44 protein-coding genes and 1 tRNA gene (2 of these 45 only partly in view) are annotated in these 57,671 nt (G+C 40.9%); 28 read left to right on the top strand and 17 right to left on the bottom strand.

Annotated elements, in window-relative coordinates:
• The 15 genes from IZT61_RS08015 to atpD all read right to left on the bottom strand — a co-directional run.
• On the bottom strand, positions 1–1,452 hold the 5' portion of the coding sequence (locus tag IZT61_RS08015) for an ATP-binding cassette domain-containing protein (RefSeq protein ID WP_196100640.1). The gene continues 51 nt to the left of window position 1, outside the view; 1,452 of the gene's 1,503 nt are visible here — the first part of the coding sequence; its start codon is at positions 1,450–1,452; the stop codon falls past the left edge of the window.
• A 167-nt stretch (positions 1,453–1,619) separates the two neighbouring features.
• Positions 1,620–2,240, bottom strand: coding sequence for a 3-isopropylmalate dehydratase small subunit (gene leuD / locus IZT61_RS08010; protein ID WP_196100639.1), 621 nt, complete (start codon positions 2,238–2,240; stop codon positions 1,620–1,622).
• Positions 2,241–2,341: 101 nt separating this feature from the next.
• Positions 2,342–3,130, bottom strand: a complete 789-nt coding sequence (locus tag IZT61_RS08005; RefSeq protein WP_230383901.1) for a class I SAM-dependent methyltransferase — start codon at positions 3,128–3,130, stop codon at positions 2,342–2,344.
• 241 nt (positions 3,131–3,371) lie between these two features.
• Positions 3,372–3,662, bottom strand: a complete 291-nt coding sequence (locus IZT61_RS08000) for an antibiotic biosynthesis monooxygenase family protein (protein ID WP_196100638.1) — start codon at positions 3,660–3,662, stop codon at positions 3,372–3,374.
• Positions 3,663–4,241, bottom strand: coding sequence for an O-methyltransferase (locus IZT61_RS07995; protein ID WP_196100637.1), 579 nt, complete (start codon positions 4,239–4,241; stop codon positions 3,663–3,665).
• A 185-nt stretch (positions 4,242–4,426) separates the two neighbouring features.
• Positions 4,427–5,833, bottom strand: a complete 1,407-nt coding sequence (gene leuC, locus IZT61_RS07990) for a 3-isopropylmalate dehydratase large subunit (RefSeq protein WP_196101254.1) — start codon at positions 5,831–5,833, stop codon at positions 4,427–4,429.
• 161 nt (positions 5,834–5,994) lie between these two features.
• A complete protein-coding gene (gene ilvC / locus IZT61_RS07985) occupies positions 5,995–7,476 on the bottom strand; it encodes a ketol-acid reductoisomerase (RefSeq protein WP_196100636.1) in 1,482 nt (493 codons plus the stop codon).
• A gap of 165 nt (positions 7,477–7,641) precedes the next feature.
• Complete coding sequence (locus IZT61_RS07980) at positions 7,642–8,106, bottom strand: DinB family protein (RefSeq protein WP_196100635.1); 465 nt, start codon at positions 8,104–8,106, stop codon at positions 7,642–7,644.
• Positions 8,107–8,250: 144 nt separating this feature from the next.
• On the bottom strand, positions 8,251–8,889 hold the full coding sequence (gene ilvN, locus IZT61_RS07975) for an acetolactate synthase small subunit (protein ID WP_196100634.1): 639 nt from the start codon (positions 8,887–8,889) through the stop codon (positions 8,251–8,253).
• A gap of 122 nt (positions 8,890–9,011) precedes the next feature.
• A complete protein-coding gene (gene ilvB / locus IZT61_RS07970; protein WP_196100633.1) occupies positions 9,012–10,760 on the bottom strand; it encodes a biosynthetic-type acetolactate synthase large subunit in 1,749 nt (582 codons plus the stop codon).
• Between the two features lie 21 nt (positions 10,761–10,781).
• Positions 10,782–11,351, bottom strand: coding sequence for an ORF6N domain-containing protein (locus IZT61_RS07965; protein ID WP_196100632.1), 570 nt, complete (start codon positions 11,349–11,351; stop codon positions 10,782–10,784).
• 48 nt (positions 11,352–11,399) lie between these two features.
• Positions 11,400–13,082 (bottom strand): dihydroxy-acid dehydratase, encoded by a 1,683-nt coding sequence (ilvD, locus tag IZT61_RS07960; protein ID WP_196100631.1) that lies wholly within the window; start codon positions 13,080–13,082, stop codon positions 11,400–11,402.
• Between the two features lie 171 nt (positions 13,083–13,253).
• Positions 13,254–14,144, bottom strand: a complete 891-nt coding sequence (gene ilvE / locus IZT61_RS07955) for a branched-chain-amino-acid transaminase (protein ID WP_196100630.1) — start codon at positions 14,142–14,144, stop codon at positions 13,254–13,256.
• A 781-nt stretch (positions 14,145–14,925) separates the two neighbouring features.
• On the bottom strand, positions 14,926–15,171 hold the full coding sequence (gene atpC, locus IZT61_RS07950; RefSeq protein ID WP_196100629.1) for an ATP synthase F1 subunit epsilon: 246 nt from the start codon (positions 15,169–15,171) through the stop codon (positions 14,926–14,928).
• Positions 15,172–15,250: 79 nt separating this feature from the next.
• Positions 15,251–16,753: a F0F1 ATP synthase subunit beta gene (gene atpD / locus IZT61_RS07945; protein ID WP_196101253.1), complete on the bottom strand. Its 1,503-nt coding sequence runs from the start codon at positions 16,751–16,753 to the stop codon at positions 15,251–15,253.
• A 297-nt stretch (positions 16,754–17,050) separates the two neighbouring features.
• Between atpD and IZT61_RS07940 the strand changes: the two genes are divergently transcribed.
• The 6 genes from IZT61_RS07940 to obgE all read left to right on the top strand — a co-directional run bounded on the left by IZT61_RS07940 (position 17,051) and on the right by obgE (position 22,628).
• Positions 17,051–17,959, top strand: coding sequence for an SDR family oxidoreductase (locus IZT61_RS07940; protein WP_196100628.1), 909 nt, complete (start codon positions 17,051–17,053; stop codon positions 17,957–17,959).
• A 189-nt stretch (positions 17,960–18,148) separates the two neighbouring features.
• A complete protein-coding gene (locus IZT61_RS07935) occupies positions 18,149–18,613 on the top strand; it encodes a redoxin domain-containing protein (protein ID WP_196100627.1) in 465 nt (154 codons plus the stop codon).
• A gap of 99 nt (positions 18,614–18,712) precedes the next feature.
• Positions 18,713–18,786 (top strand) — tRNA-Arg (locus IZT61_RS07930).
• 199 nt (positions 18,787–18,985) lie between these two features.
• Positions 18,986–20,500: a sulfatase family protein gene (locus IZT61_RS07925; protein WP_196100626.1), complete on the top strand. Its 1,515-nt coding sequence runs from the start codon at positions 18,986–18,988 to the stop codon at positions 20,498–20,500.
• Positions 20,501–20,801: 301 nt separating this feature from the next.
• Positions 20,802–21,371: an adenylate kinase gene (locus IZT61_RS07920; protein ID WP_196100625.1), complete on the top strand. Its 570-nt coding sequence runs from the start codon at positions 20,802–20,804 to the stop codon at positions 21,369–21,371.
• Positions 21,372–21,629: 258 nt separating this feature from the next.
• Entirely contained in the window at positions 21,630–22,628 is a 999-nt protein-coding gene (obgE, locus tag IZT61_RS07915; protein ID WP_196100624.1) for a GTPase ObgE, read from the top strand.
• A gap of 212 nt (positions 22,629–22,840) precedes the next feature.
• On the opposite strand, the gene IZT61_RS07910 is transcribed toward obgE, so the two are convergent.
• A complete protein-coding gene (locus tag IZT61_RS07910) occupies positions 22,841–23,206 on the bottom strand; it encodes a YtxH domain-containing protein (protein WP_196100623.1) in 366 nt (121 codons plus the stop codon).
• A gap of 504 nt (positions 23,207–23,710) precedes the next feature.
• Between IZT61_RS07910 and IZT61_RS07905 the strand changes: the two genes are divergently transcribed.
• From IZT61_RS07905 to IZT61_RS07890, 4 genes are all read left to right on the top strand, one after another.
• Positions 23,711–24,091, top strand: a complete 381-nt coding sequence (locus IZT61_RS07905; protein WP_196100622.1) for an OsmC family protein — start codon at positions 23,711–23,713, stop codon at positions 24,089–24,091.
• An 84-nt stretch (positions 24,092–24,175) separates the two neighbouring features.
• Positions 24,176–25,426 (top strand): DUF2130 domain-containing protein, encoded by a 1,251-nt coding sequence (locus IZT61_RS07900; RefSeq protein WP_196100621.1) that lies wholly within the window; start codon positions 24,176–24,178, stop codon positions 25,424–25,426.
• A gap of 204 nt (positions 25,427–25,630) precedes the next feature.
• Positions 25,631–27,775, top strand: a complete 2,145-nt coding sequence (locus tag IZT61_RS07895) for a glycoside hydrolase family 97 protein (RefSeq protein ID WP_196100620.1) — start codon at positions 25,631–25,633, stop codon at positions 27,773–27,775.
• Between the two features lie 543 nt (positions 27,776–28,318).
• Positions 28,319–28,795, top strand: a complete 477-nt coding sequence (locus IZT61_RS07890; protein ID WP_196100619.1) for an acyl-CoA thioesterase — start codon at positions 28,319–28,321, stop codon at positions 28,793–28,795.
• 380 nt (positions 28,796–29,175) lie between these two features.
• Here IZT61_RS07890 and IZT61_RS07885 read toward each other — a convergent pair whose 3' ends face one another.
• On the bottom strand, positions 29,176–29,697 hold the full coding sequence (locus tag IZT61_RS07885; protein ID WP_196100618.1) for an NADPH-dependent FMN reductase: 522 nt from the start codon (positions 29,695–29,697) through the stop codon (positions 29,176–29,178).
• Positions 29,698–29,876: 179 nt separating this feature from the next.
• On the opposite strand from IZT61_RS07885, the gene IZT61_RS07880 reads away from it, so the two are divergent.
• From IZT61_RS07880 to IZT61_RS07795, 18 genes are all read left to right on the top strand, one after another.
• Complete coding sequence (locus tag IZT61_RS07880; protein ID WP_196100617.1) at positions 29,877–30,677, top strand: ParA family protein; 801 nt, start codon at positions 29,877–29,879, stop codon at positions 30,675–30,677.
• A gap of 7 nt (positions 30,678–30,684) precedes the next feature.
• A complete protein-coding gene (locus IZT61_RS07875; protein WP_196100616.1) occupies positions 30,685–31,593 on the top strand; it encodes a ParB/RepB/Spo0J family partition protein in 909 nt (302 codons plus the stop codon).
• 8 nt (positions 31,594–31,601) lie between these two features.
• The gene (locus IZT61_RS07870) at positions 31,602–32,321 is read left to right on the top strand and encodes a DUF5683 domain-containing protein (RefSeq protein ID WP_196100615.1); all 720 of its coding nucleotides are present in this window, start codon (positions 31,602–31,604) and stop codon (positions 32,319–32,321) included.
• A 5-nt stretch (positions 32,322–32,326) separates the two neighbouring features.
• Positions 32,327–33,061 (top strand): 4-hydroxy-tetrahydrodipicolinate reductase, encoded by a 735-nt coding sequence (dapB, locus tag IZT61_RS07865; protein ID WP_196101252.1) that lies wholly within the window; start codon positions 32,327–32,329, stop codon positions 33,059–33,061.
• Positions 33,062–33,342: 281 nt separating this feature from the next.
• The gene (gene lepB, locus IZT61_RS07860; RefSeq protein WP_196100614.1) at positions 33,343–34,539 is read left to right on the top strand and encodes a signal peptidase I; all 1,197 of its coding nucleotides are present in this window, start codon (positions 33,343–33,345) and stop codon (positions 34,537–34,539) included.
• Between the two features lie 253 nt (positions 34,540–34,792).
• Positions 34,793–37,999: a SusC/RagA family TonB-linked outer membrane protein gene (locus IZT61_RS07855; RefSeq protein ID WP_196100613.1), complete on the top strand. Its 3,207-nt coding sequence runs from the start codon at positions 34,793–34,795 to the stop codon at positions 37,997–37,999.
• Positions 38,000–38,010: 11 nt separating this feature from the next.
• On the top strand, positions 38,011–39,501 hold the full coding sequence (locus tag IZT61_RS07850) for a RagB/SusD family nutrient uptake outer membrane protein (RefSeq protein WP_196100612.1): 1,491 nt from the start codon (positions 38,011–38,013) through the stop codon (positions 39,499–39,501).
• A 23-nt stretch (positions 39,502–39,524) separates the two neighbouring features.
• A complete protein-coding gene (locus IZT61_RS07845) occupies positions 39,525–40,193 on the top strand; it encodes a hypothetical protein (protein WP_196100611.1) in 669 nt (222 codons plus the stop codon).
• 11 nt (positions 40,194–40,204) lie between these two features.
• The gene (locus IZT61_RS07840) at positions 40,205–41,119 is read left to right on the top strand and encodes a DUF5007 domain-containing protein (RefSeq protein ID WP_196100610.1); all 915 of its coding nucleotides are present in this window, start codon (positions 40,205–40,207) and stop codon (positions 41,117–41,119) included.
• A gap of 151 nt (positions 41,120–41,270) precedes the next feature.
• A complete protein-coding gene (locus IZT61_RS07835) occupies positions 41,271–42,461 on the top strand; it encodes an ROK family protein (protein WP_196100609.1) in 1,191 nt (396 codons plus the stop codon).
• Between the two features lie 527 nt (positions 42,462–42,988).
• Entirely contained in the window at positions 42,989–43,546 is a 558-nt protein-coding gene (locus IZT61_RS07830) for a hypothetical protein (RefSeq protein WP_196100608.1), read from the top strand.
• A gap of 220 nt (positions 43,547–43,766) precedes the next feature.
• Positions 43,767–47,123: a SusC/RagA family TonB-linked outer membrane protein gene (locus tag IZT61_RS07825; RefSeq protein WP_196100607.1), complete on the top strand. Its 3,357-nt coding sequence runs from the start codon at positions 43,767–43,769 to the stop codon at positions 47,121–47,123.
• 19 nt (positions 47,124–47,142) lie between these two features.
• Positions 47,143–48,741, top strand: coding sequence for a SusD/RagB family nutrient-binding outer membrane lipoprotein (locus IZT61_RS07820; protein WP_196100606.1), 1,599 nt, complete (start codon positions 47,143–47,145; stop codon positions 48,739–48,741).
• A gap of 164 nt (positions 48,742–48,905) precedes the next feature.
• Positions 48,906–49,493, top strand: a complete 588-nt coding sequence (locus IZT61_RS07815; RefSeq protein WP_196100605.1) for a redoxin domain-containing protein — start codon at positions 48,906–48,908, stop codon at positions 49,491–49,493.
• On the top strand, positions 49,493–50,824 hold the full coding sequence (locus IZT61_RS07810) for a c-type cytochrome (RefSeq protein ID WP_196100604.1): 1,332 nt from the start codon (positions 49,493–49,495) through the stop codon (positions 50,822–50,824). The genes IZT61_RS07815 and IZT61_RS07810 overlap by 1 nt, the downstream gene beginning before the upstream one ends.
• Before the next feature lie 45 nt (positions 50,825–50,869).
• Complete coding sequence (locus IZT61_RS07805; RefSeq protein WP_196100603.1) at positions 50,870–54,220, top strand: VCBS repeat-containing protein; 3,351 nt, start codon at positions 50,870–50,872, stop codon at positions 54,218–54,220.
• Positions 54,221–54,229: 9 nt separating this feature from the next.
• A complete protein-coding gene (locus tag IZT61_RS07800; protein WP_196100602.1) occupies positions 54,230–55,540 on the top strand; it encodes a vanadium-dependent haloperoxidase in 1,311 nt (436 codons plus the stop codon).
• 569 nt (positions 55,541–56,109) lie between these two features.
• A protein-coding gene (locus IZT61_RS07795; protein WP_196100601.1) for a SusC/RagA family TonB-linked outer membrane protein crosses the window boundary here: on the top strand, positions 56,110–57,671 show its 5' portion. The gene runs 1,687 nt beyond the window's last position; the window shows 1,562 of its 3,249 coding nt (coding positions 1–1,562); it begins with the start codon at positions 56,110–56,112; its stop codon lies off the right edge, out of view.

Here is a 57,671-nt window from a genome sequence, read left to right as displayed (position 1 = left end):
GGTATTTAAACTTTCGACGACTTTTACCTCGCCTTTTTCTAATAATATTCTCTTTTCTAAGCAGGTTGGCAACTGCGATTCAAAATGGCCAACATAAATTAAGGTCATTCCATTGCTGCACAGTTCATCAACCAGGTGATTAAAATGTTGTGTTTGCTGTTGGTCTAATCCCTGGCAGGGTTCATCGAGAATTAATAATTCAGGATTTTTGATGATGGTTCTTGCCAATAAAACCAGTCGTTGTTTTCCGAGTGGGAGCGAGCTCAACAACTCATTTTTATTTTCGGTAAGTCCGAAATATTCGACCAAATCGTCAACTTGCGCACTTTTTGAATACGGCAATTGTTGAAATAGGCCGACGGTATCATAAAAGCCCGAGGCAATGCTCTGCCATACGGTGGATGTGGCATCGAAATACCAGTGAAACTCGGGAGAGATTAAGCCGATATGCTGTTTAATATCCCAAATGCTTTCGCCACTTCCGCGTCTGTTGCCAAACAAATACAGTTCGTTGGCGTAAGATTGTGGGTGATCGCCGTTTACGAGACTCAAAAGCGTGGATTTGCCTGAGCCGTTATGACCTTGCAATAGCCATTTTTCGCCTGCTTTTACTTCCCAGTTAATACCTTTAAGTACCTGTTTTTCGCCATAACTAATATTTACATCAACCATTTTGATGATAGCTGACGAAGAATAAACTGGCGATGCCTTTAAGAAATCGGGGATTTCTCTGGCGTGTTGCTGAACATGTGATGCCAAATTAAACTCATCAACTTCGATTAGCTTACCGTCTTTTATTTCTGCAAAATGATTGATAGAGTCTGGTAGTTCTGCATCATTCGAAATTAAGATCAATTGTAAACCTTCGGCAGCAACTTCATCGAATAAAGTATTTAAATTCTTTCGCGATGCGGCATCCAGGCCGGTGTAGGGCTGATCGATGATGAGCAACTGAGGTTTTAACCAAAGCGCTTTAATGAGCTGCAGCTTTTTATGTTCTCCGCTGGATAATTCAATCAACTGCGAACTGGCAAAAGCAGAAAAATTCAGCGCCTCTAATATGGGTTCAACCTTGTCAAAGTGCAAATGTTTTTCTTTGCCGTAGGCAACCAGTTCGGCATGTACTGTTAACGTGTCTTTAGCTTGCTGGCTGGTGTAACGTTGTTGGTAATAGAAATTTGCAACGCCCTCAAGGTTCTTAAACTGGTACCAGCTTTCTACAAATAAAACTTCTGCGGGGAGCTGTGTATTTGTTGCGAAATTGATTTTTACGTTGCCAACGCCACTTTGCAGGCCAGCTATTATTTTCGCTAACGAAGTTTTTCCGCTTCCGCTGGCTCCGCCCAACACCCAGTTGTCGCCAATATTGGTGGTCCAGTTCAAATCCGTTAACACCGACTTTTGTTGGTGTTTCAAATTCAAATCCTGAATGGTGACGAAACTTTCTTGCATATTTCCTTTCGGTTTGATTACACAGCTTTAAGTGATTACACTGATTTTTGTTACTACCGTCATTGCCCCAAAGGGCTACTTTGTAGCGAGTTGGGCATCTGTTTAATGAGATTGCTTCGGCTCGCTCGCATCCAGCCTCGCAATGACGAGTGTTTTAGCTTTGGTCTTTAAGCTTTAACCTTTCTGCTTTCTTCAAATTCCTCGATTAAGCTCTTTTGCGCCAGGATAAAATCGATATCATCGTAGCCATTAATTAAGCACGATTTTTTATACGGGTTAATCTCGAAAGATTCAGCCCCTCCTAAATCCTCCCCGGTAGGGAGGACTTGCCCCTCGAGTGTTACGGTTTGAACTTCTAAGTCGATGGTTAAAGTTGTTTTGGGATTTGCTTCTACAGCGGTAAAAATTTCCTTTAAAAATTCCTCACTCACTTGTATTGGCAATAGGCCATTGTTTAATGCATTACCCTTAAAAATGTCGGCGAAGAAACTGCTGATCACCGCATCGAAACCGGCATCTTGAATGGCCCAGGCTGCATGTTCGCGACTGCTGCCGCAACCAAAGTTTTTTCCGGCCACTAAAATCCGCCCGCTGTAAGTTGGGTTGTTCATTACAAATTCTGGCTTAGGCGTATTGTCGCCATTGTAACGCCAATCGCGGAACAAGTTTTCACCGAACCCTTCACGGGTTGTTGCTTTTAAGAACCGGGCAGGTATGATCTGGTCGGTATCTATATTTTCTATATTTAATGGCACTACTGCCGATGTTAATGTTGTGAATTTTTTCATTGTTAAATATGATTTCACTGATTTAGATGATTACACCGATTCTGCGTGCCATCTTTTTAATATTTTAATTTCCAGTAACTATTCGCTTTCTGCTTTAATCTTTAAGCTTTCGGCTTGTTCGCTTTAATTCTTAATCTTTTGTAGTCTGCAACCCATTCACCATTGATGTAGTAATTAGGCTTTAGAATTTCTACGGCTAAATTTTTGATGGATTCAGCTTGCTCGTTATTCAGGTTTTTAAAGGCGTGTTGTGCAAATTGATTTATCCAAACGTACATACCTTCCTCGCCAAGTAATTTGGTTGGCCTGTCGAACAGCCAGGCTTGCTCTACTTCAAAACCTTTCGTTTCTAACAAAGTGGTGTAAGCACTAATGGATGGAAAGAACCAAAAGTTGGTAATTACCTGATTTGACAAGCCCAATTGTTCGGCGGCAGCGGTAATTGCATCGGTAATGCTTTTAACGTTTCCTTTTCCGCCAAACTCGGCAACCAATCTTCCACCAGGTTTTAAGCTTTTAAATAAACCTTCGGCCAGCGCATTTTGGTCTTCAATCCAATGGAATGTGGCATTGCTAAAAATCGCATCGAAGTTTTCTTGGTAGGGCAGTTTAGTTCCGTCAACCACTTCAAAGCTTAAAGTCGGATAAGTGGCTTTTGCATTGGCCACCATATCTGCAGATGCATCGGTTCCTAAAACAATAGCGCCACTTTCGGCAATTTGCGCCGCCAGCTGACCCGTGCCACAACCCACATCTAAAATATGCTCATTGGCCTTTGGCGCCAGCCATTGCAAAACATCTGCTCCGTAATCAGATACGAAGTGGTGTTGCTTGTCGTACAAGGTTGCGTCCCACGCTATTTCTGGCATGTCATCTCCTAACTCCCTCAAAGGGAAATAAAAATGTAAAATTTAAATCTATTCTTTTCATTTTAACTGTCATTCTGAGGATTGCGAATAATCTCCAACCGATGGAAAACTGAACTTTAATAACCTACTGCCAAAAGAGGCAAGTGGGTTGGCAAAAACAGTAATTAGTAGGTTAGGGATGCTTCGTGCCTCAGCATGACAGCTAGCTTTAAGCTTTGGCCGTTAAGCTTTGAGCTTTAAGCTTAGTCTTTCTGCTTTCAGCTCACTCTACTTCCACATAATGTTCAACCGTTGGAAAAGGCTCATAAAAATGATGCAGCAAGCTTTTCCACTCCTCATATTCTACTGAGCCCCTGAAGCCTTCGGTATGCGCCTCCAGTGTTTCCCAGTTTACCAGCAGAATGTATCTATCGCTTTTTTCGAGACACTTTTTTAGTTGATGCGAGATGTAACCTTCCATCGCAGAAATGATTTTTTGCGCCTCGCTAAAGGCTTTTTCAAAATCAGCTGATAAACCAGCTTTTACATCTAATATCGCAACTTCTAAAATCACCTATTTAATTTTTGTAATAATTACCAAACCAGTTGACCAATTCATTTTGGTTAGATTAATAAAATCTAATGTCTCTAAATGAGCGATCAATTTTTCTACATTTTGTTCATGCGCCATCGGCCAGTTTGGTTGAGGAAGCATATCATCGATAATGTAAAAGCCACCGGTTTTCATCAAATTCAACGTTTCCTGTAAACTTTCATATTTACCGGGCCAGGCATCGGCAAAAATTAAATCAAAATATTGATCTTGATTTTCTTTTATCCATTGATTTGCATCTTCACAAATCAGTTTTACACGATCATCTTTTCCAAAGTGTCTTGCAGCAACCGATTGGAAATCAGCTGAATTATCAATTGAAATCAGCTTCGACGACTTGTCCATTCCATCGACCAACCAAGAAAGAGAAAGCCCGGTTCCTGTACCAAGTTCCAAGAAAAATCCATTAGGTTTTGATGAAACCAACGTTCTCAATAAACTTCCGGTCTGTACATCAGAAAGCATATCAAACCCTAGCGAAGTTGATTCTACCTTGATTTCTTGATAGCGTTCGGGTAGCCTGATGTTTAATTCGTTCATAGGTTTATTTATTATTGTGTTTTCATCGCAAAATGGATTGCTTTCCCGAAAAAAGTGAGGATAAACCGTGCGTCGCATCTGATAGCTATCGGATGATAAGCGGTCAGCATTAGCTATCGGCTTTAAGCTTTGGTCTTTCGGCTTTCAGCTTTGGTCTTTAAGCTTTAGTCTTTCTGCTTTAAGCTTTAAGCTTTCTCCAGCATTTCCCTCACATCGGTAATCTTACCTGTTACAGCAGCTGCGGCAGCCGTTAGCGGGCTGGCCAATAGTGTACGGGCATTTTGCCCTTGTCTACCTTCAAAGTTTCTGTTCGATGTAGAAACACAATATTTCCCTGCTGGGATCTTATCCTCGTTCATTCCCAAACAAGCACTGCAACCCGGTTCGCGTAGCTGGAAGCCGGCCTGTTCAAAAACTTTGTCTAAACCTTCGGCCTTTGCCTGGGCTTCTACCTGCTTTGAACCCGGAACAATCCAAACCGTTACGTTGTCTGCCTTGCGTTTATCCTTTACAAAATCGGCTACTTCACGCAAATCCTCGATACGAGAGTTCGTGCAGCTTCCGATAAAAACATAATCAACCGGTTTCCCAATTAACGAGGCGTCGTCGTCGAAGCCCATATAATCGAGTGCTTTTTGATAAGAAAGCTTTTCCTTTTCGGGTTGGGCATTGGTTGCAGGAATATGCTCTTTAATGCCCATACCCATTCCGGGGTTGGTTCCGTAGGTAATCATCGGTGCAATATCTGCCGCATCGAAAGTTAAAACGCTATCGAATGTTGCATCTGCATCGGTATACAATGTTTTCCAATAGGCTAAAGATTGATCCCATTCTTCGCCGGCAGGTGCAAATTGTCTGCCTTTAATGTAATCGAAGGTTATTTGATCTGGCGCTATTAAGCCACCTCTTGCACCCATCTCGATACTCATGTTGCAAATGGTCATACGGGCTTCCATACTCAACGACTCGATTGCGGAACCTGCGTACTCGATAAAATATCCGGTACCGCCGGCTGCGGAAATCTGAGATATAATGTAAAGAATAATGTCTTTCGCACCAACGCCTTTTCCGAGCTGGCCGTTTACTTCAATCTTCATTGTTTTCGGTTTCGACTGTAATAAACATTGGGTAGCGAAAACCTGCTCTACCTGCGATGTGCCGATACCAAAGGCAATGGCTCCAAAAGCACCATGCGTTGAAGTGTGACTATCGCCGCAAACCATCGTTTTACCGGGTAGGGTAATGCCCAATTCGGGGCCGATTACGTGAACAATTCCCTGAAATGGATGACCTAAGCCATAAAGCTCAATTCCAAATTCTGCGCAATTCTTGGTAAGCATATCTACCTGGTAGCGCGAAAGCTCTTCTTTAATTGGCAATAATTGGTTTAAAGTGGGTACGTTATGATCGGCAGTGGCCACCGTTTGCTTTGGCCGAAAAACGGGTAATCCTCTCTTACGCAAGCCATCAAAAGCCTGCGGCGAGGTTACCTCGTGTATTAAGTGTGTATCAATGTATAAAATGTCGGGGAAACCCTCTTCACTTTTTACAACGTGAGCGTCCCAAATTTTTTCTACTAATGTTTTCCCCATCCCAACCTTCCCCAAAGGGAAAGGGGTAGCATGGCTTTTAGGTGTTTGTGTTAGCATTTTATTCTCTCTCAATAGCCCCACCGAACCCTCCCCTTAAGGAGAGGGCTTAGTGAGTGTGTTATTTTTTGTATTTTAAAAGCCCCCTTTGGGGGTTTGGGGGATTATGCAGTTTTAATGGCTTTCATTGCAGTCATCGCTTTACGCAAAGTAGCACCAATCTGTTCTACTTCGTGCGAGCGGATTGCCTCGTTAACGTCGATTAATTTTCTGTTGTCAACGGCGCCATCTTTACCTTCGTTAAAATTTTTACCAACCAGGTCCGTATCAACTCTTGTCATAAAATCAGCTAACAGAGGTTTGCATGCCTGATCGAATAAATAGCAACCATATTCGGCAGTGTCAGAAATTACGCGGTTCATTTCGAATAATTTTTTACGGGCAATGGTGTTGGCAATAAGCGGTGTTTCGTGTAACGATTCGTAGTAAGCAGATTCTGGTTTGATACCTGCCTGAACCATAGTTTCGAAAGCCAGTTCAACACCAGCACGTACAAAAGCAACCATCAATAAATAGTTGTCGAAATATTCTTGCTCACCAATTTTAACGTCGCCAGCAGGGGTTTTCTCGAAAGCAGTTTCGCCTGTTTCAGCTCTCCATTTCAAGAGGTTTTTATCGCCATTGGCCCAGTCTTCCATCATTGTACGGCTAAACTCACCGCTCATAATGTCGTCTTGGTGTTTTTGAAACAACGGACGCATGATGTCTTTCAATTCTTCGGAAATCTCGAACGCCTTAATTTTGGCAACATTACTTAAGCGATCCATCATTGCGGTAATTCCGCCTTGTTTTAGGGCTTCGGTAATTACCTCAACACCGTATTGAACCAGTTTAGAAGCATAACCCGCGTCTATTCCTTTTTCTACCATTTTATCGAAAGATAGGATAGAACCTGTTTGCAACAAGCCACATAAAATGGTTTGCTCGCCCATCAAATCAGATTTCACCTCGGCAACGAACGATGATTTTAATACACCGGCTCTGTGGCCACCTGTACCTACGCAATAGGCTTTGGCTTGGGCCAATCCCTTACCTTGAGGGTCGTTTTCCGGGTGTACGGCAATTAAAGTTGGCACCCCAAAACCACGTACATATTCTGCCCTAACCTCGCTACCAGGGCATTTAGGAGCAACCATAATAACGGTTAAATCTTTACGGATCTGCATGCCTTCCTCAACAATGTTGAAGCCGTGAGAGTACAATAAAGTAGCGCCTTCTTTCATTAAAGGCATAATTGCATTTACCACAGCGGTGTGTTGCTTATCGGGCGTAAGGTTAATTACCACATCAGCTGTCGGAATCAATTCTTCGTAGGTGCCTACATTGAAATTGTTTTCGGTTGCATTTTTCCATGAGTCTCTTTTGCCTTCAATGGCTTCTTTACGCAAGGTATAGCTAACATCTAAACCACTATCTCTTAAATTTAACCCCTGGTTTAAGCCTTGGGCACCGCAACCTACAATTACTAGTTTTTTGCCTTTCAAAGCGCTAACGCCATCCAAAAATTCGTTGCTGTCCATGAAATCGCAAACACCAAGTTGGTTCAATTTTTCTCTAAGAGGTAATGTGTTAAAATAATTTGACATCGTTTTTTGTTATTTAATTATTTAGTATCAAGTGTTTAGTGTCAAGTATCAAGACTGTTGTCATGATGCTTAAAAATTGTTTAGTCTTCCGGTCTATTCACCGATTATTTATTGAGCGTTTTGCTTTATCTTTATCCTTTTCAGCTCCTTATCGTTTCTAACCCTCTACGTTAATGCCTTTTTCTGCGCCAACGCGTAGCCAAAGTGTAGGTTATCATGGCCAACAGTGGTAGTTAGTACTTCTTCAATGGTTTTTATTTCAACTCCAAAGGTTGAGGTTGAAAAAGGGGTAATGACAGGGAAGAAGCCGCTGTTATAATCCAGCTTAATCTTTTCGATGCTTTCCAACGCCATTGCCTTTAATTCTGCCACTTCTTCTTCTGTTACTGTGTAAGTTGGGCGAGTATCTCTCTTATAAAATTCGTTAAACTTCACAGCGTTCGCATCTTGCAAAATCCCGGTGCGCACATAGCAAAGGGTTTGACTGGTGACTACAATATGGCCGAAATTCCAGATAATGTTGTTGTTAAAGCCCGCTGGAATTTGGTTCAACTGCTCAACAGTTAATTCGTCTATCAACCTGATAAAAGCCTTGCGTGAGTCTATTATAAATTTAAATATTTCGTTCATTGTTATTTGTTCGTTATTGCGAGGCTAAGTTTATATGAATGAGATTGCTTCGTACCTCGCAATGACGACTCGTTTAGGTTTTCGTTTTGCTCTTTGATCCTTCAGCTTTAATCTTTCAGCTTGCTCTTTCAGCTTTAAGCTCCACTACATTGTGAAAATCTTTTCGCCCTTATCTAAAAACTCGTTCTCTATCAATTCTTCACCTGGTTCAAAAGCCTCAAACTCTTTCAGCTTCTCGTGGAAACCGGCACTGTCCTTGATAATGGCAATCCTTGCCGAGCGAACAAATTCGATCAATTCAAACGGTTCGAGGGCTTTTACCAATGCATCTGTTTCTTCTCTGTGACCAGTTACTGCAAAAACAGTATAGTCTTTACGAATCACCACCGCACTGGCGCCATATTGCCTCAGCAATCGCTCTACAGTCACTTTCTCCGCAATTTCATCTGTCGACACCTTATATAAGGCGAGCTCCTGCCAAATAATTTCCTCGTTGGTGTTGAAGTATACTTTCAGTACTTCAACCTGTTTCTCAATCTGGCGGGCAAGTTTACGCACCACATCGTAACTTTCGGTAATTACGATATTGAAACGGTGAATGCCATCAATTTCTGATGGAGAGGTGTTCAGGCTCTCGATATTGATTTTCCTTTTTGAGAAAATGATCGCAATCCTGTTTAATAATCCGATGCGATTTTCAGCATAAACCGTAATGGTATATTCTTGCTTTCCGTCTATATCGGCTTTGTCTTTTTTATGTTCTAATGTATTTTCAGTATTCATGATAATTTCTTTTTTTACCGTATCGTCATTTCGACCTCGCGGAGAAATCTTTTTTCAAAGTTCGCTCCATTTTCGCTGCGCTTCAGTCGAGATGACGATTGCACCAGCTTTGATTTTTCAGCTTATTTTAACCTAATTTCGCTTACACTCATTCCTTGGGGAACCATCGGGAAAACGTTGTTTTCTCGACCAACCATTACTTCTAAAAGGTACGATCCTTCGTGATTAATCATTGTTTCCAAAGCGTTCCTCAAGTTTGCACGTTCATCAACCTTGCTAGCCTCTATGTAATAAGACTTTGCCAGGGCGACGAAATCAGGACTTGTGATGTTTACAAACGAGTACCTTTTATCGTGAAATAGCTGTTGCCATTGACGCACCATGCCTAAGAAGCGGTTGTTCAGGATCAAAATTTTAACAGCGGCGCCAAATTGCATAATTGTACCGAGCTCTTGCGGAGTCATTTGGAAACCACCATCGCCAATAATTGCAATTACCGTTTTGTTTGGCACACCATATTTAGCGCCTATTGCAGCTGGCAAGCCGAAGCCCATTGTTCCCAAACCGCCAGAGGTGATGTTACTACGTGTGTTGTTAAACTTGGCGTAACGACAGGCTACCATTTGGTGCTGACCAACGTCGGTTACGATTACGGCATCGCCGCCACAAATTTCGTTGATGTTGCGCAATACCTCGCCCATGGTCATTTCATCACCTTCGGGATAAAGCTCGGGCGTAATCACCTGATCGATCTCCTGTTGGTTGTAGTCTTTAAATTTAGCTAACCAATCATCGTGTTTTTTTTCGTTTACCAAATCGGTTAAAAGCGGCAAAGTTTCTTTGCAGTCGCCCCAAACGCCAACGTCGGCTTTAACATTTTTGTCAATCTCGGCCGGATCGATGTCTAAATGAACAATCTTTGCCTGCTTTGCATATTTATCTAATCTACCCGTTACCCGGTCATCGAAACGCATTCCGATTGCAATGATTACATCAGCTTCGTTTGTTAAAACATTCGGCCCATAATTACCGTGCATCCCCAACATCCCCACATTTAATGGGTGATCTGTTGGAATTGCGCCATCGCCCATAATAGTCCATGCTGCCGGAATGCCACTTTTTTCAATAAACGCCTTAAATTCTGCTTCAGCCTGACCTAAAATAACGCCTTGCCCAAAGAGTATGAAGGGTTTTTGTGCGGCATTAATTAGTTGTGCAGCTTGCTCAATAAATTCTACCCTAACTTTTGGTTTTGGGCGATAGGAGCGGATATGGTTGCACTTTACATACTCTGGAAATTCTTCAACCTGTAATTGTGCGTTCTTTGTAATGTCGATTAAAACCGGGCCTGGCCTGCCACTTTTAGCAATGTAGAAAGCCTTAGCTAAAACCTCGGGGATTTCTTTGGCATCGGTAACCTGATAATTCCATTTGGTAACAGGCGTAGTAATGTTAATTACATCTGTCTCCTGAAATGCATCAGTTCCCAATAAGTGAGCGAAAACTTGCCCTGTGATACAAACTAAGGGTGTGCTATCGATTTGAGCATCGGCTAAACCAGTTACCAAATTGGTTGCACCCGGTCCGCTGGTTGCGAAACAAACCCCAACTTTGCCACTTGCTCTGGCAAAACCCTGGGCCGCATGGATGCCGCCCTGCTCATGGCGGACTAAAATGTGCTCCAGCTTGTCGGCATAGTCGTAAAGTGCATCATAAATCGGCATGATTGCTCCACCCGGATAACCGAAGATGGTGGTTACGCCCTCTTCAATTAGTCCGTTTAAAAGAACCTGCGAGCCTGTTCCCTTAAAGGTTTTAGAGGTTTCTGCCTTCGCCTCCGTTTGTTGTAATGTATCTTGTGCAGTTTCCATAATTATGTTTTTGCGGTTCTATTATTCTTTTATTTTAAAGCCGATTCGTTTTCTATCGTTCCACTTCTTTTGGGCGATTCTCTCGTCTAGTAGATTATCCATAGCATCATATAATTGATTCAGTTGGATATCATGCTCTTCAATTCGCTCTTTTATTTCTTTTAATCTTTCATTGTCATCATTCGGTTGAAGAAAAATCTTCCTAATTGCTACAAAAGCCCTCATTATGGCAATGTTCATTTTAATTGCCTTATCACTCCTCAAAACGCCACTTAACATGGCTACCCCCTGCTCGGTAAATGCGTAGGGTAAATATTTGCCGGTTCTGTTTTGCGGAATATTCATCATCACAATTTGTGATGATGGACTAATTTCCTCATAGGCGGTCACAAATTGTGACTGCATGCTTTCCCATTCAGTTGAAGTTAGCTGAAACATGAAATCATCAGGAAAACGTTTTTCATTTCGTTTTACCGCTTGATTTAATACTCTTGTTTCCACTTCGTAAAGTGCCGCCAGATCGAAATCTAACATTACCCTTTCACCCCGAACTGTATAAATTCTACTTTCAATGCTTTTTATAATTTGCATATTGTATTCATTTAAATATCAATTTTCTGTCGGGATGACTTCCAAAATTTAATACTCGTCAGTTACGCAACCACTGGCCGCGTCTGAAACTGTTTTAGCATATTTATAAAGCACACCTTTTGTTACTTTTAAGGCTGGCTGAACATAATTTTTCCTTCGCTCTGCAATAACTTCTTCGCTAACTTTCAAGTTAATAGTATTGTTCACAGCATCGATTTCAATCAGGTCATTATCTTCTACCAAGCCAATTAGTCCACCTTTATAGGCCTCGGGAGTGATATGGCCAACCACAAAACCATGTGTTCCGCCAGAGAAACGGCCATCAGTAATTAATGCGATTGATTTACCTAAACCGGCACCAATAATTAAAGAAGTTGGTTTTAGCATTTCGGGCATACCCGGAGCGCCAACCGGGCCCTCATTTTTAATAACGACAACATCGCCCGGTTTAATTCTGCCGCTAGATATTCCTGCAACTAAATCTTTTTCACCGTCGAATACACGTGCCGGACCTTCAAATTTTTCACCTTCTTTACCGCTGATTTTTGCTACAGAACCTTTCTCAGCCAGGTTTCCATAAAGAATTTGTAAATGGCCAGTTGCTTTGATGGGATTATCCAGTTTCTGAACAATCTTTTGATCGTAATCCATTATCGATTTTACATCAGCAAGGTTTTCGGCAACTGTTTTACCGGTTACAGTTAAGCAATCGCCATGAATTAATCCCTCGTTTAAGAGGTATTTCATCACAGCAGGTGTACCGCCATATTGATGCAGATCTTGCATCAGATATTTTCCACTTGGTTTAAAATCTGCAAGAACGGGTGTTTCGTCGCTCATGCGTTGAAAGTCGTCTTGAGTAATTTCTACACCAACGGCCTTACCAATTGCGATGAAGTGTAATACCGCATTAGTACTTCCACCTAATATAATGATTGAGCGAATTGCATTTTCGAATGCCTTCCTTGTCATGATATCAGACGGTTTAATGTCTTTTTCTAAAAGGATTCTGATATACTTTCCGGCATCTAAACACTCTTGTTTTTTCTCCTCGCTCGTTGCCGGGTTCGATGACGAATAGGGTAAGCTCATGCCCAAAGCTTCTATTGCCGAAGCCATTGTATTTGCGGTGTACATGCCACCACAGGCGCCCGCACCGGGACAAGTATGTTTAATAATGCCTTGATAATCGTCTTCTGATAAATTGCCGCAGATTTTTTGACCTAAAGCCTCGAAAGCTGAAACGATATTGAGTTCCTCTCCTTTATAATGTCCCGGCGCAATTGTACCGCCATACACCATAATTGATGGGCGATCTAAGCGTGCCATAGCCATAATAGCGCCCGGCATATTTTTATCGCAACCGGGTATGGAGATGATGCCGTCGTAATATTGCCCGCCGCAAATGGTTTCGATACTATCTGCAATTACATCGCGGCTTACCAACGAGTAACGCATGCCATCGGTACCGTTGCTCATGCCATCACTTACGCCAATGGTATTGAATACCAAGCCCACTAAATCATTTTTCCAGACTCCAACTTTAACTTCTTTTGCAAGGTCGTTTAAGTGCATGTTGCAGGTGTTGCCGTCGTAGCCCATACTTGCAATACCGACCTGTGCTTTCGCCATATCTGCATCGGTTAAACCGATTCCGTAAAGCATAGCCTGCGCTGCCGGTTGTGTTGGATCTTGTGTAAATGTTTTACTGTACTTGTTTAATTCGCTCATTGTTTAAGGTATATATTCTGTTTAAAGTGATTTCACGGATTTTTATGTGATTTCACCGATTTTATCTTGCGCTTTTTCCTTCAGTTTGATTACACTGATATCAATGTGATTCCACCGATTTTTGATTTTTTTGCCTCCAAACTTCGGACTTTCTGACTCCCGACTTTCTGACTATATTATCACTTCATAATTTACTTTTTCGAGCACCAGATTTTTGTAGGCCCGCTGTATGGTGTAACCGAGTGATTCTCTCCAAAGGGTACGAAAAACGATATCGTCTATAGAGGCAATGCCTGCAATTTCTGTGGCTGTTCCGCACAAAAACGCACTGTCTGCTTTTCTCAAATCCTCAACGGTAAGTTTCTTCTCAATACATTCGATGTCGAGAACGTTGCAAAGCTCTTTAACGGTAGCCCTGGTAATTCCTGGCAAAATGTTTCCTAAAGATGGTGTAAAAAGCTTTCCGTCTTTTTCGATGAAGATGTTGGCGCCTGATGCTTCGGCAACAAATCCATGCATATCTAAAAGTAAAGCCTCATCGTAGCCTTTAATATTGGCGGCAGTCGTAGCCAGAATGGAGTTAACGTAGTTTCCGCTCAACTTAGCCTCCATAGGAGTCGATTTTGGGTTTGGCCTTTCGAACTCTGAAATGGTCAGTTTCAACAGCTTGTTACCCGAATACGCATCCCAATCCCACGCACAAATCAAAATGGAAACGCCGCTTGGCTCGTTTAGCTTCATGTTTGGGTGGCAAAAAACCAGCGGACGGATATAGGCGTCTTTTAGTTTGTTTAGCGTAAGGAGTTTGTAGGTTTGCCTGATCAGTTCTTGTTTGTCCCACGGAAACGGAATATTGGCCAGCTGGCACGAACGCTCTAAACGGTCGAAGTGAGCGGCCGCCTTAAAGATGCGGTTTCCGTTATGGGTTTTGTACGCTCTGATGCCCTCAAATGCAGCATAACCGTAATGTAACGATTGCCCGTAAAGATCAGTGCTACTGTCTACTGCCTTTTCAAAGCGCCCATCGAGGTAAATAATCGTATTAGAATTATAGTACTTCATAATACCGTGTTTTGTTATTTAAAAAAAGCGTCCTGTTTGTGTCAGGACGCTTTAAGTATATTTAATCTTTTTTTAAATCTATTTAAAAGTCGCCCGCTTACTGCCCAATAAAATGTTTAGCAGCAGTAAGTTTAAAATAATGACAGGCAACAGCACAACATTTCCAGTCGCAGTTGCGATGAAATTGTTTGAAAGTATGTTGTTGTGATTAATCATTATTTCTTGACTCTTTATAAATACCAATTTAGTTTTTGGTTCATTAATATGCAAGAGAAATCAGAAAAAAATGAAATTAGAATATAATTCTTATATTTCTCATAGATTCCGAATAAAATTCTGAATAACGACGGAAATAGTGATTTAATCTCGATCGGTCTAGACCAAATATCAAAACGGTATACGGTCTGTTTGTTATGCTTGCATTGTAAATTTTATAGTTTTCTTCTTAAAATTGGTTTTTAGTCGAGAAAAGTTGAAAATTTATAGCCGTAAGGTGTACGCGGACAGGGTGCTTGAAACAGACCTAAAATGCCATTGAGTTGGTTATGATGAAGTAACTAATCGCTTTATATTTTCGAATTCTTTTTACTTTGCATGTAATTCGTTTTCGATATCATAATGAGACAGTACCGCTCATTTTCAAAAAGAACAAGATATAAATAAGACATTGATTAGACTAATTTCTACAGAAAGCCGGTATTGTTAGCGCAAAGTGATGTATTATAAAAAAAGCCTTTCCGAAACTAATCGAAAAGGCTCTTTTTTTTTGTGTTAAGCTATTTTAAGCAATACCTTCTGCCAAAACAACAATTTTATTATGGATGGCTTCAACTGTGCCTCCTTTAATAAAAAAGCGTTGTTCGTCGTCTTTGTTTGCTTTTATAATTACTTCTCCATCTTCTAAAGTTGAGATGATAGGGGCGTGGTCTTTTAAAATCTGGAAAGAGCCTAAAGTACCAGGTACCGTAACTGCTGTTACTTCACCTTCGAAAACTTTTTTATCTGGAGTTAATATTTCTAAATTCATTCCTTTTAGATTGGAGATGTGAGATATGAGATTTGAGACTAGGTCTCTTCTCACATCTCATATCTAGTGTCTCAGTCTCTTAGTTCGCTTCTGCTAATAATTTTTTACCTTTTTCGATGGCATCTTCAATGCTACCAACTAAGTTAAATGCAGCTTCAGGATACTCATCAACCTCGCCATCCATAATCATGTTGAACCCTTTGATGGTATCTTTAATATCAACCAATACACCTTTTAAGCCTGTAAACTGCTCAGCTACGTGGAAAGGTTGTGATAAGAAACGTTGAACACGACGGGCTCTTGATACAACTAGTTTATCTTCTTCAGATAATTCGTCCATACCTAAGATTGCGATGATATCTTGTAATTCTTTATAACGTTGTAATGTTTCTTTAACGCGTTGTGCAGTGTTGTAATGCTCATCGCCCAAAACGGCAGGAGAAAGGATACGTGAAGTAGAATCCAATGGATCTACCGCAGGATAAATACCTAGCTCGGCAATTTTACGCGAAAGTACTGTGGTTGCATCTAAGTGGGCAAAAGTGGTTGCCGGAGCAGGGTCAGTTAAATCATCCGCAGGTACGTAAACCGCTTGTACAGATGTAATTGAACCGCGTTTTGTTGAAGTAATACGCTCTTGCATTAAACCCATTTCAGTTGCCAATGTTGGTTGGTAACCTACTGCTGATGGCATACGACCTAATAAAGCCGATACTTCAGAACCTGCCTGAGTAAAACGGAAGATGTTATCAACGAAGAAAAGGATATCTTTTCCAGCGCCTTCACCATCACCATCACGGAAATATTCAGCAACAGTCAAACCTGATAAGGCTACACGAGCACGGGCACCAGGAGGCTCGTTCATTTGGCCGAATACCAATGTTGCTTTACTTTCTTTTAATTTTTCTGTATCAACTGATTTCAAATCCCATCCACCTTTTTCCATTGAGTGTAAGAATTCGTCGCCATAGTTGATTACGCCTGACTCGATAAACTCACGAAGTAAATCGTTACCCTCACGTGTACGCTCACCAACACCCGCAAACACTGATAAACCAGCATAAGCTTTAGCGATGTTGTTTACCAACTCCATGATTAATACCGTTTTACCTACACCTGCACCACCAAACAAACCGATTTTACCACCTTTTGCATAAGGCTCCAGCAAATCGATTACCTTGATACCTGTAAAAAGTACTTCGGTTTCTGTTGATAAATCTTCGAACTTAGGAGGAGTAGCGTGAATTGGGCGACCACCAGTTTTGTCAACTGCGTTGATCCCATCAATTGCTTCACCAACCACATTAAATAAACGACCTTTAATTTGGTCGCCAACTGGCATTTTAATTGCAGCGCCAGTATCAACTACTTTCATACCACGAACTAAACCGTCTGTAGAGTCCATTGAAATGGCACGAACGCGATCCTCGCCTAAGTGTTGTTGAACTTCTAAAACAATTTTTTGTCCATTTTCTTTCGTTATCTCTAACGCATCAAAAAGTTTAGGTAGATGGGCATCATCAGCAAAGCTAACGTCAACCACTGGGCCGATAATTTGTGCTATTTTTCCTAAGTTAGGCATATCTGTTGTGAGTAAATTTATTACAGTCAATGAATTAAAGCGGTTTGTAAGGGCTCCAATTCGGTGGGCAAAGTTAAGTTTTTCTTGCGAAATTGTAAATATATCTTGCAATTTTTTTCCACAAGATTATTACAATGTATTTTTAACGAAAAGCATCCTGGAAATTAACGATTTAAAAGACGAAGGATAATAAAAATGCAATTAATATTGGTCGCATCTGTATATTTGATTAGTTTGTGTTCTGTGTGTACCGAAGCCATAGCAGTTTATGTTACCACAACCTATGGGACTAAATTTATGAAAACTATTTTAACAACCGGCAGCAACGGTCTTTTAGGACAAAAGATCACCGAAAAGGTGTTGGCCGAGGGAAGGGTAAAGCTAGTAGCAACATCGAAAGGCGAAAACAGATACCCGGCAGCAGCGGGCTACGAATATGCCGAAATGGATATCCTCGATTCGAAACAGGTAAGGGATGTTATTGAAAGATACAAGCCAGATGCCATTATCCACACGGCTGCTATGACGAACGTTGATACAGCCGAAGCTAACAAAGAGCTTTGCTACGCACTTAACGTAAATGCCGTTCAGACCTTGATTTCGCTTTGCGAGGAAAAAAACATTCAGCTGGTTCATTTAAGTACCGACTTTATCTTCGACGGTGCGAATGGGCCATATAAAGAGGATGACGCCGCCAATCCGCTCAGTTATTACGGCGAATCGAAGGTTTTGGCGGAAGAATTGTTTAAGGACTCAAAAGCAAACTGGGCAATACTGAGAACAATTTTAGTTTATGGCATTACCAGCGACATGAGCAGAAGCAATATTGTACTTTGGGCAAAAGGTGCCTTAGAAAAAGGGCTACCAATCAACGTTGTTAACGACCAATGGCGCATGCCAACCCTGGCCGAAGATCTTGCAGAAGCTTGCTTGCTTGCAGTAGAAAAACAAGCAAATGGAATTTATCATATTTCGGGCAAAGATTACATGAGTATTGCAGATTTAGTGCGAAAAGTTGCCGATTATTGGGCGCTTGATCAATCGATAGTAACCGAAGTAACTTCCGTTGGCTTAAATCAAACAGCAAGGCGCCCAATGAAAACCGGTTTTATATTGGATAAGGCGATTAACGATTTAGGCTACAGGCCGCATAGCTTCGAAGAAGGGCTTAAGGTTGTTGATGGGCAGATTAGTCTTGAGTCTTGAGTCTTGAGTCCGAAGTCCGAAGTCCGAAGTCCGTTCAAAGAAGCGGAGCAAGTTAGGGTTTTTAGATAAGTAATAAGCAATAATCAATAGCTAACAAGCAATAACCAGTGAGCAATAAGCAATAACCGGTTCAACGGTACAATTAAGCAATTTAACAATTAAGCAATTCAACAATTAAACAATAGCAATATGTCATTAAAAGTAGGCGACCAAGCCCCGGATTTTAAATTATACAGTTCCGATTTAGCGGAGATTTCTTTGTCAGGTTTTAAAGGGAAAAAAGTGATTATTCATTTCTTTCCAATGGCATTTACAGGAACATGCACCGAACAATTGTGCACCATGAGAGATAATTTTAGCTTCTACGAAGGAATCGACGCTCAGGTTTTAGGTGTCTCGGTTGATTCGCCATTCTCTTTGGCCAAATTCAAAGAAGTACAAAGTTATCAGTTCCCTTTATTGTCTGATTTCAATAAGGAGGTTTCGAAAGCCTATGGCGCATTTTACGATGAATTTGCCTTTGGATTAAAAGGTGTTTCCAAAAGAGCAGCGTTCGTTATAAACGAAGACGGAAAAATAAGCTATGCAGAAGTTCTAGAAGACGCACACGATTTGCCTGATTTTAAAGCAATTGATGATGCCCTGAAAGCATGATTGTAAGTTTGCAAAAATAAAATTGAGATTTTTTTTAAATTTTAATTGGAATTTAAAAAGTCAAATTATACCTTTGCAGTCCGTTAACGATACGGAAACGCATTTGTAGCTCAACTGGATAGAGCACCTCACTACGGATGAGGAGGTTTGGGGTTCGAATCCCTACAAGTGCACAGAACAAAAGGATCTCATTAATTTGAGGTCCTTTTTTTGTTTATTATCATCCTCAAAACTTTCGCTCTCTATTTCCATAGGTTGCTTCCGTTAAATGTCGGGCTAAAAAGGCATAAATTCAACTTTAATAATTTATCTTAGTTAAAATTTGGTGCCTGTGTTTCTGCCGATGCTTCAATTCACCTGATCAAAATTACTATGAAAAAACTAGTGGCCTTTTTGTTTTATTGCTTCTACTGCGTTAACGGTCTTTTCGCCCAGGAGAAACCAAACATTGTAGTGATTATTTCCGACGATCAGGCCTTCCAGGCCATTGGAGCTTATGGTAACAAGCTAATCAAGACCCCTGGAATAGATCGCATTGCGAAGGAAGGTGCAATTTTTCAAAAAGCATATGTTACCAACTCGCTTTGTGGGCCTAGCCGGGCCTCGCTCTTAACCGGCCAGTACAGTCATATGAACGGATTTAAGGATAATACACATTCGGTTTTCAACCATGATCGGGATTCTTTTGCCAAGCGCCTTCAGGCCGCCGGCTATCAAACTGCATGGGTTGGGAAGCAACATTTGGGCAACAAGCCACAGAGTTTCGATTATTATTCAATCTTGCCCGGCCAAGGTCAGTATTATAACCCCGATTTTATAGGTATGGATGGGAAAATGGAAAGGGTAGAGGGCTACGTAACAAACATCATCACCCAAAAATCCGAAAAATGGCTCGATCAAAGAGACCGCAACAAGCCATTTTGTATCGTAATAGGCCACAAGGCAACACATCGCTCGTGGGCACCAGACACCGCCGACTTCGGCAAGTACGACCACATCAAGTTTCCGATCCCGGCGAATTTTTATGATACTTACAAAACGCGTATCGCAGCCTCTCAGCAAACCATGAGTGTAAGTAAGGATATGACGCTGGGCTACGATTTAAAAATGAATACTCCTGAACAAGAACTTAAAGATGGGTTGCTCAAGAGGATGAATGCTGCACAAAAAACAGCCTGGAAAAAATATTATGATCCTATCAGAGCCAAATTTATCAAGGAGAATTTAACAGGAAAGGCACTGGCTGAATGGAAATACCAGCGTTACATGAGCGATTACATGAACACCGCGGCCTCTTTAGATCGGAATATCAATGAAGTACTTAATTACTTGGATAAGAATAATCTCACCAAAAATACAATCGTAATTTATCTGTCCGATCAAGGCTTTTATCTCGGCGAGCATGGTTGGTTTGATAAGCGTTTTATGTATGAGGAATCGTTTAGAACACCCTTCGTAATGCGTTATCCCGGTGTAATTAAACCCGGTACGGTAAACAACGACTTTGTAATGAACATTGATATTGCACCCACCTTGCTTAAGGCCGCCGGCGTTGCGGTGCCATCTACTGTGCAGGGCGAATCTATTTTACCTTTGTTTAATGCCAAAACAGCAAAGCCCCGGGAAGCAATTTATTACCATTATTACGAGGACAGGGGAGAGCACAATGTATCGCCACAGTTTGGCATAAAAACCGCTCGTTATAAATTAATCCGCTATTACGATCAGGTTAGTGGGTGGGAGTTGTTTGATTTGAAAAAAGACCCAAAGGAGATGGAAAATATTTATGAGAAACAAGAAAACAGGGGTTTAATCAGCACACTTAAGAAGCAACTTGCAACATTGATTGATAAGTACAAAGATGACGAAGCCAAAGCGTTGTTATAGTCTGAGCTGGATGTTACGGTGATGGTTTTTTGGGTTATAGGGTGTGAACGCTGAAATGAGGTATTTCTACTATGATGTTCGAGATACTGCCGCAAATATAAAAATGGCATTATAACTGCGATAGAAAGCAATAAATGTCATTAAAATGGTGCTTTTTTAAATAACTTTACAATTGTAAACCTCATCTAAATTAATAATTATATATTTGCAGCCTTGAAAGGCAGTACGCCATGTAATTTCCATTTTTCACAAAGCCGTAGGAATAAGGCTTTTTTATTTTAAAGACAACCTAAACCACGTAATGCTTAATTTAGTTCTCTTTGGCCCCCCGGGGGCGGGTAAAGGCACCCAATCGGAAAAACTGATTGCAAAATATCAGTTGGTACATGTTTCAACAGGCGATCTTTTCAGAGCACATGTTAAAGGCGAAACAGCGCTAGGAAAGAAAGTAAGTCAGCTATTGGCTGATGGAGAATTGGTTCCTGATGCAATTACAATCGCTATGCTTGAGGAAGAAGTTGATAAAAACCCTGATGCAAAGGGATTTGTTTTCGACGGTTTTCCCCGTACAGTTCCGCAAGCAAAAGAACTTGATTTATTTTTAGAGCGTAAGGGCAGCAAAATTGCCGGTGTTATCGCCCTCGATGTCGATCAGGAAGAGTTAACAAAGCGCATTGCTGAGCGCCATAAAGTTAGCGGCCGCCCGGATGACGATGCTGAAAAGTTAAAAAAGCGAATTTCAGAATACTTTGAGAAAACCATCCACGTGTTACCGTACTACGAAGAACAGGGAAAGCTTAGGAAAGTAAACGGAATTGGTGAAATAGAAAAGATTTACGCTGATCTTTGTGCAGTAATTGATCAGTTTTAGATATTCCGTATCAAGTAGTCAATAGCAAATATCACATTTGTAAAACGACTTCAAATCTTGATTATTTATAAAAGAGTTATGACGTTTACCGTTGTAACTCTTTAACTTTACGGCGTTTTTCAAACTGGCTTTGGTGTAAAGTATTTGAGAATTAAATCACACATTCACTAATTAACAACTCGCTGAGTCAATAAACACTCATTTTGTCAATCACCATTCTATCATTCACTCATTCATTCAATAACTCACTCACTTAATATGTCACAAGGTTCGAATTTCGTAGATTATGTAAAAATTTGTTGCCGTTCAGGTAAAGGCGGTGCAGGTTCTTCTCATTTGCATCGTGATATTTTAACATCAATGGGCGGTCCTGATGGGGGCGACGGCGGTCGTGGTGGACACATTATTGTGAGAGGAAGCGTTCACATTTGGACATTACTGCACTTGAAATACCGTAAACACATCATAGCCGAAGATGGCGGTGCAGGCGGCAGTTCGCACAAGTTTGGAAAACAAGGTAAGGATGAAGTTTTGGAGGTTCCCCTCGGAACTATCGCAAAAGATGCGGAAACCGGAGAGGTGCTTTTTGAGATCACTCAGGATGGCGAAACAAAAATTTTAACAGCCGGAGGCCGGGGCGGCTTAGGTAATGCGCACTTTAAAAATGCCGTACAGCAAACGCCACGTTTTTCCCAGCCCGGAGAGCCTGGCAAAGAAGTTTGGAATATTCTTGAGCTTAAGGTTTTGGCGGATGTTGGTTTGGTGGGTTTCCCAAATGCCGGTAAATCTACGTTGCTTTCAGTAGTATCTGCAGCCAAGCCAGAAATTGCCGATTACCCTTTCACTACTATTGTTCCGAACCTGGGCATAGTGAGCTACCGGGGTGGAAAGTCGTTTGTAATGGCCGATATTCCGGGAATTATCGAAGGCGCATCAAAGGGTAAAGGTTTGGGCTATCGTTTCCTTCGCCATATAGAAAGAAATTCCGTTTTGCTCTTTATGGTGCCTGCCGATACCAGTCGTTCCATAAAAGAAGAGTATGAAATCCTGAAAAAAGAACTTCAATCGTACAATCCTGAGTTAATGCAAAAGCCACATGTTTTAGCCATTACTAAATCAGATATGCTTGACGATGAACTTATGGACGAAATGAAGCGGGAATTACCAACCAATCTTCCGTCGATATTCATATCATCTGTAGCACAAAAAAATCTTCTCGAGCTGAAAGATCTGCTTTGGAAAGCTATTGAAGGGTAGTTTTAAATCCGAAGTCCGAAGTCCGAAGTCCGAAGTCCGAAGTCCGAAGTCCGAAGTCCGAAGTCCGAAAAAATTGGCGTACAAGGTAGGCGTTTTTCTTCGGACCTCGCAATTCTGAAGATGGCAGTAAAAGTTGAGCAATACCTTTGAGGCGTTTCAATAACAATTAATTAGTTAGAACAATTAACCAGTTAATTAACCCGTTAATGCGGCTAACCCTGTCCTTCTTGCACCTGACCATTGTCATGCGCATGCTCTAAAATCTCTTTGATATCAGATTTAGGTTTTTTAGGTGCCTTGTGTTTAAAATGCGGAACTTCGTGCTCTACAATATCCTCTTCAATTGCCTCAACGCCAAAAACCTTCTCTTTTAACAGGTTATATTTATCGCGAAAGCCATAACGTAGATTATTTGCTCCGCTGGCAATTCTTCCCCTTGTTCCTGCACCACTATCAGGCGCAAACAATACGCTTATTACTGCGCCAGCCGCAAGTCCTGCAACTAAGGCAATTGCTACCTGAGCATTATTATTTGATTTATGCGCCAGGCATTTTCCGATTAATTTTCTAAATTTCATGTGTTTATTATTTAAGTGTTTTATCGTGCGTGTTACCAATATACTATATTTTATTAACTTACGCTTATAGTTGGCTCCCACTTGCAGGTCTATAATTGAACAAACCGATTGGCATAATGTTTAATTTTTTTTGATTTGACAGCCCTGCAAGTCGCTTTTTACCAAATGTTTGCCGCTTTTGTTGTTGGCAGTCGCCCATTGTTCAAATGCTTTACCATCGGTATGCTTAAGTGTAATTTTTAGTCACTAGAATGGGAAAAATGGATTGGAACCGAAAGCCTGCAGACCTTTAATTATTAAACCCGAGTGGCAGCCCCGCTACCTTTCGGTGCGGGCTACAGCGGATGGCCTATGTCATTTAGTTAAGAAAAAAACAAAAAACATTGTCACCCTGAGCGGAGTGACTCGCATAGCCCGGCCACAGTGATATTTGAAAAAAAGACATCGATTTTACTTAAATTCGAAGTTAAAGCATAATCTTTAGCTTTTAACAAACAAAAAATAATGGTAAAAGCAACAATAAACAAAGAACACTATGCTTGTTCGGTAACTAACGGATCGCACGATATTGTAGTGGATGAACCTCTTGAATTGGGCGGCACGCACAAGGGCTTTGCACCGAAAGGACTTTTGATGGCTTCGCTGGCCTCATGTGTGGCAATAACGCTACGGATGTATGTAGACAGGAAGGGATGGGCGGTGGAAAAAATTGAAGTAGAAGTGAACATGGGCGTAGAAAATGCCGAGGATGTATTTTACGAAGAGATTACCTGCACAGGCAACCTTACCGAAGAGCAAAAGGCCCGGCTGGAAACCATTGCATCAAAGTGCCCTGTTAGCAAAATTTTAACCGTAGGCCACGATGTGCGCTCGAAAGTGCTATAGCCAAACGGTGCAAAACTCGCTTTCACAATGCTAAAAAGCTTTGGTATCTTTGTAACGCCTCTTTTATGAAGTAAAAAAATATTTATGGCTACCGAAATTAAATGTCCTAACTGTGCCCATGTTTTTCCGATGGAAGAAGCCATGGCCGAAGATTATAAGAAAGAACTGAGAGAGAAGATGGTTGCTTTTACGAGGCAAAAGGATGAAGAATTTCAGCGTAAATTAGCTACCGTAGAATCAGAAAAGCAGCAACAACAACGGTCTTTTGAAACGAAATTAGCGGAAGAGAAAGCGAAATTGAAAACCGATTTAGAGGGCGATTTGCGTAAGCGCATTGCTTCTGATTTTGAAACAAAACTGCAAATATTGGAGGGCAACGCCAAAGAAAACGAAGAGAAGTTAAAGCTTGCCCGCGAAAAAGAGCTTGAGTTTTTGCGGAGAGAGCAAAGCCTTAAGGTTAAAGAGGAAGAGATGGAACTGGCGTTTCAGCGTAAAATGCAAGAACAGCGTAATGAGTTGGTGGAACAAATTCGTAAGCAGGAAGCCGAGAAAAACAGCATTAAAGATACTGAACATCAGCTGCGTTTGCGTGAACTGGAAAAGCAACTTGCCGACCAGAAAAAACTTGCTGAAGAAATGAAACGCAAGGCCGAGCAAGGCAGTATGCAATTGCAGGGTGAGGTGCAGGAACTGATTTTGGAGGAATTGTTACGCAGTAATTTCCCTTTCGATTTAATTGATGAAGTTGGCAAAGGCGTTCGCGGTGCCGATTGTATCCAGGTGGTGCGTAACCAGTTTGGACAAGAATGTGGCAAAATTATTTATGAAAGCAAACGTACGAAAGATTTCGGTGGCGACTGGATTGAGAAACTCAAGAAAGACATGCGGAGCCTCGGTGTTGATGTTGCCGTAATTGTAAGTCAGTGTTATCCTAAAGGTATGGATTGCTTTGGCCAGCGTGATGGCGTTTGGATTTGCTCGTTTGAGGAAGTGAATGCGGTTGCGTATGTTTTACGCGACGGAATTTTGCGTTTATCGAGCGCAATGAAATCGCAGGAAAACCGGGGCGATAAAATGCACATGCTTTACGATTATTTAACCGGAGCCGAGTTTTCTGAACAATGGAAAGCCATTCGCGAAGGATTTATGAGTATGAAATTATCTATTCAACGCGAGCGTGATGCCATGGAGCGGTTGTGGAAAGCCCGCGAAAAACAGTTGGAAAAGGTGCTTCTAAATGCAACCCATATTCGAGGCTCCATTGAGGGTATCGCCGGAAGCGACACTATTCAATTAAGTTTAACGGACGATGATGAGCAATTGCTTTTAGATTAAGTAAGTTCTATCGTTAACACCTAAGAACGTTGTCATTTAGACTGGAGTGCACTATATCGAATTTGCATCGGTAGCGAAATGGAAAGCACTTTAAAGGAAAGATAGCTCCGCAAGGGCGAAATGACGACTCATTGAACAACAAAAACCTGTATAATCAGCTGATTCCGAGTAATCAACCTAAAAATGAGCAAAACAAATAATAATATGAATAAAAAACTTAACCAATACTTTAACCACTTCAAAATCCTTACTTTAATTGGCGCTTTGCTATTTTTCGGCGACGTTTTCGGGAACGTTCCCGAAAACGGCTTGAAGTCGCCTGATGGTAATCTGGTGGCAAATTTTTCGTTGGCAGCGGGCGGCGTACCAACCTACAGCTTGAAATACAAGGGTAAGGATGTGATTAAAGTGAGCAAGCTGGGTTTGCAATTAAAGGATGGCAAACACCTGATGAATGGCTTCACAGTATCAGACACGAAAACGAGTGCTTTTAACGAAACCTGGACGCCTGTTTGGGGAGAAGTTAAGGAAATTGTGAATCATTATAACGAGCTTGCCGTTACCTTAACCCAAAAGGAAACTAACCGTTACATCATCATTCGGTTTCGTTTATTTAATGATGGACTCGGCTTCAGGTATGAGTTTCCGGAGCAGAAGAATCTCGATTACTTCGTTATAAAAGAAGAGAAAACGCAGTTTGCTTTGGCCGGCGATCATAAAGCATTTTGGCTGCCGGGCGATTATGATACACAAGAGTACAGTACCGTAACATCGAACCTATCAGAAGTTCGTGGCAAAATGAAAGACGCCGTAACGCCTAATGCATCGCAAACCACTTTCTCGCCAACGGGTTTGCAAACCCCTTTGATGATGAAAAGTAAAGACGGCCTCTATATCAATATCCACGAAGCCGCTTTGATCAATTATTCGTTAATGTCGTTAAACCTCGATGATAAGAATATGATTTTAGAATCGTGGTTAACACCCGATGCTGTGGGCGATAAAGGCTACATGCAAGCACCTTGTTTATCGCCATGGCGAACAATTATTGTAAGCGACAAGGCTGCGGATATTTTAACCTCAAAATTAACTTACAACCTTAACGAACCTACAAAGTTTAAAGATGTATCTTGGATTAAGCCGACCAAATATGTTGGCGTTTGGTGGGAAATGATTACAGGCAAAAGCACCTGGGCTTATAACAATTTAACGAGTGTGCAACTGGGTGTTACCGATTACTCAAAAACAATACCGAACGGAAAACATGCCGCAAACACCACTCACGTGAAAGAATACATCGATTTCGCTGCAAAAAACGGATTGGATGCCGTTTTGGTGGAAGGCTGGAATGAGGGCTGGGAAGATTGGTTCGGCAAAACCAAAGATTATGTGTTCGATTTTGTAACGCCATATCCCGATTTCGATGTGAAAGAAATTCACCGTTATGCTGCCAGCAAAGGCATTAAAATGATTATGCATCACGAAACTTCTTCATCAGTTCGTAATTATGAAAGGCATTTAGATACCGCCTATAAGTTTATGAAAGCCAATGGTTACGATGCCGTAAAAAGCGGTTATGTAGGCAACATTATTCCCCGTGGCGAGCATCATTACGGGCAGTGGCTAAACAACCATTACCTGTATGCCATACAAAAGGCGGCCGAGTTTAAAATTATGGTAAATGCACACGAGGCAGTTCGCCCAACCGGCCTGGCCCGTACTTATCCCAATTTAATTGGCAATGAATCGGCCCGCGGAACCGAATACGAAGCTTTTGGCGGAAACAACGCCGATCATACTACAATTTTACCATTTACACGTTTAATTGGTGGTCCGATGGACTACACGCCGGGCATTTTTGAAACTAGAGTGAGTGCCTATAATCCCGAAAATAATTCGTTTGTTCACAGTACACTCGCCCGTCAGTTGGCGCTGTATGTAACCATGTATAGTCCGCTGCAAATGGCTGCCGATTTACCAGAAACCTATAATAAATACATCGATGCTTTTCAGTTTATTAAGGATGTTGCCGTTGATTGGGATGACACCAAAGTTTTGGAAGCAGAACCGGGAGACTACATCACTTTCGCCCGCAAGGCAAAAGGCAAAAACAACTGGTTTGTTGGGCGCACCAATGATGAGGTTGCACGCACTTCTAACATTAATTTCAGCTTTCTTGATGCTGGTAAAAAATACATTGCAACCATTTATGCCGATGCGAAAGATGCGCATTACGAAACCAACCCAAAAGCCTATACCATTCGCAAAATGGAAGTAACCAACAGAACGAAGCTAAGCATACCTTGCGCACCGGGTGGAGGTTATGCAATAAGCGTTATGGCGAAGTAGTTTATTGGTTCATTAGTTCATTTGTCATTAGTCATTAGTTCATTGATGATTAGTTCATTTGTCATTGGTTCACTAGTCATCGGATGAATACCAGGCGTGGTCGCTATATTCATTCGATGACTAATTCTTTTTGCTATCATCCTGAGTGTTAATTTTTCGGAAATAAAATCAATATAAGTGACGCCGTTTTTTCGAAGAATGCTTTTAAGAAGGGTCGTCATTTTGAGCGCAGCCGAGAACCACGAAGTGCTCAGCGAAGCTAAATCTCTATCCAAGGTTCAACGATTTCTCCTCCGTAGGAGCTCCTATGGAGCACTTCAGTCGAAAGGAGAATTTGCTAGAAAAAAAGTACTGTTACCCTTACTTTTTTTTCAGAAAAATAATCTCTGAGGATGAGGACCATTCATGTTTAGGTTTAAAGTACAATTAGAATTTTGTACGCTTATTCTTGTTATCATTTTATTCTTTTTTCACCCGAATCAGATTTTTTTGCATATTGGTATCGATAAACAGAACTGTTCAACCTGCGAAACACAACAAATTATGCCGAAAACAAATAATCACATCGAACTACAGTTCTTGAGCGAGCCATCTGATGTAAACTATGGGGGCAAAGTTCACGGTGGAATGATGATGAAATGGATCGACCAGGCCGCTTTTGCCTGTGCGTTGCAATGGAGCCAGAGCTATTGCGTAACGGTTTATGTTGGCGGCATCAGGTTTTTCCACCCTGTGCATATTGGCCACCTGGTAAAAATGGAGGCGCGAATTATTTATACAGGCAAAACAAGCATGCATATTGCGGTTGATGCCTATTCGAAACCCGTCGGCCAAACCGACTTTGTTAAAAATACGCACTGTATTATCGTTTTTGTAGCTGTTGATGAGGATGGGCAGCCAAAACCCATACCACCCTTTAAACCGAAAACCGAAAGAGAAATCGCCATGCACGGCTATGCCATAAAATTGATGGAACTGCGCAAAAGCATTGATAAGGAAATGGAACCTTATATTGCTTAACAGCTCACCATTTGAAAGGCAGTGAGGCCTCATCCCTTGAAAGGCAGAGATTCGGCAGGCTTAGTAACCACCCTCTCCGGGGGAGCGGATTTCAGAGCCTCTGCTTTAAACCCAAAGGTTCAAACCCGAGTCTTTTGTTTCCCTTTCCTTACGAGAGGGGCAGAGCCTTGTACGCTAGCAAGAGACCACCTATCGAAAGTGATTTCGATCAATTCCCATAGTTCCCATTTCACCAAATCGTCATTCTCGCGCATGCGGGAATTTTAATACCATAAACCAGTTTGAAGCTTTAAGATTCCCTATCAGGTAGGCAATGATGTAGCGCAGTAGTCTATATAAGCACAAAATTAGCCAAGTACAAACTTTACAGGGAGAGGTTTTTAGAAGTTAATAAACGCTTCTATTTGTTCATTAACGAACTTGATTGTGTCTTGCTGGTTCAAATTCCCGTCGGCATCCAGCTCCGTACGGATGTTTGGAATGTGTAAGCGCAGCGGTAAAACATGCAACCGAATATAATGACATACACCCGTAAAGTGATCTACACCGCGAATATTGCCGTATTTACCCGATGAAATGCCAACCAGCGCCGCTTTTTTTTCGAAGAAACTTTCCGGAAAAGCACAGGCATCAATCAATACTTTCAAAACGCCGGGGAAACTGCCATTGTACTCTGGCATAACAAATAAAAATTTGTCCGTAGCAGTAATTTGCTCCTGAATTTTTTGAAAAGCCGCCGAGCGTTTGCCATACATATCCGTATTTAAAACATCTGCAGGCAAATGTTCCAGGCTGAATAATTCCGCATCAACCCCCTTAAGTTTTAAATTGTTCTGGTAATATTTTGCAACTTTAAGCGTATTGCTATTGAGTCTGTTCGTAGCGGCTATAATCGTAATCATGGGCAAATGTTAATAAGATGTTTAAAACCCGAATGCCCTTATTGCTAATATTGCCATATAGTTTGTATCTTAGCTGATTGAGAAAAAGGGCGTAAACAGCACAAAAATAGAACTTTTTGCCGATTAACAGGTAAAAATAAAAGCGCCAAAATAAACGTTAAACCATTTGGGATATATAGATGAGCAAAATTATTGCATTAGCAAATCAAAAGGGTGGCGTTGGTAAAACAACTTCATCAATAAACCTGGCTGCCAGTTTAGCCGTGTTAGAATACAAAACTCTATTGTTAGATGCTGATCCTCAGGCAAATTCAACCTCAGGCATTGGTTTTGATCCCCGAAATATTAAGAACAGTATTTACGAATGTATCATTAACGACATCGATCCACTGGAAGCGATTCAAAAAACTGATACACCAAATTTAGATCTTTTACCTGCGCATATTGATTTGGTAGGTGCCGAGATCGAGATGATCAACCTCAGCGATCGTGAGTATAAAATGAAAGCAGTACTGGAGAAAATAAAAGACCAATACGATTTTATTATCATCGATTGTTCTCCATCTTTGGGATTGATTACCATTAACGCATTAACTGCTGCCGATTCTGTAATCATTCCTGTTCAGTGCGAATATTTTGCGTTAGAGGGCTTGGGCAAGCTGTTAAATACCATCAAAATAGTTCAAAACCGTTTAAATCCTCAATTGGAAATAGAAGGCATTTTACTTACCATGTACGATGTTCGTTTGCGTTTATCAAACCAGGTTGTTGAAGAGGTAAAAACACACTTTAATGAACTGGTTTTTGAAACCATAATTCAACGGAATACGCGATTGAGCGAGGCGCCGAGCTATGGCGTATCGGTAATTATGCACGATGCAAATTGCAAGGGAGCAATAAATTACCTTAACCTTGCCCGCGAAATCGTAAAAAAGAACGGTTTGTTAAAAGAAGAAGAAATAACTACAGCAACTTTATAAATTATAGATGACATCTTTTCAGCGAAAAACAGGTTTAGGAAGAGGGTTAAGTGCGCTTTTAGATGATAGCGAATCTACTCATCCGCCAAAACAGCAGGCAAATGCCGTTAGTGAGACAGAGCAGATTGGCAACATCAGTCATGTAAGTTTAACCGAAGTTGAAACCAATCCATACCAGCCACGAACAGAGTTTGATCAGGTTGCACTAAATGAACTTGCCGATTCGATCAAGGTGCAAGGCTTAATTCAGCCCATTACCGTAAGGAAACTAAGTGCCAATAAGTATCAGCTAATTTCTGGCGAGCGCAGGTTCAGGGCATCAAAATTGGCCGGCTTAACACAAGTTCCGGCGTATATTCGTAGTGCTAACGACCAGCAGATGTTGGAAATGGCTCTAATCGAAAATATTCAGCGGGAAAACCTGAACGCCATTGAAGTGGCCCTAAGTTTTCAGCGCATGATCGATGAAGTAGGGTTGAAACAAGAGCAGTTGGGCGATAGGGTAGGGAAAAATCGTACTACGGTTACCAACTACTTAAGGTTGTTGAAACTTCCGCCCGCCATTCAGGCTTCCATCCGCGATCAACGCATTTCGATGGGGCATGCCCGTGCCTTAATCAATGTCGACGGTGTAGATAAGCAATTGTTCATCCATCAGGAAATATTAGATAAAAGCCTTTCGGTACGTAAAGTAGAAGAGCTCGTTCGCAATTTGCAGCATGCAGCGCTCAAAACCGAAGAAAAGCCGAAAGCGAAAAGTGTATCGTTTCAATATCAGAAACTTCAGGATGATTTGGCCTCGAAATTCGCTACTCGCGTAAAATTAAAAGTTGCTCAAAATGGAAAAGGCGCAATTGAAATCCCTTTTATGAGCGATGACGACTTGAATCGAATTTTAGAGCTATTGGATTGGTAATGCATAAGGTGAAGTTTTTAATACTGTTTACTTTAATTACGGGCCTTTTCGTAAACCTTGCTTCGGCTCAGGTTAGGGATACGGTAATAAAATCTACCGATAGTGTAAAAACACAGGTTATTAAGCCGGTAAGGAAAGATACTACAACCAAGGTAATGAGCCGGCAAGATTCGATGAAAGCCGCTTATGTAAATCCCGGAAAGGTTGCAGGAAGAAAGGCGGTTTTCCGATCGATGATTATTCCCGGCTGGGGGCAGCTGTACAATATGCAAATTCTCGACGATGGCTATGGTACCAGGGCGGGTAAAAGCCAAACCTTGCAAAAGGTGTACACGGGGGCTAAAATAGCAGCTATTTATGCCGGTTTTACGGTGTTAACCATGTCGTACATAGAGAGTACCAAACAATATAAGCTTTTTCTGAAAGAACTGCAATATCGCGATGCCAATAATGGTGCTCCGGATCCCAATGGGCCTTTTGGTAGCAGATACTCAACATCGGGCATTACCAATGGAAAGGATACCTACCGAAGAAACCGTCAGATTGTTTTAGGTTCGTACCTTTTGGTCTATGCAGCCAACGTTATCGATGCTTATGTAGCTGCTCGTTTGCACTTTTTTAATATTGATGATGAACTGAGCTTTAAAGTTTCACCCTCAGTAATCACTTCAAATTCCCTATATGGTTTTAATGGTACACCCGCCTTAAAACTCTCACTAACATTTTAAATATGATGAAAATTGCGCTTTTAGGTTATGGCAAAATGGGGCAGATTATCGAAAAATTTGCTTTAGAACGTGGCCACGAAATCGTATTGAAGATCACGATTGATAATCAAGCCGATTTGACCAGGCAAAACCTTAAACTTGCCGATGTAGCCATCGATTTTAGTACACCAGATTCGGTTTTGAATAACATTTCCACTTGTTTTGATGCGAACGTTCCGGTGGTTGTTGGCACAACAGGCTGGTATGGAAAATTGCAAGAAGTAAAGAATGATTGCAACAGCAGTAACAATGCCCTGTTGTATGGGTCTAACTTCAGTATAGGCGTTAATTTGTTCTTCAAGCTAAACCAAATGCTGGCGAAGCTGATGAATAACTACCCGGCTTACGAAGTTCAGGTAGAAGAAATACACCATACCCAAAAGTTGGATTCTCCGAGCGGCACGGCAATAACCCTTGCCGAAGGGATAGTTGATAACCTCGACCGAAAATCGGAATGGTTGAATGAATTGATAGGAACTCATGTAGAGGTATTTCCAAAAGCCGAGCAACTGCTGATCGAATCGCACAGGATTGAAAATATACCCGGAACGCATTCGGTAATTTACAGTAGCGAGGTTGACGACATTGAAATAAAGCACACGGCACATAGTAGGGCAGGATTTGCGTTGGGAGCGGTTGTAGCCGCAGAATGGCTAAAAGATAAAAAAGGATTTTTTAGCATTACTGATATTTTTGAGTAAGAGAAGTCCGATAGTCGGAGGTCCGAAGTCAGGAGTTTGGAGTCAGGAGTTTGGAGTTGTGAGTCTGGAGATGAGAGAAAGAAGACAGTAGGCAATTAGAATAAACAACGCACTTAAGTGAACCTAAATGCCTTAGAGGGTAGAACAACACAGAAAAGCGGCGTTTGAAAGGTGATGGCGCTAAAAGTTTGATAACTAATAACTAAAATGTATCGCTAACGGCTCCCTTCGGAGGGTCGGTAGGGCCGGATAACGGGCCGCGAAAAAATATAAAGATATATATGAACTATAAATTTTGGCAGAAAAGAAAAGATGCCCCAAAAAAGAAAAAAACTAAAACCCGAGAATGGGTAGATGCAATTGTTTTTGCTGTTGTAGCCGCCACCATTATTCGCGTGTTTTTTATTGAGGCTTACACGATCCCCTCAGGTTCAATGGAGCGCTCGTTGTTAATCGGCGATTTTCTTTTTGTAAGTAAGGTAAATTATGGAGCACGTATTCCGATGACGCCTGTTGCATTTCCCTTCGCTCATCATACATTGCCTTTAACCACATCTACAAAAGCGTACTGGGACGGCGTTCAATGGAAATACCACCGTTTGCCAGGATTATCAGAGATTAAGCGAAATGACGTTGTGGTATTCAACTTCCCGGAGGGCGATACAGTGGCCGTAGAGAATCAGGAAGACAGCTATTATAACCTCGTTCGCAACATGGGACGCGAGCAGGTAAGAAGCACTTTTACAATTGTTGACAGGCCGGTAGATAAACGCGAAAACTTTATTAAAAGATGCATTGCCATCCCTGGTGATGTGATTTCGATGAGCAACGGCGTTGCCAATGTTAATGGGAAGCAAGAACCGCTGAAAAATACAGGCTTAATGCCTTATCGCGTTACTTTCAAAACTACTGATTTTAACTATTCGCTTTTAGATGAGTTCAAGCTCGATTTGGGCAATAGTCCGGCGATTGCAGAAAACACCTATGTTATTAATGCTTCCTCAGAAATTGCAGACAAGCTTAAATCTTTTGATTTCGTGCAGTCGGTAGCCTTATATCCCGATTCGGTTGGCCCCGAGCAAGGCGGTGTGTTTCCGCACGATAAAAGTCGCTCAAACTGGAACAGGGATAACTTTGGGCCAATTAAGGTTCCCGCAAAAGGCTGGACAGTTAAGATTGATAGTATGACAATGCCACTTTACTACCGTGCAATTAGAACATACGAAGGAAACAAGGTTGAACAGGTAAACGGTGTTTGGTACATTAACGATAAGCCAGCAACCACCTATACCTTTAAGATGGATTATTACTGGATGATGGGCGATAATCGCCACAATTCTGCCGACTCACGCTACTGGGGTTTCGTACCTGAAGACCATATTGTAGGCAAGGCATTATTTGTTTGGATGAGCTGGGACAGTACCGCCTCTTTTTTCCATAAAATTAGATGGAGCAGGCTGTTTATGGGAATCCATTAACCAATGCAATAACTTTAAAATGGCTCACCCTCAAGTGAGCTTTTTTTTGCATCAATAAGCTTTTTAATTTTTTTAAGAAGTTTTGCTTAATTTGATTTTTTTATTAAGTTTGAGTTAATAATCAATTAATCAATTCTCTTTTATCCCACCAGTCGATAAAAATTCGACATTAATCTTTAAAAATATGACTACATAGCGCAAAAAAAAAAATCCCTATACGAAATACATCCCAATAAAAACTTAAAATAAAATTATGAGAAAAAACTACTTAATTTTTTTAAGCGTTTTGTTGGCATTACTAATATCCTTACCAACCTACGCTCAAAAAAGCATTTCAGGCACCGTAAAAGATAAACAGGGATTACCGATACCTGGCGTCAGTGTAACAGAAAAGAATACCAAAAATGGGACTTCAACCAACGCCGATGGAGAATTCACAATATCTTCATCATCCAAGTCAATTCTTGTTTTCAAATCTATTGGCTTTGCAAACAAAGAAGTAACCGTCGGTAACCAAACCAAAATAAATATAACGCTTGATGCTTCGTACAACGAACTTGAAGAGGTTACAATTAGGCAAATAGGATATGGTACGCAAAAGGCCCGTGAGGCTACCGCATCGCTTTATACGGTTAAAGGGGAGCAATTACAAAACAGGCCAACTGCGACAATCGAAAGCTTGCTGCAAGGACTTGCTCCAGGCTTACTAGTCCAGCAGAATACAGGTAGCCCTGGAGGTAGAGTAAATATTCAGGTTAGGGGTTTAGCAGCTTTTTCGGCTGATGCAAATTCAAATGTAGTGAGCCCCCCACTGTTTGTTATTGATGGTATACCGATTGATCAGGATCCTTTCAATCCATCCGACCCCAGACAAGCTATTAACAGCGTATTATCGGGGCTAAACCCGTTCGATGTAGAATCGGTCGATGTTTTAAAAGACGCTTCTTCCACAGCAATTTATGGCTCTAGAGGTGCCAACGGCGTAATCATAATCACAACGAAGCGTGGTAAGATCGGTAAGCCCATTGTTACTATAAATTCTCAGTATGGACTATCTTATTTTCCAAATCTGCGGCCCACTTTAGGCGGCAAAGCAGAACGCGATTTCAAAATTGATTTATATAATCAATACAAAGTCTCGAATGTTGCCGGAGCCGTCGTTGTCCCAGGTATGCCAGTCCAGCTATCAGACAGTTTAAATGCTTTTTATAACAACTCAACCGATTGGCAAAGCTTATATTTTAATGATGCTGCTGCACTAAAAAATATAAATATCGGAATTAGTGGAGCCACCGAAACCTCGAATTACAGAGTCGGAGCCGATTACTATGATGAAAATGGTACTGTGGTTGGGTCAGGATTTAATCGTTATTCCCTCACCTACTTTGGTAATTTTAGACCGACGCCTAAACTTACCATTACCGCTAGGGTCAATGCAAATCAAACTGATGCAAGTAGAAGAAGAGGAAGCAATTACAACGCTGCAGTTATCGGAAATAATTTTTCGTCTTCGTTTGTGCCAGGACCAAACAGCGGTTTTTACGACCAATTTTTGGCTTCCTACAGCAATGGTGTCAACCTTGACCTGACAAGAAATGGTATCGTTTCGTTAGAAGGGAGCTACGACCTTTATAAGTTTTTAAACATCACCACACGGGCTTCAGGCAACTATCGTTTTTATCGTACTAGAAACTTTCAGCCATCTGCAACAAGAGAAGATAGCAAGGCCTATTCAGATTACTATGATCAAGAAAAGTTAAACTTGTTAAGTGAAACCTTCTTAAGGTTGCATCACACTTTCAACGAAAGGCATAACTTTGATTTTTTGGTAGGAAATACTATCAATGTTAGTAAGATCGATTACATATCGGGTACGGGTACTGGTGGTCCGAACGATGCTCAACAAGTAATTAAGGGCTATCCACAAGCGGGCCTTGAGCTTACTACGGGCAACACTTCTTACGGGTTATTGTCGTATTATTCAAGATTAACGTACGATTACAAGACAAAATATTTGTTTCAAACCTCTTTAAGAGGGGATGGGTCGTCCAAATTTGGAAAAAACAAGCAATGGGGTTATTTTCCTTCAGTATCCGCCGGTTGGGTATTCACAAAGGAAGATTTCCTTAAAGGAATAGCGGACAAGTGGTTCAATTTCGGTAAAATAAGAGCAAGCTATGGCAAAGTTGGGTCGCAATTCGACGATAATTACTTAGCATTGGGAGCTTATGTTACTGGAGGTGGAGCTGGCTCAACTTACAATGGTATTCCTACATTGTCACCAAATTACGGTGCTGCAAATGGTATTCCGCTGCCGAATTTATCATGGCAAACTGCTACAACCTATGGTGTTGGTGCAGATCTGGAATTCTTCGGAAGTAGGTTAACAGCGTCGTTAGACTATTATCACCGAGCGACAGATAATTTCTTATTCCGTGAGCCTTTAAACTCTACATCTGGCTACTCTTTACACTATATTAATGGTGGTGCAGTGCTAAACAGAGGTTTCGACGCCGCAATTACCGGCTACGTAACTGCACCTCAAAAAAAGTTGCAATATACTATCACTCTGATAGGAAGTACCAATACAAACATTCTTACCAAATTACCTGATGGTGGTAAAAGCGTTGCCCGAGGTACGGGAAATGCGCCTTATTTAGAAGTAGGCCGTCCGTTAAATGGGTTTTACCTATTCCGTTATCTAGGAGTATATCCTAATGATGCAGCAGTTCCGGTTGACAGATATACAGGAAAGCCGCTATTTCCGAATACCAGTGGTTTTACAAGTCAAGATCCGTACCGCGGTGGAGATATAGCATTATTAGATGTTGATGGAAATGGAAGGATTGATGTGAAAAGCAATAATGATAAAATTTATATGGGTGATCCAAGTCCAAAGTTTTATGGAAGCCTTTCGCATTCATTTAGGTATTTGTTAAAGAACAATTCTTCGATCCAACTGCAGCTATTTTTTAATTATTCAATAGGAAATAAGGTTTATAACCAAGTTTTGGTTGATCGATTAAAGTCGGTAAGTTGGACTGCAAGCAAAAACGTGAACTATCCTAATGGCCAAACGAATTTATTGGATGTATCTGATCTGGATTATTGGACACCAACTCACACCAATGCTAAATATCCATCTTTAAATCCTTGGAGATATTACGCTTTATCTAGTTACGATTTTATCGGTAACTACGATGTTCCTACCGATTTATTTCTGGAGGATGGAAGCTTCATTCGTTTAAATTCGATAAGCCTGGGTTACGATTTCTCACCAAAGTTTTTAGCTAAGATTAAGATCAGACGACTGAGGTTGTTTGCTAGCATGAATAACGTATTCATTTTAAGTAAATATTCTGGCGTCGACCCCGAGAATGTAGACAATTATGGGTACGACCAGGGTAACGGCTACCCGATTCCTAAGAAATTTAATTTTGGATTTAATTTTGAATTTTAGACAGAAAGAACATGTTATATAACTATAAAAATAAAATACTTTTAGTCATAGTTTTGGCTATTGCAATGTTTTCGTGTAAGAAAATTCTGGAACCTGATGTAATTGATTCTCCAACAGGTCGGAATGCCTTTAAAACGGCACAAGATGTTAACAACGGAATTGGAGCGGCTTATTCGTTTTTACGAACAGCTTTGCCGAACAAGATCTTTCTCTTTGGAGATGTTAGAGCTTATAATTTTTCAAGTCTTTCATTCACGACAAACGTCAGACCTGAAACTAGCATTCCGGAAAACGACTACAATGCACTTATTAATAACGGTGGAGGAAACTGGTCAGATTTTTACCGCACAATTGCGCAGTGTAATCTGTTATTGGAGGTTATACCTACCATTAGTAATTATGACAACGCCACCAAAAGGAGACATATTGGAGAGGTCAGCTTTATCAGGGCACTCACCTATTTTTATCTGGTTAGGTTTTGGGGCGATGTACCAATTAATTTAAGTAGTGTTAATATCGGAACCATTGCCCGCTCTCCTCAGGCAGAGGTATATAAGTTAGTAAAAAGCGATTTGGACAAAGCAATTGCCAATTTAAGCCTGCTTTATTCAGCTGATGATAAAGCTGTACGAGCAACCAAGGGTGCGGCATGGGCCATTAAAGCACATTTAATGGCGTGGCAACAAGATTATTCCGCTTGCGAAAAATTGTGTGATAGCGTAATTAGGTTTGGTAACTATTCACTGGTTAAAGATACTACCAACAATAATTTGGTTAAGATTTTTGTGGGTAAGTCTCCCGAAGGGATTTTTGAGCTGAATTATGACTACCTGCAAAATGAGGTAGAGAAAAATCTTGTTTATAACCGTACGTTGGGCAGGCCATGGTATAAAGATGTGTCAGATGGGGGCGGAGGTACGGAAAAATTCCTGCTATCACCAACTACCGAGCAAATGGACGCAATGTTTAAGCCCGGGGCGAAAGATGCTAGGAGATTTAGTTGGTTCATCAAAGATTATTTCGCTAACTCAGTTACAATAGGCAAAGAGACGTATAACGGTGCCAAGAACAGATATTATTTCGGAAAATATAGAACGCTTGCTCAAAACGCCGATACCACATCGCAAAAAATTAACGAATCAAACATCATCATCACCAGATTAGCCGATATCATTTTGCTAAGGGCCGAAGCTTTAGCCAGCAATACTGTAAACCGACCCGCTGAGGCAGTAACCTTGCTTAATGAGGTGCGAAAACGAGCATTTGCAGCGGCATATACCGGAGGCGGCGACTTACAGGATACGATATTGTTAGAACGCAAAAAAGAGCTTATTGGTGAGGGACATTTCTTTTTTGATCTGGTAAGAACCAGAAAGATGAACAAATATTCACTAATAACAGAGTCAGACTGGTATTCTGGAGGCGCTTGGCTTTTACCAATTAATCAAAGCATTATTGCTGAAAGCAATTTTACCATTACACAAAATGACTACTGGAAATAGAGGTGAATACTAAACCAACTAAGATGAAAAATTTATTAAAGATAAAAATCGGACTGATTTTATTTACAGCTCTAATTGTTATTGCCTGTAAAAAAGATTACTATCAAGACGGGGGGCTGTCTGCACAATCGGAGGCTGAAAAAAATATGACCACGTATGATTTTTTGGCTAGCAGAACTCCCGGAAAATTTGATTCACTATTAAAGGTGATTGATTTGACCGGTACAAAAAACCTGGTTAATCAAGACAATATAACTTTTTATGCTGTGCCAAACTCGGGAGTTGCAAGGTTTCAAAGCATGTTCAGTAGTGCAAACAAGCTCATTAGACCTTTAAATAAAATTGGAAAGGACACACTGACAATGCTCTTGAAGAGATTGATTATTCCCAACTCTCACATCTCATTGGAACAAGCGGTTAGCAATGTGAGAACACTTTATAAAGATGCTAATAACGACACCTTATTCATTTCTTTCAAGGATGGAGGTGTTAAGCCCGGAACTGCAATACAAACTTCTGCATATTCAATGGTTTATGAGCACAGAAAGATACCCAAAGTTGATTCGGTGAACTATGTTTCCCTAAGTGCTTTTCAAACACACAATCTGATTACAAAAAATGCTATGCTACATGTTGTCGCCGAAGAGACAAATTTTGCAACCGGCTTAAAAACGAAGTTTTATTTATATTAACAGATTATAATATGAAAACGAATAAAAAAATACAATGTTTTTTACTATTGGTTTCTGCTTTCTTTTTTTATGCTTGCAAAAAGGAACAAAACAAAGGCTATTTTAGTAAAGACTTTAAATTTCCTACAACCCAGGCAATAAAGGCAGTAGTTGGAGGGCCGCTATTTCAGACGCGCGCAGCTATAACCGACGAAAGTACTAAACCATTAACTTTCAGAATCGTGGCCATAAGAAATGAAGATGGCTCAATAGCTCAAAATGCTATGGATTATAAAGTAGAGACTTATTTATGGACAAGTGCCTATACTAAAAAAGAAAAAACCATCGAAGAGATAGATGCTAAAAGATACAAAGCGATTCGGCCAGCAATTGACATAGATTCATTAAATGGGCGAATAATTATTTATCCGCAGGTGACTGATTCATTAAGATTGCCTAAAGGAATATATAAGATCGACATTGAAGTGAAAAATTCGGCCGAAACTCGTTTGTTTGAATCAGCTGTAACTTTAGATATCAGTTATTCACTTCCATATTATTATAAGTTTAGTGGTGTTGATGGAATAAAAGACTTTAAGGTGAAATTTACCAGACTTGCTGAAAAAGGAAATAAGCTAACAGTTAAGATCTATAAACCTGATGGAACGCCGACAAATGTAGATTCATATTTAGGATATCAGTATGGTGATGGTAGCATTAAGGATTTTCGAGAGCTGGGCTCTGGAAATCCTGTCAGCTATACACCATTTCTAGATCGTTTGGAACTCGAGTTCTCAAGCTTTCCAGCCCCATATGTTGAGGGGGGGCCAATTATTACCGATTTGTTTAACAACAGTAGTGTTAAAGGTGCTTATTTTAATTTTTGGTTTGAATGGGCAATTTACAAGGAAGGGAATTGGCTAATGGAAATTAAATTAATCTACTAATCTTTGGTGAAAGAGGTAATCGGCAGATCAGAAATGACTGCCGGTTTTTTTTGCCTCAGCTAGGTCTTCCTTTTTAATTTTTTTAAAAAGAGTTGTTGTGGTTGCGCTAATTTTTATTAAGTTTGATAGAAAAATCCCCAGTCGTAAATACATGTCTATAATTGCCGAGAAAAGTCAACGGTTAAGAGCCAACATCATAAAACAGCTTTATTACAAAAGCGCACTTTCATTAACGGAGCTGAGCAAACTTACACAAAAGAGCCTCCCATTGGTTACTTCGGCGGTAAATGCGCTGATAGGTGAGGGCTACATTATTGAGCAGGGGTTGGCCCCATCAACCGGCGGAAGGCGAGCCCTGATGTATTTGCTGAACCCGGGCCATCAAAAATTTATTGTCGCGGTGGCCATGGATCAATTGATTACCAGATTAACCATTTACGATCTCGCACGAAAAGTGGTATTCCCCATTCAACACCTGGATTTTGACATCGTCGCAGACCCAAATAATGTGAGTTTACTTTGTAACTTCATAAACGATTGCATTGATGCCTCAAAACTCGACCGTAAAGATATTGTTGGGGTCGGCATCGGAATGCCAGGATTTGTGAATGCGAAAAAGGGTATAAATTCTTCTTTCTTGATGGTTGACGAGGGCACTACAATCAGAGACTACCTGAGCAAACAAATAAATCTTCCAACGTTCATTGATAATGATTCGAGCCTAATTGCCCTGGCAGAACTGAATTTCGGTGAGGCCGCCAATTTAAGAGACGTAATGGTAGTGAACATTGGCTGGGGAACCGGGTTGGGCATGATCATCAATGGTCAACTTTACCGGGGCAGCAGTGGCTATGCCGGCGAGTTTAGCCATATTCCCCTATCAGATTCGAATAATCTCTGCTCTTGCGGAAAAAGGGGTTGTTTGGAGGTAGATACGTCGCTATTGGTAATGGCCGAACGGGCGCAAAAGGCCGTTTTTGAGGGTGCTGAATCAAGCATGGCTGAACTGTTCAAAAACACGGATACACATCCGGGCGATCATTTTCTAGCTGCCGTTAAGGCCCAGGATCCGCTAGCCGTAAATATCTTATCAAAATCTGCCTTCCAACTCGGAAAAGGGCTTTCGACACTCATACACATCTTAAATCCCGAACGCATTGTGCTAAGCGGAAGAGGCGCAAAGGCTGGGAAAATGCTTTTGCCACCCATACAGCAAGCAATAAATGAATTCTGCATTCCCCGTATTGCCGAGCAAACCGAAATACGACTTTCAAGTTTGACAGATGAGGCAGAACTATTGGCCGCGGCAAGCCTGGTGGTAGAGAATGGAAAATTTGATTAATAATGTTAATTTTACTGTTAGGACAATAAAAAATTGTTTAAAACGCATTGATCAAAGGGTAAAATGTAGCTGGGCCGACCCATTATGCCGAGTGGCGATGTCACAAATAACTTGGAATAAATCCGGTAGCTATCAGGTCAGGATAATGCCGGTTATGCCAAAACGCCGATGAAGCCCAAAGAAATCAGCGTATTGATCGAACGCATGATAATCGGCCACATTATTTCAGCTGATCTAGCCGAGGAATCAAACATTGCTACGCTATGAGAAAATAGCCGGCATCGAATGCACTGACTATTAAATCCATAGTGCTGCTATGACAAAATCAACATTCTTTTTAAAAAAATTAAAAAGTGTTTGTTAGATATAATTATTTTTATTAAGTTTGATAGGTTTTGAAACGGTTTTTTCAGCATAGGTTTGAAAAATCGTTAAACAAAGAAACAATGTGGGCTTATGTAAATAACAATATTACCACTCCAATCTCCCTATTTTAGTACATCCCGGCTAATCATAAATTTGAAAAAATGATAAGAAAATACTCAATCCTGTTGAGCATTTTGCTGGTATCCTTTGGGGCAAGTTTTAGTTATGCTTCAAAAAAAATAAAGATTGCTGCAATTGACATCTCGAGACCGCTTTCTGGGGTCGACGGTTCCATAAAAGGAATAATTCACGCTATACCAACAACTCGTGGCGTGGGATTTTCAATTTGGGCAGGTAAAAAACGGCTCTGCATCCTCAGCTTTGCCAGCTTTAAATCTAACGCGGTAACAATAGCTTCACCAAATAACATTCCAATTAAGTTAATTACAAATGACCTAAGTGCTGGGCCTGTTGGTGTTCTGTGCAACAAAAAAGAAAGGCAAGCGTTTGCTAATGCCGTGCCGGCGGTTGCAAGCGATGCACGAGAACCTTGCTGCGCCAAAGCCCTAACGACCAGTCTTCTCTGTTTACATGTAAGAAGATCAATTCATGGCCCATGCGGCTCCCCCAATATTCTATTATGTGGATTAAGCTCTCTTAATGATGGCAACCATCCGCTCTTAGTTACAGATGGGGCTTTTTGGAGATTTCACTGGTGAAAGCAATGACTTTTGGAGTCGATTATTAGATAGAGGCAACGGTATCTCGGCCATGAAGGCCGGGGGGCGTGCTTAACCAATTAGTAAATATTAAGTGAAGAAAGAATTAACAGAAACATCATTAAAGCAGACGTGTATGGAGAGATAACAAGCAAAAATTGAAAACAAATTAAGGTAACTTAATTTAAAACCGAACTAACAGTAAACTAAACCAATCAAAATGAAAAAAAAATACTTATTGTGCTTTAACGTATTGTTGTTATGCTTATTAACAACTGCTTCATTTGCACAAAAAACCGTAACAGGTACAGTAAAAGATGCAGGCGGCAATGCCCTACCTGGTGTAAGTGTTCTTGAAAAGGGAACCAAAAATGGGACTTCAACTGGTGTAGATGGTAAATATACCTTAAATGTGAAAGAGGGTGCAAGATTGATCTTCAGATCAATAGGAATGATTACGCAGGAACTGCTTGCCATATCGGGGCAAACCATTGTGATGAGTGATGACTCCAAGGTATTGAACGAAGTGATTGTGACTGGATTTGGCGTAAAAAAAGAAGTGAAGAGACTCAGTTATTCGGCAACTGCTGTTTCAGGCTCCGAATTAACTCAAGCCAATAATGCAAATGTGGAAAATGCCTTGCAAGGGAAGGTAGCAGGTGTGATGATTAATCAAGGTGCTAGCGGGCCTACATCTTCTTCCAGGATCAGGATTAGAGGAAACACGTCACTAAGTACAAATACGCAGCCTTTAATTGTTTATGATGGAATATTAATAGAACCGGGCACTTCTGGAGCAGACTCGTGGGGCGATGCTACAGATTTTGGAAACATCATGAAAAACATTAACGCTGACGATATTGAAAGTATCAGTGTTTTAAAGGGGGCTGCGGCTTCAGCACTGTACGGCTCTAAGGCCGCGGGCGGCGTGCTCCTCATTACATCAAAAAAAGGTAAGACTACCAAAGGCTTGGGCGTAAGTGTTTCTCAAACGACCTCTTTTGATGTGGCTTATAAATTCTTAGATCTCCAGAACGAGTACGGAGGTGGAATCTCTCCTGTATTTGCCAAAGACGCTAATGGGGTAGATGTGGTTGATCAATCTGCCGGCTACTATGTAGGCGGATATTCATTCGGCCCAAAGCTCGACGGTAGAATAGTTAAAGATTTGGATGGTGTGATGAGACCTTGGGTAGCCAACAATCCATTAGATTTCTTTGATACTGGCAAATTCATCAATACAAATATTTCATTTGAGGGTGCTAATGATAATACAACCTATCGTTTAGCCTATACCAACCTAAACAACTCAAGTGTATCACCCGGAAACAGCTTAAACAGAAATGCTTTCGCACTTCGGGTGACCAGAAAAATTTCGAAATCAATTTCGGTTGATGCGAGCGTAAATTATACGCTTTCGAATTCTTTAAACCCGGCCAGACAGGGAGGTAACAGTAACCCATTGTTTGCCTTTACTTATTATAAGCCAAGAAACGTTGATTTAGAAACCTATCTCAACAACAATATCAACCCAGTTACTGGGGGGGCTCTTAATTCAAGTAACCGTAATCTCTACGATCCTTATGCGATTGGTACTTTTGCTTATAGCTTTGAAAACGATAACAGAACGCAAAAAGAAAACAACTTATTGGCCAATATCGATGTAAATATCAATATTTTGCCCTGGCTTTCGGCCTTGATAAGAACAAATACCAATTTTTATAACATTGCCTATGAAAGGAAAAATCGAGGAAATGGTATTGATTTTGCAGGTGGCGATTATGAAATTACACAAAACACCAATAAATCCTATCGCGTTCAGGGTTTGTTAAATGCAACCAAGCAATTTGCAAACGATTTTGAGCTAAATGCTTCGTTGGGAGGAGAAACTTATCAGAAAAACCTTGGAAACTCTGCTTTTTATAACAAGTCTGTAACTAGCGGCGGGCTTAAAATTGCTGATGTTTATGCAATTTCAAATTCGATTAATCCTGCAACTACAACAGCTTATCCAAATCTGGGCGAACGCACCGATGCAGTTTATCTGTATGGAGACCTTACCTGGAAAAACATGTTGACCTTAAATCTTAGCGGAAGAAACGACTGGTCGTCGGCGCTTACGTATAGAGATGGTCATGGAAATTATTCATACTTTTATCCGAGTGCAGGTTTGGCATGGATCTTTACCGAATTGCCAGTATTTCAAAATAACCGAATATTATCTTTTGGTAAGTTAAGGGCGTCATACTCTTTCACAGGCTTATCGGCCCTGCCACAACAGACCAATACAGCTGGCTACTATAAATTACAAGATGGCACTTTTAGTAATGCCGGTGGTGGTAATCAATCGGTTTATGGCTTTAGTGATAATATTCTAAAGAACAACAATCTAAGGAATGAGTTAACAAAGGAATTCGAGATTGGAACTAATTTAGGGTTCTTTAAAAACCGTTTAAGCATCGACTTTGCTTATTATAAGAAAAACTCTTATAACCAGATATTGAGCTTTTCTTTACCACAAGAATCTGGAGTAAGTTCGCAGGCTTTAAATGCTGGCAACATTCAAAATCAGGGTATCGAGATTTTGGTGACAGGTAAACCTGTTGTATCTAAGGATTTTAATTGGAATGCGTCGGCTACCTTTACCCGTAACCGAAACAAGATAATAGAATTGGCACCGGGCGTACCGAGCTATCCACTAGACTTAGCCTTTGGTAACGATATCACTTCGGTGGGGCAGCCAGGCGAAATATACGGCTCACTAATCACGGGATCTGCTTTTTCGTATTATCAAAAGAAAGATGCAAATGGCAATCCGATTGCTAGCCCCAGTAATGGCAAAAAGGTATTAGGAAATACAGGTTATGGCACCACTGGCGGTTATTATACTTTTGTAAGATCACAGGATTATGATGGCACCAGAAAAAACCTCGGGACAATGATGGAGAGTTATCTCGCCGGCACTCAGCATAACGTATCTTATAAGAATTTTAGTTTAGGGTTTCAAATCGACGCTAAAATTGGTGGTTTGATTGCTTCGGGCACTCATCAGTATGGGTCGGCTAACGGTTCATTTGCAAACTCCTTGTTCGGTAGGGATGAAGCCTCAGGAGGGGTAACTTATACCGATGATAAAGGTATAGTGCACCATGATGGTATTATCCCAGATGGTGTATTAAACGACGGGATAAAAGCCAAGGGGGTAGATTTAGGTGGAATGACGTACGCAGATGCGGTAAAACAGGGTTTGTTAAAACCAATACCAGCATACGCATATTATGAAAATTTAAGTCAATGGTCTAGTGGTATCAGAGAATATTCAGTATTCGAAAATTCATGGGTTGCACTTCGCGAGGTAACGGTAGGTTATAACGTACCAAACAAGTACTTAACTAAATTGAAGATTAATACGTTGAGCTTAAACCTAACAGGTAGAAATATCGCCTATTTATACAAAACAGTTAAGGATGATATAAACCCTGAGAGTATTTATAGTAACAGGGCCGGCGCCTTTGCCGAATATGGGGGATGGCCACTGGTTAGAAGTTTAGGTTTTAATATTAGGGCATCGTTTTAAATATTTAGATTATACAGATATGAAAACTATAAATAAAAGAAAAATATATTTCCTGTTGATTTCGGCTTTGCTAATTGCAGGCGGCTGTAAAAAGGAAAGCTTTGTAAAAGCGAATTTAAATCCTACTACACTCTACGACATTCAGCCCGAAGACCAGTTTCTTCGAGCTGCGGTCGGATCCCAGGATGATTTCGAGTATTTTGCCGATGTGTACCGTGCCGCCAACCTTTGGATGCAATATGCTACTTTAAGTACAGGCAACGGACTAAACTTTAATAATGTTGGCTCTCAGTTTAATACTCGTTATGGGAAGATATATTATGGTAGATTGGGACCGGCGTTAGTTGATGCTATAAAGGCGATTGAGGACATGCCCGATGCAGAAAAAAATCTGCGGCTACACATGAAGGCAATATCGCAGATATTCTTATCATACTATACGTTTTACGTAAGTGATATTAACGGGAGTATACCCTACACCCAAGCTTTCCAGGCAAGATACGGGGGCACTACCACACCGGCTTATGATACCCAGCAGGCCATATTTGCAAAAGTAGACGAAGAGCTAAAGACAGCCGTTGCAACATTGAAAGGCAACCAAGCGGGGCAGATCAGTCTTGGCGGCAACGACCCGTTTTTTGGTGGCGATGCAACAGCATGGGCAAAGGCAGCAAATGCATTGCGGTTAAAGATTGCCATGCGTTTAATGAAGGTTGATCCGGGCCGAATGAAGGCGATAGCGCTTGAGGTATTGGCCGATCCGATACAAATGACTACTGTAAACGACTCCTGGATGCTTAAAGTGGGGCCAAGTTATGCAAATCAAGGAAACTGGAACCCCGCAAACTTTGCCGCAGGTAAGCCAGTACTCGATTTTCTGGTTGCAAAGGGCGATCCGCGTCTGGAGATTTTTTATCGCCCAAATGCAGCGGGAAATTATGTAGGTAGTTTTACAAGTCCTGATGACGCTAAATTGCCAGCAAATGCAACACTTTACGCATCACTAGATAATCTCTCTCAATTGCAACATCGATTGTTTACTCCTAATTATAATGAAAGCGACGGTTTCGGTGTAGGCACAGGCAACGGATTTTTCCCTGTTTTAACCTATGCTGAATATTGTTTTATCCGTGCAGATCTTGCAGCACGTGGAGTTACAACAGATGTTGCTGAAACCTGGTACAAAAATGGCGTTTACGCATCGATCCAGTTTTATAGCGATAGGGCCGTTGACGCAAAAATTTCCAATTTTGTTGCGGTAACCATGCCCAGTATTGATGCATATTATAATATGGCAGGCATTAAATACGACGCAACAAAGGCAACCGAGCAAATTGCGTGTCAGGCCTATTTAGATTTTTTCAGGCAGCCACTTGAGGCTTGGGCTTGGTGGAAGAGAACCGGCTTTCCCAATACTACATCAGTTTTGGCATGGTCGGAGTTAAAGGCCAATGGAACAGTACTTCCGCTGGCACGTAGGGCTGGTATCGATTTGTTAAGCCCTACAAACCTAAACTATGCTAATCAACAGGCTGCTATAGCAGAAATGGCTAAAAATCCTGACTTCGGCGCTGGTCCAAACGATGCTTTCGGTCGCGTTTGGTGGGATAAAAAATAATTGTTATATTAAAGAGGTTGTATCATAAATATAGATTTATCATCCTGAAGCTGCCAAGGATCGGCTTAAATGCCAGGAAGTTGCTGGTAGGCTCAGTATGATAGATTAGGATTGAGTTTAGGCATTATGATACAGCCTCTTTTCAAATCTTCAAACCTGATAAAATGAGGTTGATTAGCTTTTTTCTTAGTTTAAGTTTGTTTTCGGTAATCTTTCTACATCCGAAAAATACGGAAGCGCAAGAACATATAGTGTCGGCAAAAGAATTGGAGGCTATAAAACTGATTAATTTACAGGGAAAGCAGCTCTCCTTAACACTAAAAGGTGCAATTGTGGTCGTCTTTTTAAGCCCCGAGTGCCCGTTATGTAAAAACTATCTGCCTACTTTGAAAAAGCTTCAGGGCGCAAATCCTCAAGTTGCGTTTTATGGTATTTTTCCTGGAAAAAGCTACTCTTTAAAAGAGATAAATGATCTCAGAAATGAGTATAACATCAATTTTGCGCTCTTAAAAGATAGCGATAAGAAACTGTCGGCCCATTTAAGCGCAACCACTACCCCCGAAGTTGTCGTAATCAACAAGCTTGGGGCAATTACCTATCGTGGTTTGATTGATAACTGGGCTTCATCACTCGGAAAAAAACGCCTGGTAATTACAGAAAGGTATTTGGAAGATGCGCTTGCGGACCTACTAAATGGAAAACAGACTTTTAAAGAAACCAGTCCGATAGGTTGCTTAATTAACGATATATAATGAAACTAAGATCCGTTTTCATAGCAAAGATTGTTGCCGTAACATTTGCCTTTCTGGTTTTTAAGCATAAAGCAAATGCTCAAAAAATAACCTACTATAAACATGTTGCACCAATTATCCAAAGCAAGTGCCAACCATGCCACCGCCCGGGCGAAGCTGCCCCTTTTTCGCTCATAACGTATGAAGATGTGGCTAAAAGAGCTTCGTTTATAAAAAAGGTAACGCAATCTGGTTATATGCCTCCATGGAAACCCGATAATCATTATAGGTCGTTTAAGAACGATAGATCGTTAACAGACGAAGAAAAGCAAACAATTGCCAAATGGGTTGATAATAAGATGCCGATTGGCAAGCCTGGTCAAGCACCGAAAAATCTCGCCAAGGTGTATGTGAAAGGAACCCAGTATACCAGAAAGCCTGATCTAACCCTATCAGCTACTTCGTTTAAGGTTTTAGGCGATAATAAAGAGCGGTTTATTGTTTTTAAGATTCCATTTGATATCGGTGCTGAAAAAAATGTTGAGGCAATGGAGTTTGTTTCTTCAAATAAAAAAGTAATACACCACGCCAACTGGGCCATTCATCCGGTAAGTGATGAGGTAGATATTAAGCAAGGTGCCGACTTTATTAATTTAACAGACGATGACAGAACAAAATATTCGCAATATTTTCCTTTTAAGAAAACGATGACCTATTATGGCGGATGGATTCCCGGGACGTCTTATGAATCTTATCCCAATAATTTCGGCTGGGTTATGCCCAAACGCGGAGTTGTGCTGTTAACCATACACTACGCGCCGGTAGCTAAAGAGGATGAGAACATTGCTGGAATAAATTTCTTTTTTAAGGAAACGCCTATAGAACGTGTGGTAAAAGTGATCAGCTTAGGTTCTGCAGGTGTGGGCGAAAAATCTATCGACCCTTACTTTTTTATTCCAGCAGATTCAATAAGAAAATTTGAGCTAAAAATTACGACACCTCAAGATCAATCGCTGTTGTACATTTGGCCGCACATGCATTATTTGGGAAAAAAATTCAAATCATACGCTGTAACCCCACAAAAAGACACCATAAATCTAGTCTCAATTCCTTCATGGGATTTCAGATGGCAGGAAATATATCAATTCAAAAATCTGATAAAAATTCCCAAGGGCTCCGTGTTAACAATGGAAGGCACTTATGACAATACTAAAAATAATCCCGACAACCCAAGCAACCCACCTCGAAACGTTTATTCGGCCAACGATATGAAATCGACCGATGAGATGATGACCATGCTACTCGTGTTTTTGCCCTATAAAGAGAACGATGAATACATAGAATTAAGATAGGCCCGGCGCATATTTAATTTTAGCTCCACTTTAAACAAAATTGCCATGAAAATAGGAATTTATAGCACCGTTTTTCTTCTCTTCGAGCTAGTTGCTATTGTTCACGATGTTAACGGCCAGCAGCCCTTGTTTACCTTACTTCCGGCAAAAGAAACAAATATCAGTTTTGTAAACAAGGTAATTGAGACCGATTCGCTGCACGTGATGAACTATGAATATCTGTATAACGGATCTGGCGTTGGAGTGGCCGATTTTAATGGCGATGGCTTATCTGACGTTTTTTTCTCATCAAACTCAGCAAGCCATAAATTGTATATGAACAAGGGCGATCTTAAATTTGAGGATATTACAAATAAGGCTGGCCTTAGTGGAAATGGCACATGGGGCACCGGGGTAAGCATTGCAGATGTAAATGGCGATGGCTTGTTGGATATATATGTTTGTCATTCTGGTAAACATTCCGATGATGAACTTAAAAATGAGCTCTTTATCAACCAGGGAATTAAGGGAAAGATACCAGTGTTTAAAAACATGGCCGAAGTTTACGGCCTTGATGCGAGAGGAACGCAATCTACACAGGCCGTTTTTTTTGATTATGATAAGGATGGTGATTTGGACATGTTTCTGCTAAATCACTCCAACCAAACGTATAAACCGTTTGTAAGTACTAAAAAGGTGCGGGCAACCCCCAATATGAAATACGGGAATCGTTTATTTAGAAATGATCCCAAAAATAATCAACCGTATTTTGTAGACGTTACTATAACCTCGGGCATTATCAACAATGCCTTAAATTTTGGCCTCAACGTGGCTGTAAGCGATTTAAATAGCGATGGCTGGCCAGATATATATACTTCAAGCGATTACACCGAGCAAGATTGCCTGTATATAAACAATAAGAATGGTACTTTTTCTGAGACTATCAGGAAATCTATCAAGCACATCTCAAAATTTTCAATGGGCTCGGATATAGCCGATTATAACAATGATGGCAAGCCCGATATCATCACACTGGATATGTTGCCCGAGGATAACCGCCGGCAAAAACTGCTTAAAGGACCAGATGAGTACGACCAATATCACTTATTGCTGGATAGTGGATATTATAACCAGCAAATGAGAAACATGCTACACTTAAACCAGGGCTTGGCAGAGGATGGTCATTTACGTTTTAGCGAAATCGGTCAATTAGCCGGAATTTCCAACACGGATTGGAGTTGGGCGCCTTTATTTGCCGATTTTGACAACGATGGTTGGAAGGACTTATTCATTTCTAACGGATATTTAAGAGACTTTACTGATATGGATTTCTTAAAGTACACCGTTGCCAATGCGCAGGTAGAATCGCTCAAGCAAGGAAGCTTGAAATTTCAAACCTTCGATTTGGTTAAGAAGATGCCGTCTAATAAAATATCCAATTATATTTTCTCCAACAATCGCGATTTGACTTTTACCAACCAAACAAAAGCTTGGGGCATTTCAACGCCCTCGGTTTCAAATGGTTCAGCTTATGCCGACTTAGATAATGACGGCGACCTGGATTTGATCGTTTGTAATATCAACTCACCGATAATGGTATATCGAAATAATTCCAATTTAGAGCAATTAAACTATTTAAAGATAAAACTTGTTGGAGCAGGCTTAAACACATCAGCGGTGGGCGCTAAAATTTACGTAAAAACTAAAGACAACTTACAATATCAGGAAAAATATGTGGTGCGTGGGTACCAATCGAGTGTTGATCAAATCAATTGTTTTGGGCTAGGTAAAAACAATACAATTGATGAGGTGAAGGTAGTTTGGCCCGATGGAAAAGAGACCTTGATCGAAAATATACAATCCAATAAGACGCTAACGGTGCGGCAGAATGAAGCTAAAATTAAAAAAGAAGATAAAGGTGAGCCAAAAGCGCTGTTTGCAGATTTTACTGCACAATCTGGCTTGACATTTAGACATATTGAAAACGATTTCATTGATTTTAAAGGCGAAACGCTGCTACCGTACCAACTATCTAAGTTTGGGCCGGCGTTGGCTACAGCAGATGTTAATAATGATGGCATTGAAGACGTTTTTCTAGGTGGGGCAATTGGTCAGGAAAGTAAGCTGTACTTAGGCAATAAAAAAGGAGGCTACAACGTCTCCAAAAGTCAACCTTGGGACGAGGACAAAGCTTGTGAAGATGTAAATGCGGTTTTTTTTGATGCAAATGGCGATGGCTTTTCAGATTTATGGGTAGTAAGCGGAGGGAATGAATACAACGAAGATTCACCCGAGTATCAGGACCGATTATATTTAAACGATGGAAACGGAATTTTTAGCAAGGCCAAAAATGCACTGCCTAAAATGTGGAACAGCAAGCAAGCCATAAGCTTTGCCGATTTCGATCAAGATGGAGATTTGGATGTTTTTGTAGGTGGTATGAGCAAATCAGGCGCTTTCCCCTTATGTAGCAAAAGCTATTTATTGTGCAATAATTCAAAAGGGGGAGTGGCAAAGTTTGAAAATGTAACCAAAGTGCTGGCTCCTGAGTTGGAGTACGCCGGAATGGTTGTTACAGCCATTTGGCAAGACTTAGATGCTGATAAACATCCCGAATTGTTGATCGGTGGAGACTGGATGGCCCTAAAGAAGTTTAAAAATGAAAAGGGCGTTTTAAAAATCGATAAAGAATCTGGCCTGGAAAACTCAGATGGGATGTGGAGTAAAATTGTTTCGATGGATGTGAACAACGATGGCGCAATGGATTTTATTGCTGGCAATTGTGGCTTAAACAATCAATTTAAGGCAAATGATAAGCAGCCGACCACTATTTATGTAGCAGATTTTAATAATGATGATGTATTGGATCCGATTATGTGCTATTATATTCAAGGGCAGAATTATCCAATGGCATCCAGAGACGAGCTGCTCGATCAGATGGTGCAGTTAAAGAAACGGTTTCTAAGTTACGCTTCCTACGCTGATTTAACAATAGAACAATTGCTTACACCAGATCAGTTAAGCAAAAGTCAGAAATTTTACTGTAAACGCTTTGAAACTTCCATTTTACTAAATGATGGATCCGGCAAATTTGCCATCAAAGCCCTTCCAATAGAAGCGCAGATTTCCAGAACCTGGGGAATAATAACCGATGACTTCAATAAAGATGGAAAGCAGGATATCTTATTAGGCGGAAATTTCTACCCCTATCGGGTTCAACTTGGCCAGGCAGATGCCAGTTTGGGCCTACTTCTATTTGGAAATGGAAAGGGCGATTTTAAGGCGGTTCCCCCTTATCGTTCAGGGTTTTATATAGATGGCGATGTCAGAAATATGATTGAGATGAAGGGAGAAACGAAAAAAATCATTGTTGTCAAAAATAACGATCAAGTTCAGCTTTTAAAGGCTACTAATTAAAACGACATCATGAAAATATATTTGTTCTTGTTTATTTTCTGTATTTCAAAAAGTGCCATGGCGCAGTTGCCTACAAGCGAACATGATCCGTGGCCATTACACAGATCGCAGAAAGCCCTTTCTGATATTATTGTAAACGATATATTCTCGCCACCAGTTGCAAGCAGGATCTTCGTTTACGCAAACATTGCTGCTTATGAGGTTCAGGTGCAAAACAACAGCCAGTTTGTTTCATTAAAAGGTCAGTTGAATAGCTTCAACGGCATCCCAAAAGCAGATAGAAAGGAGATCAGCTATTCTGTTGCTGCCACCTATGCCTACTGGCAGGTTGCAAAGCGCCTGGTTTTCTCTGATCAAGTTGCGTTAGACAGTTTAAGCAGCATTTTAAACTGGTATAAGCAAAAAGGATATCCAAAAGCACTAATCGAAAATTCAATTTCGTACGGCAAAGCGGTGTCAGATTCGGTTTTAAAATGGGTCGATCAAGATAATTATAAGGAAACCCGCAAGTTGAGGCGCTACAGCATTATAAAAAAGGAAGGGAACTGGGCGCCAACTCCTCCGGGGTATATGGCAGCCGTAGAGCCATATTGGAATAAAATAAGGCCGTTGGTTATAAAAACAGCCGATCAGTTTAAACCTGTTTCGCCCCCAACCTACAGTACCGATAAGAACAGTGCATTCTTCTTAAATGCAAAAGAAGTCTATTTGGCCGGAAAAAACCTAAATAAGAACCAGATAGAAATAGCCAAGTTTTGGGATTGCAATCCTTTCTTTTTGAATGTAAATGGTCATATGAATTTTGCAACAAAGAAGATTTCGCCCGGAGCACACTGGATATCAATAGCTGGGATTGCCTGCAAACTAAAAAGTTTCGATTATGCTCAAAGCAGTTTTGCGTATACATCAGTTAACATTGCCTTGTTTGATGCCTTTATTAGTTGTTGGGACGAGAAGTATCGAAGCAATTATATCCGCCCTGAAACCTTTATAAACTCGCATATTGATGAGAATTGGCAACCAATCTTGCAAACCCCTCCATTTCCGGAGTATACGAGTGGACATAGTGTAGTATCGACAGCAGCGGCCCATATATTAACCAACATATTTGGAAATAACTTTGCGTTTCAAGATGATACAGAAATCGATTACGGACTGCCAATCAGGGAATTCTCTTCCTTCAACCAAGCGGCCAATGAAGCGGCCATCAGTAGGCTTTATGGAGGTATTCATTACAGGCCGGCAATAGAAAATGGACAAGTTCAAGGGCGGGGCATTGGCGCCCATCAGGCAGCAGAACTTGTAATGAGAAGACAATAGTTCATAATCAATTTTCCTTTTGGTAAACCAGCGATTCATACCCAAAAAACACTTATTAAAAAAAATAAAAAGATCTTGTTTATTTGGTGTATTTTTTATTAAGTTTGATAAGACAATCTACCCTATATGTCGCTGGCATTAATGAAGAGACGGCAGCGTTTAACGACTGGCCTTATTAAGCGTCTTTATTACAAACAAGTCCATTCGTTAACGGACTTATGCAGGCTTATGCAATGCTCGCTCAGCACTACGCTAAAGGCTCAACCCCAAAAAAATATTTATACCACCGTTGCACATCAATCGCTTCTCCGGTTCAGTACCTGTAATCAATTTCGTAGCGCTTTTTTCACTATCGCCTATGTTTACGTAAGCAGCGTTTTTCAGTTTGGAGCGGTATGCACTTTAATTAATAATGTTAGTGCGATAAGCCATTGGCTGCCCTTGGTTCGGTAGAAAAAACAACAAAATCAAACACTTATAAACATCAACTACAAAGCCTATGGATAAATAAAAAGAACCACAACTCAACCAAAATCCCAATTAAAAAATCACCCTAAACAAACCATATTATGAAAAAAAACTACTTAATGTGCTTAAGTATGTTGTTGTTGCTTTTTGCAACTACAGCCGTGTATGCGCAAAAAACCGTGTCAGGTATCATCAAAGATGCCGGCGGTAATCCCATCCCCAGTGTAAGCGTTCTCGAAAAAGGTGCCCGTAATGGCACTTCAACCAACCCCGACGGAGCCTTCCGCTTAACCGTTAAAAATGGAGCTACGCTCGTTCTGCAATCCGTAGGTTTCGTAACCCAAGAAATTTCGAGCGACAGCAATTTATCCACTATTGTACTATTAGAAGATCAACAGACGTTAAAAGAAGTTGTAGTAACGGGGCTCGGCGTTAAACAAGAAAAGCGATCACTCGGCTATTCTGTATCCAGTATTAAAACCGAAAATCTGGCCAACGACGGGTCGCCATTAAACAGTTTGAGCGCCCTTTATGGTCAGGCACCTGGACTTCGCTTAAATGCAACTGCCTTAGGTCCGTCTGGAGGGATGAATGTTAACATCCGTAATACCGTTGCGTTGTTTTCTGGTTCCAATATCAGGCCGCTTTTTGTAATCGATGGGGTGCCAATGTTAGATGGGCCTACTGATATTAACAGAAGTACAGGAAACGGACTGAACGATTTGAACATGAATGATGTAGAATCGTTTGAAGTTTTAAAAGGAGCCAAAGCGGCCCTGCTTTATGGATCGGAAGGTGCTAACGGCGTTATCCTAATTACCACCAAAACCGGAAGTAAGAAAAAGGGGCTCGGCATTGAGGCCAACTACAGCCGTTCAATAGATAACCCCTGGGTAATGCAAAAATTTCAGAACGAGTTTGGTTCTGGGTTTCCAGCGGCCTGGAATAATCCCGGCGTTGTAGATGCAGAAGGATTTTACTTAAGAAACGGACAACAGGCCTATTACCCTACCAATTACAACTTTGGTCCACGCTTAGATGGCAGGCAGATTTTATGGTATGATAATGTGAACAGACCATACGTAGCGCAGCCAGATAACATCAAGGCGCTGTACCAAGATGGATTTACCGGAAATACCAACGTTTCTGTACAAGGTGGCGGCCCTCAGGGCGGTTTCAGGGTATCGTACACCAATAACGATTATAAGGGGATTTTTAAAGGATATAACCTTCAGGAGAATAAATTCCTTTTTAATGGCAACATCAATATCACAGAGCAGGTTAAATTTAAATTAACAAGTACCTACGTGAATAGCTTTAGCCACAACTCGCCCGCAACAAATCAGGATGCTTTTGTAACTTATGGAATTCCGCGACAACTGGATGTAGCGAGATTGGAACAAGAGCAGGTTGTAGACCCAGAAACGGGTTATTTTTGGTGGTACGTTCAGAACCGACAAGCGCAAAATCCAACCGGAGGTATTGTAAGAGACGGCTTGGCAAGAAATTATTTCTGGAATCAAACCCAAAATACTTATAACAATACCAGAGATCACTACATTAATTCGGCTACGCTTACCATAAACTTCACCCCGAACTTCTATTTAGAAACGCTTGGTGGTTTCGATTTAATTACCAATAGAGGTGAAACAGGAGAGAAGCT

It is taken from the genome of Pedobacter endophyticus, assembly GCF_015679185.1.
GTDB lineage: Bacteria > Bacteroidota > Bacteroidia > Sphingobacteriales > Sphingobacteriaceae > Pedobacter > Pedobacter endophyticus.
The sequence above is the reverse complement of the archived record's forward strand: the minus strand, read 5'-3'. Positions and strand labels throughout refer to the sequence as shown.

What these genes read in the sequence shown, in the direction of transcription:
- IZT61_RS07830 (WP_196100608.1), top strand. Translation starts at nt 42,989, where the DNA reads ATGATAAGAAAATACTCAATCCTGTTGAGCATTTTGCTGGTATCCTTT.
- ilvC (WP_196100636.1), bottom strand. Translation starts at nt 7,476, where the DNA reads ATGTCAAATTATTTTAACACATTACCTCTTAGAGAAAAATTGAACCAA.
- IZT61_RS07840 (WP_196100610.1), top strand. Translation starts at nt 40,205, where the DNA reads ATGAAAACGAATAAAAAAATACAATGTTTTTTACTATTGGTTTCTGCT.
- ilvN (WP_196100634.1), bottom strand. Translation starts at nt 8,889, where the DNA reads ATGAATACTGAAAATACATTAGAACATAAAAAAGACAAAGCCGATATA.
- IZT61_RS07900 (WP_196100621.1), top strand. Translation starts at nt 24,176, where the DNA reads ATGGCTACCGAAATTAAATGTCCTAACTGTGCCCATGTTTTTCCGATG.
- IZT61_RS07810 (WP_196100604.1), top strand. Translation starts at nt 49,493, where the DNA reads ATGAAACTAAGATCCGTTTTCATAGCAAAGATTGTTGCCGTAACATTT.
- IZT61_RS07880 (WP_196100617.1), top strand. Translation starts at nt 29,877, where the DNA reads ATGAGCAAAATTATTGCATTAGCAAATCAAAAGGGTGGCGTTGGTAAA.
- IZT61_RS07905 (WP_196100622.1), top strand. Translation starts at nt 23,711, where the DNA reads ATGGTAAAAGCAACAATAAACAAAGAACACTATGCTTGTTCGGTAACT.
- ilvD (WP_196100631.1), bottom strand. Translation starts at nt 13,082, where the DNA reads ATGAGCGAATTAAACAAGTACAGTAAAACATTTACACAAGATCCAACA.
- IZT61_RS07995 (WP_196100637.1), bottom strand. Translation starts at nt 4,241, where the DNA reads ATGAACGAATTAAACATCAGGCTACCCGAACGCTATCAAGAAATCAAG.
- IZT61_RS07910 (WP_196100623.1), bottom strand. Translation starts at nt 23,206, where the DNA reads ATGAAATTTAGAAAATTAATCGGAAAATGCCTGGCGCATAAATCAAAT.
- lepB (WP_196100614.1), top strand. Translation starts at nt 33,343, where the DNA reads ATGAACTATAAATTTTGGCAGAAAAGAAAAGATGCCCCAAAAAAGAAA.
- IZT61_RS07800 (WP_196100602.1), top strand. Translation starts at nt 54,230, where the DNA reads ATGAAAATATATTTGTTCTTGTTTATTTTCTGTATTTCAAAAAGTGCC.
- IZT61_RS07805 (WP_196100603.1), top strand. Translation starts at nt 50,870, where the DNA reads ATGAAAATAGGAATTTATAGCACCGTTTTTCTTCTCTTCGAGCTAGTT.
- IZT61_RS07835 (WP_196100609.1), top strand. Translation starts at nt 41,271, where the DNA reads ATGTCTATAATTGCCGAGAAAAGTCAACGGTTAAGAGCCAACATCATA.
- leuD (WP_196100639.1), bottom strand. Translation starts at nt 2,240, where the DNA reads ATGAAAAAATTCACAACATTAACATCGGCAGTAGTGCCATTAAATATA.
- ilvB (WP_196100633.1), bottom strand. Translation starts at nt 10,760, where the DNA reads ATGGAAACTGCACAAGATACATTACAACAAACGGAGGCGAAGGCAGAA.
- IZT61_RS07815 (WP_196100605.1), top strand. Translation starts at nt 48,906, where the DNA reads ATGAGGTTGATTAGCTTTTTTCTTAGTTTAAGTTTGTTTTCGGTAATC.
- IZT61_RS07890 (WP_196100619.1), top strand. Translation starts at nt 28,319, where the DNA reads ATGCCGAAAACAAATAATCACATCGAACTACAGTTCTTGAGCGAGCCA.
- IZT61_RS07895 (WP_196100620.1), top strand. Translation starts at nt 25,631, where the DNA reads ATGAATAAAAAACTTAACCAATACTTTAACCACTTCAAAATCCTTACT.
- IZT61_RS07850 (WP_196100612.1), top strand. Translation starts at nt 38,011, where the DNA reads ATGTTATATAACTATAAAAATAAAATACTTTTAGTCATAGTTTTGGCT.
- IZT61_RS07920 (WP_196100625.1), top strand. Translation starts at nt 20,802, where the DNA reads ATGCTTAATTTAGTTCTCTTTGGCCCCCCGGGGGCGGGTAAAGGCACC.
- IZT61_RS07940 (WP_196100628.1), top strand. Translation starts at nt 17,051, where the DNA reads ATGAAAACTATTTTAACAACCGGCAGCAACGGTCTTTTAGGACAAAAG.
- IZT61_RS07935 (WP_196100627.1), top strand. Translation starts at nt 18,149, where the DNA reads ATGTCATTAAAAGTAGGCGACCAAGCCCCGGATTTTAAATTATACAGT.
- IZT61_RS07875 (WP_196100616.1), top strand. Translation starts at nt 30,685, where the DNA reads ATGACATCTTTTCAGCGAAAAACAGGTTTAGGAAGAGGGTTAAGTGCG.
- IZT61_RS07825 (WP_196100607.1), top strand. Translation starts at nt 43,767, where the DNA reads ATGAAAAAAAAATACTTATTGTGCTTTAACGTATTGTTGTTATGCTTA.
- IZT61_RS07965 (WP_196100632.1), bottom strand. Translation starts at nt 11,351, where the DNA reads ATGCAAATTATAAAAAGCATTGAAAGTAGAATTTATACAGTTCGGGGT.
- IZT61_RS07925 (WP_196100626.1), top strand. Translation starts at nt 18,986, where the DNA reads ATGAAAAAACTAGTGGCCTTTTTGTTTTATTGCTTCTACTGCGTTAAC.
- atpC (WP_196100629.1), bottom strand. Translation starts at nt 15,171, where the DNA reads ATGAATTTAGAAATATTAACTCCAGATAAAAAAGTTTTCGAAGGTGAA.
- IZT61_RS07855 (WP_196100613.1), top strand. Translation starts at nt 34,793, where the DNA reads ATGAGAAAAAACTACTTAATTTTTTTAAGCGTTTTGTTGGCATTACTA.
- IZT61_RS07885 (WP_196100618.1), bottom strand. Translation starts at nt 29,697, where the DNA reads ATGATTACGATTATAGCCGCTACGAACAGACTCAATAGCAATACGCTT.
- obgE (WP_196100624.1), top strand. Translation starts at nt 21,630, where the DNA reads ATGTCACAAGGTTCGAATTTCGTAGATTATGTAAAAATTTGTTGCCGT.
- leuC (WP_196101254.1), bottom strand. Translation starts at nt 5,833, where the DNA reads ATGGGGAAAACATTAGTAGAAAAAATTTGGGACGCTCACGTTGTAAAA.
- IZT61_RS07980 (WP_196100635.1), bottom strand. Translation starts at nt 8,106, where the DNA reads ATGAACGAAATATTTAAATTTATAATAGACTCACGCAAGGCTTTTATC.
- ilvE (WP_196100630.1), bottom strand. Translation starts at nt 14,144, where the DNA reads ATGAAGTACTATAATTCTAATACGATTATTTACCTCGATGGGCGCTTT.
- IZT61_RS07845 (WP_196100611.1), top strand. Translation starts at nt 39,525, where the DNA reads ATGAAAAATTTATTAAAGATAAAAATCGGACTGATTTTATTTACAGCT.
- IZT61_RS07820 (WP_196100606.1), top strand. Translation starts at nt 47,143, where the DNA reads ATGAAAACTATAAATAAAAGAAAAATATATTTCCTGTTGATTTCGGCT.
- atpD (WP_196101253.1), bottom strand. Translation starts at nt 16,753, where the DNA reads ATGCCTAACTTAGGAAAAATAGCACAAATTATCGGCCCAGTGGTTGAC.
- dapB (WP_196101252.1), top strand. Translation starts at nt 32,327, where the DNA reads ATGAAAATTGCGCTTTTAGGTTATGGCAAAATGGGGCAGATTATCGAA.